The organism is Rhodanobacter terrae (genome assembly GCF_042657005.1).
GTDB classification, from domain to species: domain Bacteria; phylum Pseudomonadota; class Gammaproteobacteria; order Xanthomonadales; family Rhodanobacteraceae; genus Rhodanobacter; species Rhodanobacter terrae.
The window spans coordinates 1-46,308 of the sequence record NZ_JBHSNG010000030.1 but is presented as its reverse complement, the minus strand read 5'-3'; the positions used below and the strand labels follow the sequence as shown (position 1 = coordinate 46,308).

At 63.4% G+C, this 46,308-nt stretch carries 29 protein-coding genes and 1 tRNA gene; 20 read left to right on the top strand and 10 right to left on the bottom strand.

The genetic code is table 11. The annotated features are described in order from the left end of the window. Positions 1 to 220 precede the first annotated feature (220 nt). From ACFPPB_RS18260 to trxB, 4 genes are all read right to left on the bottom strand, one after another. Positions 221 to 1,048, bottom strand: a complete 828-nt coding sequence (locus ACFPPB_RS18260; RefSeq protein ID WP_377329734.1) for a hypothetical protein — start codon at positions 1,046 to 1,048, stop codon at positions 221 to 223. An 84-nt stretch (positions 1,049 to 1,132) separates the two neighbouring features. Then, positions 1,133 to 1,846: a hypothetical protein gene (locus ACFPPB_RS18255; protein WP_377329732.1), complete on the bottom strand. Its 714-nt coding sequence runs from the start codon at positions 1,844 to 1,846 to the stop codon at positions 1,133 to 1,135. A gap of 21 nt (positions 1,847 to 1,867) precedes the next feature. Continuing rightward, positions 1,868 to 3,082 (bottom strand): GNAT family N-acetyltransferase, encoded by a 1,215-nt coding sequence (locus ACFPPB_RS18250; protein WP_377329730.1) that lies wholly within the window; start codon positions 3,080 to 3,082, stop codon positions 1,868 to 1,870. Positions 3,083 to 3,206: 124 nt separating this feature from the next. Continuing rightward, a complete protein-coding gene (trxB, locus tag ACFPPB_RS18245; RefSeq protein ID WP_377329728.1) occupies positions 3,207 to 4,169 on the bottom strand; it encodes a thioredoxin-disulfide reductase in 963 nt (320 codons plus the stop codon). A 217-nt stretch (positions 4,170 to 4,386) separates the two neighbouring features. Here trxB and ald point away from each other — a divergent pair, with 217 nt between their 5' ends. The 7 genes from ald to ACFPPB_RS18210 all read left to right on the top strand — a co-directional run bounded on the left by ald (position 4,387) and on the right by ACFPPB_RS18210 (position 12,830). Next, positions 4,387 to 5,451 carry an alanine dehydrogenase gene (ald, locus tag ACFPPB_RS18240; RefSeq protein ID WP_377329726.1) on the top strand — a complete coding sequence of 355 codons (1,065 nt, stop codon included), beginning with the start codon at positions 4,387 to 4,389 and terminating at the stop codon, positions 5,449 to 5,451. 44 nt (positions 5,452 to 5,495) lie between these two features. Then, a complete protein-coding gene (locus tag ACFPPB_RS18235; protein ID WP_377329724.1) occupies positions 5,496 to 7,823 on the top strand; it encodes a DNA translocase FtsK in 2,328 nt (775 codons plus the stop codon). Between the two features lie 212 nt (positions 7,824 to 8,035). Then, a complete protein-coding gene (gene lolA, locus ACFPPB_RS18230) occupies positions 8,036 to 8,701 on the top strand; it encodes an outer membrane lipoprotein periplasmic chaperone LolA (RefSeq protein WP_377329722.1) in 666 nt (221 codons plus the stop codon). Positions 8,702 to 8,950: 249 nt separating this feature from the next. Beyond that, positions 8,951 to 10,288, top strand: coding sequence for a replication-associated recombination protein A (locus ACFPPB_RS18225; protein WP_377329720.1), 1,338 nt, complete (start codon positions 8,951 to 8,953; stop codon positions 10,286 to 10,288). A gap of 116 nt (positions 10,289 to 10,404) precedes the next feature. Further along, positions 10,405 to 10,983 carry a hypothetical protein gene (locus ACFPPB_RS18220; RefSeq protein ID WP_377329718.1) on the top strand — a complete coding sequence of 193 codons (579 nt, stop codon included), beginning with the start codon at positions 10,405 to 10,407 and terminating at the stop codon, positions 10,981 to 10,983. A 186-nt stretch (positions 10,984 to 11,169) separates the two neighbouring features. Further along, complete coding sequence (gene serS, locus ACFPPB_RS18215) at positions 11,170 to 12,450, top strand: serine--tRNA ligase (protein WP_377329716.1); 1,281 nt, start codon at positions 11,170 to 11,172, stop codon at positions 12,448 to 12,450. Then, positions 12,447 to 12,830, top strand: a complete 384-nt coding sequence (locus ACFPPB_RS18210) for an LrgA (RefSeq protein WP_377329714.1) — start codon at positions 12,447 to 12,449, stop codon at positions 12,828 to 12,830. The genes serS and ACFPPB_RS18210 overlap by 4 nt, the downstream gene beginning before the upstream one ends. 43 nt (positions 12,831 to 12,873) lie before the next feature. Here ACFPPB_RS18210 and ACFPPB_RS18205 read toward each other — a convergent pair whose 3' ends face one another. From ACFPPB_RS18205 to ACFPPB_RS18195, 3 genes are all read right to left on the bottom strand, one after another. Further along, positions 12,874 to 13,668 (bottom strand): CHAD domain-containing protein, encoded by a 795-nt coding sequence (locus ACFPPB_RS18205; RefSeq protein ID WP_377329712.1) that lies wholly within the window; start codon positions 13,666 to 13,668, stop codon positions 12,874 to 12,876. Between the two features lie 776 nt (positions 13,669 to 14,444). After that, entirely contained in the window at positions 14,445 to 14,942 is a 498-nt protein-coding gene (locus ACFPPB_RS18200; RefSeq protein ID WP_377329711.1) for a hypothetical protein, read from the bottom strand. Between the two features lie 248 nt (positions 14,943 to 15,190). Beyond that, positions 15,191 to 15,280: transfer RNA gene (locus tag ACFPPB_RS18195), tRNA-Ser, on the bottom strand. An 89-nt stretch (positions 15,281 to 15,369) separates the two neighbouring features. On the opposite strand from ACFPPB_RS18195, the gene ACFPPB_RS18190 reads away from it, so the two are divergent. Then, positions 15,370 to 15,807 carry a hypothetical protein gene (locus tag ACFPPB_RS18190; protein WP_377329709.1) on the top strand — a complete coding sequence of 146 codons (438 nt, stop codon included), beginning with the start codon at positions 15,370 to 15,372 and terminating at the stop codon, positions 15,805 to 15,807. 119 nt (positions 15,808 to 15,926) lie between these two features. Further along, positions 15,927 to 16,514 (top strand): M23 family metallopeptidase, encoded by a 588-nt coding sequence (locus tag ACFPPB_RS18185; RefSeq protein ID WP_377329707.1) that lies wholly within the window; start codon positions 15,927 to 15,929, stop codon positions 16,512 to 16,514. Positions 16,515 to 16,695: 181 nt separating this feature from the next. Here ACFPPB_RS18185 and ACFPPB_RS18180 read toward each other — a convergent pair whose 3' ends face one another. Both ACFPPB_RS18180 and ACFPPB_RS18175 read right to left on the bottom strand, forming a co-directional pair. Beyond that, on the bottom strand, positions 16,696 to 17,631 hold the full coding sequence (locus ACFPPB_RS18180) for a sigma-70 family RNA polymerase sigma factor (RefSeq protein WP_377329705.1): 936 nt from the start codon (positions 17,629 to 17,631) through the stop codon (positions 16,696 to 16,698). Continuing rightward, positions 17,628 to 18,386 carry an SDR family oxidoreductase gene (locus ACFPPB_RS18175; protein ID WP_377329703.1) on the bottom strand — a complete coding sequence of 253 codons (759 nt, stop codon included), beginning with the start codon at positions 18,384 to 18,386 and terminating at the stop codon, positions 17,628 to 17,630. The genes ACFPPB_RS18180 and ACFPPB_RS18175 overlap by 4 nt, the downstream gene beginning before the upstream one ends. Before the next feature lie 466 nt (positions 18,387 to 18,852). Between ACFPPB_RS18175 and ACFPPB_RS18170 the strand changes: the two genes are divergently transcribed. Continuing rightward, positions 18,853 to 20,238, top strand: coding sequence for a hypothetical protein (locus ACFPPB_RS18170; protein ID WP_377329701.1), 1,386 nt, complete (start codon positions 18,853 to 18,855; stop codon positions 20,236 to 20,238). A 43-nt stretch (positions 20,239 to 20,281) separates the two neighbouring features. Beyond that, positions 20,282 to 20,908 (top strand): c-type cytochrome, encoded by a 627-nt coding sequence (locus tag ACFPPB_RS18165; protein WP_377329699.1) that lies wholly within the window; start codon positions 20,282 to 20,284, stop codon positions 20,906 to 20,908. A 97-nt stretch (positions 20,909 to 21,005) separates the two neighbouring features. On the opposite strand, the gene ACFPPB_RS18160 is transcribed toward ACFPPB_RS18165, so the two are convergent. After that, positions 21,006 to 23,324 carry a nitric-oxide reductase large subunit gene (locus ACFPPB_RS18160; protein WP_377329697.1) on the bottom strand — a complete coding sequence of 773 codons (2,319 nt, stop codon included), beginning with the start codon at positions 23,322 to 23,324 and terminating at the stop codon, positions 21,006 to 21,008. 448 nt (positions 23,325 to 23,772) lie between these two features. Here ACFPPB_RS18160 and ACFPPB_RS18155 point away from each other — a divergent pair, with 448 nt between their 5' ends. The 9 genes from ACFPPB_RS18155 to ACFPPB_RS18115 all read left to right on the top strand — a co-directional run bounded on the left by ACFPPB_RS18155 (position 23,773) and on the right by ACFPPB_RS18115 (position 46,296). Further along, positions 23,773 to 24,108, top strand: a complete 336-nt coding sequence (locus ACFPPB_RS18155) for a cupredoxin domain-containing protein (protein ID WP_377329695.1) — start codon at positions 23,773 to 23,775, stop codon at positions 24,106 to 24,108. Positions 24,109 to 24,112: 4 nt separating this feature from the next. Further along, on the top strand, positions 24,113 to 24,976 hold the full coding sequence (locus ACFPPB_RS18150; RefSeq protein WP_377329692.1) for an FTR1 family iron permease: 864 nt from the start codon (positions 24,113 to 24,115) through the stop codon (positions 24,974 to 24,976). An 88-nt stretch (positions 24,977 to 25,064) separates the two neighbouring features. Beyond that, entirely contained in the window at positions 25,065 to 25,805 is a 741-nt protein-coding gene (locus ACFPPB_RS18145) for a hypothetical protein (RefSeq protein ID WP_377329690.1), read from the top strand. A 372-nt stretch (positions 25,806 to 26,177) separates the two neighbouring features. Continuing rightward, positions 26,178 to 27,803: a ShlB/FhaC/HecB family hemolysin secretion/activation protein gene (locus ACFPPB_RS18140; protein ID WP_377329736.1), complete on the top strand. Its 1,626-nt coding sequence runs from the start codon at positions 26,178 to 26,180 to the stop codon at positions 27,801 to 27,803. A 120-nt stretch (positions 27,804 to 27,923) separates the two neighbouring features. Further along, entirely contained in the window at positions 27,924 to 41,585 is a 13,662-nt protein-coding gene (locus ACFPPB_RS18135; RefSeq protein WP_377329688.1) for a hemagglutinin repeat-containing protein, read from the top strand. Between the two features lie 15 nt (positions 41,586 to 41,600). Continuing rightward, positions 41,601 to 42,425: an Imm49 family immunity protein gene (locus ACFPPB_RS18130; protein WP_377329687.1), complete on the top strand. Its 825-nt coding sequence runs from the start codon at positions 41,601 to 41,603 to the stop codon at positions 42,423 to 42,425. Positions 42,426 to 42,429: 4 nt separating this feature from the next. Beyond that, positions 42,430 to 45,297 (top strand): hemagglutinin repeat-containing protein, encoded by a 2,868-nt coding sequence (locus tag ACFPPB_RS18125; RefSeq protein ID WP_377329685.1) that lies wholly within the window; start codon positions 42,430 to 42,432, stop codon positions 45,295 to 45,297. Between the two features lie 8 nt (positions 45,298 to 45,305). Beyond that, positions 45,306 to 45,611 (top strand): hypothetical protein, encoded by a 306-nt coding sequence (locus tag ACFPPB_RS18120; RefSeq protein ID WP_377329683.1) that lies wholly within the window; start codon positions 45,306 to 45,308, stop codon positions 45,609 to 45,611. Between the two features lie 325 nt (positions 45,612 to 45,936). Next, positions 45,937 to 46,296 (top strand): hypothetical protein, encoded by a 360-nt coding sequence (locus ACFPPB_RS18115; RefSeq protein ID WP_377329681.1) that lies wholly within the window; start codon positions 45,937 to 45,939, stop codon positions 46,294 to 46,296. The last annotated feature ends 12 nt before the right edge of the window (positions 46,297 to 46,308 follow it).

The window sequence follows — 46,308 nt, the reverse complement described above, 5'->3', positions numbered from 1 at the left end:
ATAGCGTTCGTCTTGGCTCAGGTGTGTGTAGCTCATGTGCAGTTCCACTTGGCGGTGAAGCTGTGCAGGCTACCGCACCTGCGCCGCTCTACCGTTTGGGGTGGTGCACTTCAGAATTGAATTCGCCCCTAGAGATTCCCAGCGTTCGACTAAGGGAAATTCCGTGATATCGTTGATGTTTGAAGATTCCTCGGTCCACCAATCTAAAGCACCCATTTCATCATTCCTTATGTGGTTTGGCTTTGATGGCTTGTATGCAATTCGGCGAGAATTCCACGGGTTTATTGACGTACTTGTCGAATGGCTCTCCACCTGTAATCTGTTTTCCATCTACATCATTAAAAATCGCGCTGACATTCGCTTTAATTATTTCAGGACTTACCGAAGTCACAAAACCTCTGACGCAAATGTCGAAGGATTCTTCGAAGGCCTTAACTTTAAGATGCACCATGTCGCCTACATTCGCCTTTGGAAGTTTGTCGAATGATGGGTTTTTTGCGAATTCGGAATTCATGACGATCTCTCCAGTTATACCCCTGAACTTAAGACGAAAGACAACGAATTTGTGACTGCTTTCAGGCGTAATTAAGCCTCTGGACAACATGCGTCGTAGGTAACTTACCCTGTGACACCCCTCAATCAATTGATACGGGGCACCGTAGTTTTTCAATATTGGCAAATATTTCGAGCAAATTAATACGGGAGGAAATGGTGGGGTTAGATTTTGAACCATTCTTTGATACACCCCATCTGGTTCTGGATTTTTCCTCTTTTCAAAGAAATCGTTAAATTCATTTACGTAATCGTCCATTATTACGTTTTCAAGAAATTTAATGTCAGCGTCCGCTTGCTTCGCTGTGAAATATTCTATATGCGGTTCGTAGTCATCTAGGCTGAAATCTGGAAAGTGTTGGTTAAAAGCGTTGAAGTGATCAAATACGACTTGGCGGAAGAACTCCCGCGTGCCTTCGTCATCAGGCAATTTAAGCCTCTTGGCATATTCGTGCCATTTCTCATGATCTTGAGGCTTCATCGTCTCGGAAAGCATCGTTGCTTACCTTTCCTTCTTGTTTCGCGCTTCCGTCACTTCTCTACCGATGCACCTGTGGTGCTTGGCATTGGTACCCCATGATTAGTCCCAGCTCATCCCCTTCATGGTATCGCTGATGTGCGATGTGAAGGCATTCATGCACTCTAAAACATGCTCTAGGTAGCCGCGTTCTATGTTGATGTGGCTATGCTCATAGTGCCTGTAGATGTTAATTACTGAGAGGTCGTTGCGAGACTGGATGTAGTCGTGGAACTTGTCATCCGGCTCAATTTTTCCGCTTGCATGAGCAATGATGTTCCGAAGCTTCCCTATCTTGGATAGCTCGTTCCAAGAATGGTGTTGCTTGATGCCCTGTAGGCCACAAACTTTTGTTAGATAGGTCACAGACCGTTCTATTCCCTTGTGGTTGAGGTCTTGCAGGTCAATGCCGTACTTCTTGAATTTTTGCGCATTGTAGCAGAGCAAATTTAGTTCGTCCTCCAGAGAGCCGTACATGGTCAGCAATGCTGATCCTCTTCTCATCGAGGGATAGTGCTTAAGGAACAACTCGTCCAGATCCCATGACATGTCATCCAGACCGCGATAGAAGCGAATTATTTCCGGTGTTCGCTCGTCGTCTAGATCGAGCTCTTCCGTTTCAAATTCTGCGGTTTGATAGGCTTGGATTGAACTGTCTATGTCACTCTCAATCGACGCTACAAACGCTTTCAACAGGGCTAACGACGGTTTTGCATGGAACATGTGCCACTGGTAGAAATAGTGGAAAAAATATTTTCCATTTGAGGGCTTAACCATGCACTTCCCCTGTAGTTTTCCCTAACGATCAGCGTATGGACTGTGTTCCATCATCTCATCGTAATACGCATCCATACTCACTTGTTCGTGCTTTAACGACTCTCGCACGGCCTCTCTAAAGCCTTCATGCACGATGTAGTGGCGTGAGTGGGTCAGGGTAGGGAGGAAGCCTCTAGGCATCTTCGTCTCTCTGCCTTGAGCTCCAGGCTCAAAAGACTTCAGGCCATGCTTAATGCAGAACTCGATGCCCTGATAGTAGCAAAGTTCAAAGTGCAACAAATTCAATACGTTGCGACTTTTAGCGGGTTCGTCTATGACCCCTGATAAGGCATTGTATTTCTCGAAATGCAGGCCGGGCACGTCGACGCACGCGCCCCAGTAGCGCCCGTACAGTACCTCGTGGCTCTGGATGAACAACGCCATCGCGACGATGGTGTTGCCCTGGCGCGCCAGCGCGAGCTGGGCCGTGCGGCCCAACTCGCCCAGCCGCCGGAACAACGCCGCGGTCAATGCCGCATGGTTGCCCTTCATGTCGAACGTGGCTTCGTACAGCGCGTGCACCCGCCGCCATTCGTCATCGCCCAGCGTGTCGCCGCCGCGCCATTCGATGGCCACGCCGCTGGCGGCGACCTGGCTGCGTTCGCGCAGGATGTTCTTGCGTTTCTTGTGGTTGAGCGTGGCCAGAAAGGCAGGGAAGTGGCGGTAACCGCGGTTGTGCCAGTGGAACTGCACGTCCGAGCGCGCCAGCCAGTCCGGGTCGCCTTGGAACGCGGCGAGTTCGGCCTCCTGCAGGAAATTCACATGCACCGAGGACAACCCCATCCGGTCGGCTTCGCGGCGCATCGCTTCGGCCAGCGCCCGCTGCAGCATCGGCGTACGTGCGTCCTTGCCGGCCAGCAGGCGAGGACCGGGTACCGGCGAATAGGGCACGCCGCACAGCAGCTTGGGATAGTAGTAGCCGCCGGCGCGTTCCCAGGCACTGGCCCAGCTCCAGTCGAACACGAACTCGCCGTGCGAGTTGCCTTTCAGGTACAGCGGCGCGGCGGCGAGCAGCCGGCCGTTTTCATACAAGCCAAGATGATGGGCCTGCCAGCCCCAGTCGGAGCGAATGCAGCCGTCGCGTTCCAGCGCGGCCAGGAAGGCGTGCGACACGAACGGGTTCGCATCGGGACGCAACGCGTCCCACTCCGCGGCAGGCAGTTCGGCGATCGCATCGTGGAAGCGGATGTCATGCATGGCTGAGTGCGGCCTCGACGTTGTTGTTGTAGGAGCCCGCTGGCGGGCGATGCTCTTGCTTTGATGTTTGGAGATGGAGATTCAGAGCAACAGCATCGCCCGCGAGCGGGCTCCTACAACGACATCAGCCAACCGGCGTCTGCTGGTCCAGCCAGCGTTCGGCGTCGAGTGCAGCCATGCAGCCGAAGCCGGCCGAGGTCACCGCCTGGCGATACACGTGGTCGGCGACGTCGCCGGCGGCGAACACGCCCGGCACAGAGGTCATCGTGGCCATGCCGCTCTGGCCACTGTGGATCTTGATGTAGCCGTCATGCATGTCGAGCTGGCCTTCGAAGATGCCGGTGTTCGGCGTATGGCCGATCGCCACGAAGAAGCCGGTGGCCTGGATGTCGCGGGTGACGCCCGAGTTGACGTCCTTCACGCGCACGCCGGTGACGCCGGTATGGTCGCCCAGCACTTCGTCGATGCTGTGGTTCCAGACCAGCTCGATCTTGCCGGCGGCGGCCTTCTCGAACAGCTTGTCCTGCATGATCTTCTCGGCGCGCAGCTTGTCGCGGCGGTGCACCAGGTAGACCTTGCGGCCGATGTTGGCCAGGTACAGCGCTTCCTCGACAGCGGTGTTGCCGCCGCCGATCACCACCACGTCCTGGTCGCGGAAGAAGAAGCCGTCGCAGGTGGCGCAGGCGGAGACGCCTTTGCCCTTGTACTTTTCTTCGCTGGCGATGCCGAGGTACTTGGCGGTGGCGCCGGTGGTGATGATCAGCGCATCGCAGGTGTACTCGCCGGAATCGCCCTTGAGCCGGAACGGACGCTGCTTCAGGTCCACCGTGTGGATGTGATCGAAGATCATCTCGGTGTGGAAGCGCTCGGCGTGTTCGGCCATGCGCTGCATCAGCGCCGGGCCCTGCAGGCCTTCGACGTCGCCCGGCCAGTTGTCTACGTCGGTGGTGGTCATCAGCTGGCCGCCCTGCTGCATGCCGGTGATCATGGCCGGCTTGAGGTTGGCGCGCGCGGCATAAACTGCCGCGGTATAGCCGGCGGGACCGGAACCGAGGATCAGCAGACGACTGTGTTTGGTGGTGCTCATGGTTGTTATAATCCTTGGGTTTACTGATGGCCTGGACTCTTATTCGCTGCAGCTGTGCCGATGGTTTCCTCGTCACGGGAAAGTCGGCGATCAAGGGCCACGAATCCGCAAGGATGGGGAATGCGCCCGGCCGATTCAAGGTAGACGACAGATTCAGCCACCCACCGCAACGTCAATGCGATGGATTTACAACGTGCTCCCACAGGATTCTTTCTCCATGCGTATCGGTATCCCCTCCGAAACCAAGACCCTCGAAGGTCGTGTTGCCCTCGTTCCCGCCGCCGCCGCCGATCTGGTGCGCCGTGGCCATGAGGTGTTCATCCAGGCCGGTGCGGGCCTGAAGAGCGGCTTTGCCGACGAGGCCTACATCAAGGAAGGCATCAAGATCGTGCCGGATGCCGCGTCGCTGTACGAGGCCGGCGAGCTGATCGTCAAGGTGAAAGAGCCGGTGGCTGGCGACCTCGCGCTGCTGAAGAAGCATCACCTGCTGTTCTGCTACCTGCATCTGGCCGCCGAACCGGCGCTGACCCGCAGCCTGCTCGACATCGGTCTGACCGGCATCGCGTTCGAGTCGGTGGAAGAGAACGGGGTGCTGCCGCTGCTGTTGCCGATGTCGGTGATCGCCGGGCGCATCGCCACCCAGATCGGCACCACCTTGCTGCATCGCCCGCAAGGCGGCAAGGGCAAGCTGCTCGGCGGCATGGCTTCCACCCCGCGCGGCAAGGTCGTAGTGCTCGGTGCCGGCGCCGCCGGCGGTGCCGCCGCCGCGCTGGCCGCCGCGGCGGGCGCCAACGTGGTGGTGTTCGACAAGCGCCAGGACCGTCTCGCCGAGATGATGGCGATGGGCCCGAACGTCACCGCACTGTACGCCTACGAGTCGTCCGTGGCCGAGGAAGTGCGCGACGCCGACATCGTGGTCGGTGCGGTGCTGGTGCCCAGCGCCAAGGCGCCGCGGGTGGTTACCGAAGCCATGGTCAAGACGATGGAGCCGGGCAGCGTGCTGGTGGACATCGCGATCGACCAGGGCGGCTGCTTCGAGACCTCCAGGCCGACTACCTGGAAGGAGCCGACCTACGACGTGCAGGGCGTCACCCACTTCTGCGTCACCAACATGCCAGGCGCCGTGCCGCAGACCTCGTCGGTGGCGATCTCCGCCGCGATCCTGCCGTACGTGCAGCGTCTGGCCGCCGGCAACGAGTGGCGCGAGTTCGCTCCGCTGAGCGGCGGCATCAATGTCGACGGCGGCAAGCTGGTACATCCGGCATTGCAAGGTATGCTCTGACCCTGTCTGGAACTAGCCAGTCCAAAAAAGGGAAGCCCTCCAAGGTGGCGCGCAGCGCGAATGTCAAACCACGACCGAAGGAAGGCCTCAGCGAGGAGCTGAAGCGCCGGCTGCGTGAAGCCGGCGCCCTGCTGCTGCTGCCGCTGGCGTTGTATCTGCTGGTGTGCCTGTTCAGCTACGACGCCCATGACCCCAGCTGGACGAACGCCGGCCAGTTGGAGCATGCGCGCAATTTCGGCGGCACGGTGGGCGCGTACGTCGCCGACCTGCTGCGCTGGATCTTCGGCCTGGTGGCCTACTGTTTCCCGTTGCTGCTGCTGTTGCTCGGCGTGCAGGTGCTGCGCCAGCGCGGCGAGCAGCCGGTGCACCCGTGGGAGCCGGCGCTGCGCCTGATTGGCTTCGTGTTCTTCTTCATCACCGGCCCGGCGCTGCTGTACCTCAATTTCCATGACGATCCGGTGCTGCCGCAAGGCGTCGGCGGCATCATCGGCGTCTGGGTTGGCGACGCCTTGCTCAGTGCGTTCGGCGCCAAGGGTGCGCCACTGCTGCTGCTGGCGCTGTTCCTGATCGCGGTGACGCTGGCGACGGGGCTGTCATGGTTCAGGGTGATGGATTTGACCGGGCAGGGCGTGTTGCAACTGCTGGCCTGGGCCCGGGGCAAGCTGCGCCAGGCGCCGCAGGCGATGGCCGCGCGGCAGGCGCGCAACGAGCGCGAGGTGGTCAAGAAGGCCGATGCGGTGAAGCAGGCCAAGCGCGAGCCGGTACGCATCGAGCCCGCGCCCGCGCCGGTGACCAAGAGCGAGCGGGCCAAACTGGAGACGCAGATTCCGCTGTTCGTCGACGCCGCCACGCCGGGCGAACTGCCGCCGCTGTCGCTGCTGGACGAGGCGCCGCCCCAGGGGCCGGGCTACTCCGAGGAAACCCTCGAAGTGCTCTCGCGCCAGGTCGAGTTCAAGCTGAAGGATTTCAAGATCGAGGCCAAGGTGGTCGGCGCCTATCCCGGCCCGGTGATCACGCGTTTCGAGATGGAGCCGGCCGCCGGTGTGCGCGGTTCGCAGGTGTCGAGCCTGGACAAGGACATCGCCCGCGGCCTGTCGGTGGTCAGTGTTCGCGTGGTCGACGTGATTCCCGGCAAGAACGTGATCGGACTGGAAATCCCCAACACCCACAAGCAGATCGTGTACCTGTCCGAGATCCTGCGCTCGGACAAGTACGACCAGCTGAAGTCGCCGCTGGCGCTGGCGCTGGGCAAGGACATCGGCGGCAGGCCGGTGGTGGTGGACCTGGCCAAGATGCCGCATCTGCTGGTTGCCGGCACCACCGGTTCGGGCAAGTCGGTGGCGGTCAACGCAATGGTGCTTTCGCTGCTGTACAAGGCCAGCGCGAAAGACGTGCGGATGATCATGATCGATCCGAAGATGCTGGAGCTTTCGGTCTACGAAGGCATTCCGCACCTGCTGGCGCCGGTGGTCACCGACATGAAGGAGGCGGCCAACGCGCTGCGCTGGTGCGTGGCCGAGATGGAGCGCCGCTACAAACTGATGGCTGCGGTCGGCGTGCGCAATCTGGGCGGTTTCAACAAGAAGGTGAAGGACGCCGAGAACGCCGGACAGCCTCTGCTCGATCCGCTGTTCCGTCCGAATCCGGAGATGCCGAATCTGGCGGCCGAACCGCTGGAGCCGCTGCCGTACATCGTGATCATCATCGACGAGTTCGCCGACATGATGATGATCGTGGGCAAGAAGGTGGAGGAGCTGATCGCCCGGCTCGCGCAGAAGGCGCGTGCCGCCGGCGTGCACCTGATCCTGGCCACGCAGCGACCGTCGGTCGACGTGATCACCGGGCTGATCAAGGCGAACATCCCGACTCGCATCGCGTTCCAGGTGTCCAGCAAGATCGATTCGCGCACCATCCTCGATCAGTCCGGCGCCGAGGCGCTGCTCGGTCATGGCGACATGCTCTATCTGCCGCCCGGCACCGCCACGCCGGAACGCGTGCATGGCGCCTTCGTCGACGATCACGAGGTGCATCACGTGGTCGCCTGGCTGAAGTCGCAGGGCGCGCCGCAATACATCGAGGGCGTGCTGGAGGAAGTGCAGGCCACCAGCGACGGCAAGTACATCAACGATTCGGGCCTGCCGCAGGATGGCGAGGAAGGCGGCGGCGACGCCGACACCCAGTTGTACGACAAGGCGGTGGCGATCGTCACGCAGACGCGCCGCGCCTCGATCTCCGGTGTGCAGCGCCACCTGCGCATCGGCTACAACCGCGCCGCGCGGCTGGTCGAGCAGATGGAGCAGGACGGCGTGGTCAGTGCCCCGCAGCACAACGGCAACCGCGAAGTACTGGCGCCACCGCCCCCCAAGAATTGACCGCAAACGCAATTGAGGTACGAGGTATGAGGTAGGAGCCCGCTAGCGGGCGATGTTCCTGCTCCGATTTTCCTACCTCATTCAACCAACCATCAAGGCAAAGGCATCGCCCGCGAGCGGGCTCCTACCGCTGGGTTAGGTCAGTACGGGTATCGTTGGGTTAAGCCGGTACGGGCCACACTTCACCGCCATCGCAACCAACAGGGAATCCGATGAAACGCTTCATGCTTGCCGTTATCGCCGTTGTGCTGATGCTGTCGCTCGGTACCCTGGCGCAGGCCGCTGCCGGTCCGGCGCGGGCGCGGCTGGACGCGTTCGCCAGCGGCCTGCATTCGCTCACCGGGCATTTCACCCAGTCGCTGACCGACATCAACGGCCAGAGCAGCAAGACCAGTTCCGGCACGCTGGCGCTGGAAGCGCCGCGCCAGTTCCGCTGGGACACGCTGGCGCCGTACAAGCAGACCATCGTGGCCGACGGCAGCCGGGTGTGGGTGTACGACCCGGAGCTGGAACAGGTCACCGTGCGCGTCCAGAGCACCGAAGAGGCGCACAGCCCGCTCACCGTGCTGACCGACGTCAAGCAGCTGGACCGGAACTTCAAGGTCGCCGAGCAGGGCGAGCACGACGGGTTGGTGTGGCTGCGGCTCACCTCCACCGCCAAGGATCCGCAATTCGACTATGCCGATCTCGGCTTCGACGCGAACGGCCTGGCGCGCATGACGTTCCGCGACCAGCTCGGCTCCACCACCGACATCCGTTTCTCCGGCTGGCAGCGCAATGCGCCGATTCCGGCGTCCGCCTTCAATTTCGTGCCACCGAAAGGCGCCGACGTGATCGGCGACGTGCCGGTGATCACCACCCAGCCGCTGAAAGACTGATCCCTCGGGGCTGATCCTTCAGAGCAATATCGCTGCCGCCTCACATCGGCGTGTTTCAGGTCGCCGTGGCGCAGCGATGGCGGCCGTTGCTCCCGGCCTCGCCACCGGCGTTCCGGAAGGAATCGGCGTCCTCACCTTCGCCTGTGTTCTGGTCAGTCGCGCGAGGTGCGCAACGGTTCAAAGTCGCGACTCGAGGGCATCACCGCCCCATCCCGATGTCGGGTCTGAGGCATGCCGTATCATGCCGTCATGCCACGCTCCATCCCGACGCCCACGCCCGGCCTGTTCGCCGAACCCGACGCGCTCAAGCCGCTGGCCGAACGCATGCGCCCGCGCAGCCTCGACGAGATCGTGGGCCAGCAGCGCCTGGTCGGCCCGGACAAGGCGCTGCGCCGCGCGCTGGAAGCCGGCAAGATCCACTCGATGGTGTTGTGGGGGCCTCCCGGTTGCGGCAAGACCACATTGGCGCTGCTGGTGGCGCGTTATGCCGACGCGGATTTCCGCGCGATCTCCGCCGTACTGTCCGGCTTGCCGGATGTGCGCAAGGCGCTGGCCGAAGCCGAGGTGAACTTCGCCCAGGGGCGGCGCACCGTGCTGTTCGTCGACGAGGTACACCGCTTCAACAAGACCCAGCAGGATGCGTTCCTGCCGCACATCGAACGCGGCGTGATCATCTTCATCGGTGCCACCACCGAGAACCCGTCGTTCGAACTGAATTCCGCGCTGCTGTCGCGCTGCCGCGTACACGTGCTGGAACCGATCTCGACCGGCGACATCGTCGCTGCGCTCAAGCGCGCGCTGGCCGACGGCGAGCGCGGCCTCGGCGAGTTGCAGCTGCAGGTGGGCGACGAGTCGCTCGAGTCGATCGCCCAGGCCGCCGACGGCGACGTGCGCCGCGCGCTGACCTTGCTCGAAATCGCCGCCGAGCTCGCCGAAGACCAGCGCATCGACGAGGCCACGCTAGCCCAGGTGCTGGCCGATCGCACGCGCCGTTTCGACAAGATGGGCGAGCAGTTCTACGACCAGATCTCGGCGCTGCACAAATCCGTGCGCTCGTCCGACCCCGATGCCGCCGTGTACTGGCTGTGCCGCATGCTCGACGGTGGCGTCGACCCGCTGTACCTGGCGCGGCGGATGACCCGCATGGCGGTGGAAGACGTCGGCCTGGCCGAGCCGCGCGCCTGGCGCATGGCGCTGGACGCGTGGGATACCTACGAACGCCTGGGCAGCCCCGAAGGCGAGTTGGGCCTGGCCCAGCTGGCGATCTGGCTGGCGATCTCGCCCAAGAGCAACGCTGCGTACATGGCCTATAACAAGGCCCGCGCCGCGGTGCGCGACGGCGGCACGCTGGAAGTGCCGATGCACTTGCGCAACGCGCCGACCAAGTTGATGAAGGGTCTCGGCTACGGCAAGGGCTATCAGTACGACCACGATGCCGAAGGCGGCGTCGCGCTGGACCAGCAATGCCTGCCCGACGAACTCGTCGGCAGCGTGTTCTACGAGCCGGTCGAGCGCGGCCTGGAACTGCAACTGCGCGAAAAACTGCTGGCCCTCCGCGCCGCCCGCAAGAAAGCCCGCCTGTTGTAGGAGCCCGTTCGCGGGTGATGCTCTGAATCCATCGCCCCTCCAACCCTGCTGCACGCACCCTTGCCGCGCGGTCATACCCGGCATAAATTCGCTGAACCAACCGGAGAGGGCGAATCATGCGCGTACTCGTGGCAGGTCTGATCGGCGGCATCCTGATGTTCGCCTGGGGTTTTCTGGCACACATGGCACTGGGGCTCGGCCATGTCGGCATCAAGCCGCCGGCCGATGAAAATGCGGTGCTCAGCAGCCTGCATGAGGGCTTGGGCGAACGGGCCGGCGTCTACATCCTGCCGTCGCTGGATCCCAAGAAAATGGGCGATGCGGCGGAGGTCATCGCGTACCGGCAAAAGGCCATACGGTCGCCTTACGCCTGGGTGGTCTACCTGCCGCAAGGTGAGGACATGACCAGGATGGGGCCGCAGATCGGGCGTCAATGGGCGTCAGATACATTGTCTGCCCTGGCGCTGGCCTTCGTGATGGGTCTGGCGGGACTCGGCTTCCGGCGCCGCCTCGCGGTGGCGGCCGCGGCCGCGGTATTTGCATGGCTCAGCACCATGCTGCCGTACTGGAACTGGTATCGCTTTCCGCTCGATTTCACCTGGGCTGCGCTGATCGAGCAACTGATCGGCTGGCTGATCGCCGGCGCCGCGATGGCCTGGTGGCTGGGCCGCAGCGAGCGCAAGCTGGCCAGCTGACCTTCCACCGTTCGCCCTGAGCGTAGCGCAGCGAAGTCGAAGGGCCGCCCCTCGATTTCGGCCCTGTGGGCCTACGCTCAGGGCGAACGGATTCATTGACGGCACGGTTCGCGTTCCCTGGTTGCATTGCGGCAACAGCCACCCGGCAGCGATAATTCAGGGTTCAAGCCTTCTCTGGACTCGATCATGCTGGATCCCGCACTGCTGCGTTCGCGCCTCACCGAAACCGCCGCGCGCCTCGAGGAAACCCGGGGCTATGTGCTCGACGTCTCCGCCATGGAAGCGCTGGAGAGTTCGCGCAAGCAGCTGGCAATGGAGACGCAGGAATGGCAGAACCTGCGCAACACGCGCTCCAGGGCCATCGGGCAGGCCAAGGCGAAGGGCGAGGACGTCGCCGCGCTGATGGCCGAGGTCGCCGGCATCGGCGACAAGCTCAAGGCCAACGAGCAGGCGCTGGCCGAGACGCAGGCGAAGCTTTCCGACATCGCGCTGCTGATCCCGAACATTCCGCACGAGTCGGTGCCGGTCGGCAAGGACGAAAGCGACAACGTCGAGATCAGCCGCTGGGGCACGCCGCGCGCGTTCGAGTTCGAGGCGAAGGACCACGTCGTGCTGGGCGAGCGTCACGGCTGGCTGGACGGCGATGCGGGCGCCCGGCTTTCCGGCGCGCGCTTCACCGTGCTGCGCGGCCAGGTCGCGCACCTGCATCGCGCGCTGGGCCAGTTCATGCTCGACCTGCACACCAGCGAGCACGGCTACCTCGAATGCAACGTGCCGGTGCTGGTCAACGCCGACAGCATGCTGGGCACCACCCAGTTGCCGAAGTTCGAGGAGGACTTGTTCTCCACCCAGGTCGGCGAGTCGAAGCGCTACCTGATTCCCACCGCCGAAGTGTCGCTGACCAACCTGGTGCGCGACACCATCCAGGAAGCCGACGCGCTGCCGCTGCGCTTCACCGCGCACTCGCTGTGCTTCCGCGCCGAGGCGGGCAGCTACGGCCGCGACACCCGCGGCATGATCCGCCAGCACCAGTTCGAGAAAGTCGAGATGGTGCAGATCGCCCGTGCCAGCGAGTCGTATGCGCGGCTCGAGGAAATGGTCGGCCACGCCGAGAAGGTGCTGCAGAGACTCGGCCTGCCGTACCGCAAGCTGCTGCTGTGCACCGGCGACATGGGCTTCCAGTCGAGCAAGACCTACGACCTCGAAGTGTGGCTGCCCAGCCAGCAGACCTACCGCGAAATCTCCAGCTGCTCCAACTGCGAGGACTTCCAGGCGCGCCGCCTGCAAGCCCGTGTGCGCAACGCCGACACCGGCAAGCCCGAGCTGGTGCACACCTTGAACGGCTCCGGCCTCGCCATCGGCCGCACGCTGATCGCAGTGATGGAGAACTACCAGAACGCCGACGGCTCGATCACCGTGCCCGAGACATTGCGCCCGTACATGGCCGGGCTGGACCGCATCGCATGAACACGCCGGCACCCGTTCGCGGAACCTGGGACAAGGTGGAGTTCTACACCAGCTACTTCCTGCTGCTGGTGTTGCTCTCCTTCATCGGCACCCGGCTGGGCTTCGCCGTCGTGTGGCAACTGCCGGCCATCGACTTCGTCCTCTCGGTGATCGCGGTGTTGCTGCTCATCGCCAGCTTCTGGTTCGGCCGCCACAGCCGCCGCTGGCGCCTGTGGACGATCGGCTTCGCCACCGCCACCCAGATCGTGCCCATGGTGATACGTGAACCCGTGCTGCTGTTTCCGTTGATCGGCGCGTTGATTCCAGTCGCGATCCTGGTGGGCTGCCTGGTCGCGCTGTCGAAGAAGGGCGTCGACGTCCGTCCGCCGCAGGGTTCCTGACCGACGGACTCGCTGCGCCGTCGGCGCAAACTGGCGGATGAACTCACCATTTCATGCGCCCGATCTCATGATCGATTCCGTGGCGAAGCTGTTTCGCCAGCGCCGGGTTTCCCGCGTGGCGGATGTTCGAGCGAAGCACCTGCAAATCCTGTCGCCAGCCGAGTTTGTCCGCCAGGCGACGCAGCGAACGAGTCGATTTCGCTTTGCGTTTGACGGCTTCGAGACTTTTCCAGCCAGCCGACGCCTCGACCCCATTCAACGTTTCGAGTTGCAGCCGAAGACGGCGTACGCGCTTGCGCCAACGATGAAGGCGAGCCGACGAACCTTCTGCCTGCGCGGCCGCTTTCGCCTTCTCCAGGCGCTTCAGGTTATGCAGGACGGAGTGGTGCACCACCTTCTTCGTCAGGTCCGTCCAGGGAAGATCGGTTACCGCCAATGTCATCCGGCTCATCCTGGCGCGCCGTTTCGAAAAATCCGGATCGCGGGACAACGCAGCGTCAAGCAACAGGTCTCGGCGCTGCTTCAGTTGATCGGAAATCTTTTTCCAGTATGGCTGGTGGTCGTTGGCCAGCTTGGACGCCGTCTCCGCCACCACCTGAGCGTCACGCAGCGGAGACAGGCCGTCGACCAGTCGATCCAGCGACTTATCGATCGCGTCGAACTTCGCGCCGAAAACCTTCCGGCCCAGATCCAGCGTCCCCCGAAGCCTTCGTATCGCCTTGCGGGCCTCGTGCACGGCAACGTGACGATCCCGTTTCTTTTCCAGCGCCCGCCGCACCTCGTGCGCCTGCCTGGACGCCACCTCGGCAAGTTCCAGCCCCAACAATGTCGATGCCATATGCCGCAGGCTTCATTCGAAGACGGACAGCTAGTCTAGGGATGCTCTGATCAATTCTACGTAGGCGTCACCGTGACTGTCTGTTCGCAGGCCACAGGGCCGTCGGCGAGGGCAGACTGGCCGTCTGTCGAGACGGCGGACCGAAGGCATGCGGACAGACAGTCACGGCCCCAACGCATTGAATTTAAAATGATGGGGTGATGTCCAGAAGGCGCGCAGGCTGCGCCGCGCAGCTTGGCAAGACGGCCAGTCTTCCCTGCGCCGCGCAACACACCCTGCGCGCCTTCTGGACATCATGCCGCCTACGTAGAATTGATCAGAGCATCCCTAGTTCGCTGATCTCATGGTGCAAGCATCATCAAGCGAGGCTACGGCGCCGGGCCTGAGCGACGAAATCCTCGGCGGCGGCCAGGTCGCCACCGCCTGCCTCGATGAACTGCTCGGCCACCTGCGGGCGAGGGTACGCACATCCTGGCCGATGCAGGCTTGTCCCGTTTCCGCCCGTAACGGCTATCGGCGATCCAAAGCGGCGCCGAGGCGCAGGCCTTGGAGTGCCTGCATGGCGCTTGCAGGGTATGGCTCACGTGTTGGGCGTGGTCCTGGGGCATCCGCAGGCGGTGCTGCCCGAGACCGTGCCGCCGACCGCATCGCGGCAAAACGGCCCGTTCTAAACTCCACCCGCGATCGGAACCGGTCCGTTTTCCGGCCACGCTGGCGGCATCGAATCCATACCAAGCCAACGGCACGGGCAATCTCCGCCAAGCTGGGGCTAGTTCTCAGTCGCCAGATGGGATCACCAATGGCGAAGCGTTACGGCGCGGAGCGTTGATGCCGTTGGAAAACCACCCCAAGAGCTCGTTTTTGTCCCCTCGCGAGTGAACGGCTACGCCGACGGAGTTGCTCTTGAATTCTGCGTACCCAATTGGCGCGATGAAGGTTGCGCCAGTCGCAGCTAGTGACGCTGCGAAGGCACCTTTTCCCGTCTCGCAGGAGAGCAGGTACAGGCTAATGTTCCGCTGTACCAAGTGTGCTCCAAACTCTCTGATCTGGTCGGCATCCATGTCCTTTCCGTTGTGTCCCTTGACCATCAGAGGGCCGGTCTCGTCCCCATGACTCAGCAGCACGAGGATGCCGTCCTGATCAACCGAAGTGACCCAGTCCCAGAACGTCTGCGGGTTTTTATCGAGCGCGGCCGTTTGATAGCCCTTGTTGCCGAAATAGTTGGTGGCATCGCCGTTGGCGGTATCCGGGCAATACAGAAACAGATATTTCATGGATCACTTCGCTTGCGTACGTCGCGGCCTAGTCCGCTTTCTACATAATGCGAAAGAGAGACCAATCTTTGGTCATCCGAGGAAATGAACGCAAGACATGGTGCATGTGCCAGCAAAAGTGCCACATCCCGCTGGAGTGGCGAAGCAAATGGTAAAGCAGACGCATGATTGGATTGGCCAACCGAATTGACCAAGCACCGTCCGCCAGAAACCGCGGGACCCTAGCAAAACAGCGGGGTACCAAGGATTGGCGGAGGGAGTGGGATTCGAACCCACGGTACGCGTTAACGTACGACAGTTTTCAAGACTGTTGCCTTAAACCGCTCGGCCATCCCTCCGCGGGAAACGCATTGTAAGGCCAGTTGCATCGCTAGCCAACGCGGTTCGATCCGGTTGTAATCCGAATCCGGCCCATGGAACCCGTGCCTTGACCCGAGGACTTGCCGTACCCGCTTTCTGCGTTGCCCTCCTGATGATTGGCAGTTCGTATGCCAGGGAGGCCCCGGTTCGCCGCGATTTTGCCATCGATGCACCGGTCCGGCCGATGGTCGTGCGCGTTGATGGCCACTGGCAGGTCAGCTATGAGCTGCACCTCACCAACATGTCCCGCACCGAGCTCAGGCTCACGCATGCGACGGTGCTGGGCGAGCCGAACGGGACTCCACTCGCCGATCTCTCCGGAGCTGCGCTGGCTGCCGATCTGGCCCCGATGAATACCAACGGGCACAACAAAGCCGATCCCGTCTTGATCGCGCCGGGCCGGCAAGCGGTGCTGTTTCTGGACATCGTCGTGCCCGGCTGCAGGTTCCCCACGAGTTCCGGCATCGCTTCAGCTACACGACCGCAGGCAACAACAAGACGCTGACGCAGTGGAGCGATGAGCTTGCGGTGGACAGCACGAAACCCTCGCTGATCGGGCCGCCGTTGCGCGGCGGACCGTGGGTGGCCATACATGGCCCTGCCTGGCCGCGCGGACACCGGCGCGTGTTCTACACCCGGGCAGGTCGTGCCAGATTGCCGGGCCGGTTCGCCATCGACTTCGTCAAGGTGGACGACAAGGGCCGCGTGACTGCAGGCGACGCCGACCTTGTCCGCGATGCGTTCGGCTATGGGGACGACGTGCTGGCGGTGGCCGACGCGACAGTCGCGGCGGTACACGACGGCATGGACGAGGCTTCGCGCATCTCGGCGCGAACGACGCCTCCGGTGGACGAGGATGCCGGCAATTATGTGGCCCTGCGGCTTTCCGACGGCTGCTTTGCCTTCTACGAGCACCTGAGAAAAGGCAGCGTGCGCGTGGCTGCGGGCGACAAGGTCAGGACGGGGGAGGTCATTGGCTCGCTGGGTTTCTCCGGCGAATCTACCGGGCCCCACCTGCATTTTCATGTGGCCGACGGCAGTACGCCGCTAGACGCGGAGGGCCGGCCTTTCGAGATTCGCAGCTACCGGAAGCTGGGCCATTACGACGACATCTCGAAACTAGGCTCTCCGTGGATGCCTATGGTCGACGGCAAGAGCGCGACGCGCGTGGGTGAATGGCCAGACGGGAATGATGTGGTGGCATTTCCTTGAGGGAAGCTCGAAAACCCCTGATTTGAACCGTCATCCCAGCTTGACCAGCTTCGCTGTTGTAAGGCGCCTCGCTGGGATGACGAGCAATGGCCAATTTTTCGAGGCCTCTCGAGAGCGCGAGCATCAACATGCGAGTTTCCCCGACTGACGAAGCCACGCAACGTTGGCGCGACGATCGCCGTCAGTGTGCGACGTCGTCGGCCGAAGGGATCGTGTCCGGTGACAGCAACAGCTCTGCATCGTTGGTGACATAACGGACATAACGGTAGTCGCGGATAAAACTGATCCGGCCGTCGCGCCACTCCAGCCACATCACGTAGCTGGGCTTGGGATCGGCGCGGTCTTCGAAGACCGCGATCACTTCCCGGCCCTCCAGCCAGGCTGGGGCCAGCCACAGGGCGTCGTTCTTGGAATAAATGGTGAAGAACAAGCCGACGTCCGCGGCGCCGGCGCGAAGCGGGTGAGAGGACTGAACGAGTTTCACGTCGTCGGCGAGTAGTGCCCGCAGGCCATCCCAGTTCCGCTGGTTGAATAGCGCGACATAGCGCGCCACCGCGGCGGACGCCGGCTGCGCGTCAGGCAGCGGGCCGGCCTGCGCATTGATCTCCCGAAGACGTGCGCGCCCTCGCGCGAGGTCACCTTTCACGGCATCGACCGAGATGTCGAGCAGGGCGGCGATCTCGATCAGCGACTCGTCGAGCACGTCCTTCAGGATGACGACGCTGCGCTGGAGGATGGGGAGCTCCACAAAGCGCGACACTGCGGTCTTCACCGCTTGCTGGCGCATCAGTCCCTCCGCGGGGTCGGGGTTTGCCGGGTCGCCGGTGTCCGGCACGGCGTCGATCGGTTCGGCCATGCGTACCGCCCGGCTGCGCAGCAGGTCGAGGGCGCGGTTGTGGGCGATCCGGAACAGCCAGGGACGCAGCGGCGGCGCCTCCTCCAGGTCTTGCAAGGCCACGAGAGCCCGGACCAGCGTGTCCTGCACGACGTCCTCGCCGTCGATGACCGATCCCATGAGACGCGCGCCATAGCGATGCAGCTCGGGCCGCAGCTGATCGGCCACGGCGAGGAGTGCTGCCCGGCGATCGCTTTCCGACGTGGGGTGCTCGATGCTCAAGCGGCTGCTTCCTCGAGGAGGGTGACGCCCTCGTCGCCGTTGAGCCCGAAGGCAAGGCCATCGGCATATTGTGGATCGTCCAGCACGGAAACCACCTTCTCGCCGAATTCACGGGGCGGCATCGGTGCGCCGAAGCGTGTCAGGAACGCTTCGGGCGTGATGCCCATGGCGCTGGCATAGGCGTGGGAGGCCATGTCGCCGATTCCGGTGCCGGCCACCATCTGCCGCGGCACGATCGCCTGGAAGCCGATCCCGAGGTTCTTCTGCGCGGAAATGGCGTTGGCGTACTTGGCCATGAACCAGAGCATGCGCTTGGCACCGCCATAACCGCCCGACATGGGCGATCCGCTGATGGCCGCGCCGCTCGATACTATCAGCACGCGGCTTCCCGGCTTGAGCGGCAGATTGAGCGCAGCCTGCAGCCAATACAGCCCGGCCTTGACGTCGTGTTCCCAGGGCGCGGTGAAATCCGCCCAGCTCACCTGGTCCAGTCGGCCCATCCGCGGTTTCATGCCGGCGTTGAGCACCAGGATGTCAGGGCGGACCTGGGCGAGGATGCGGTGGGCGGCGCTCTCGTCCGTCACGTCGGCGGATATCGTGGCGACGCCCAACCGGGCGCGGACGGACTCGAGCGCCTCGGTGCCGCGGGCGACGACCGTCACCGTGGCGCCATGCGCCACCAGCGCCTCGACCAGTCCCAGGCCAAGGCCGCGGCTTCCGCCGGTAACGACGACATGTTTATCTTTGAGGTTCATCGGTGCTGCTCCGGTGTCTTTGGGTATAGCCAAGACGATCGAGGCGCGGGAAAGGAGTCAGTCCGCGCCGCCGTGTTGCCCAACGCTCGTCGGGCACGAGTCCCCGCCCTTCGCTCGGGCTTCGAAGGGCGCCGCCTGTACGAGCGTGGCGAACTGGCGTTCGAGTGCCTTGGCCGTGCCTCCGCCCGATGTGGCGAAATATGCCGCCGGATTGATCGTTGTCAATTCGTTGCGGGACGGCCGGCGCAAGCTGGCCACGTCGGCATTCCGTGGGGGAGTGGCAGATGAGAGCAATGCAGGGAGTGATCGCCCCGGGCGGACAGCGCTGCGGCGATGCGGTCAGCTACGATGGGTGGCGCAAGATGGTGAGAGTGACTGCTCGGTTCAAACCTGTGACAGCAAGGTTGCCGGCTGCGGGCGACACCAGGCGGGCCGGACCGCTGTCGTTACTCGAGAGGACAAAAGCATGAACATCAAGTCCATGAGAGTGGGTCGCCTGCTGGTGTGCCTGGGCGTGTCGGGCTGGTTCGGTCTGGTCAACCCTGCGCGCGCCATCCCGGCGTTCGCCCGCCAGACCGGCCAGGCCTGCGTGGCTTGCCACGTGAGCTTTCCCGAACTGACGCCTTACGGGCGCATGTTCAAGTTGAGCGGTTACACCATCGGCACGCGGCAGGCGTTGCCGCTGGCTCTGATGGCGCAGTTCGGGGTTACCCACGTGCGCAACAACCGCGACGACCAGGGCCAGAAGATCGTGCCCAAGACCGACAAGCCGGTGCTCTCCGCCGCCAGCGTGTTTGCCGGCGGCAAGGTCAACGACAACATCGGCGGCTGGATCCAGTGGACTTACAACAACCTGGCCGGCAACGGCGATGTCGGTCACAGCGGCATCGACAATACCGATCTGCGCGTGGTGGGCCGCTCGGAAAACACCGACAACACCGACATGCGCTGGCTCTATGGGCTCACCGTCAACAACAACCCGACGGTGCAGGACGTGTGGAACAGCACGCCGGCGTTCGGCTTCCCGTTCACCACGCCACCGAATGGCATCGGCGCCGCCGCAGCCACCATGCTCGACGGCCAGCTCGGCCAGCAAGTGGCAGGGGTGGGCGGATACGTGTACTGGAATCGCACCGTCTATTTCGAGCTGTCCGGCTACCAGACCGCCGACGGTTTCTTCGCGCCGCTGCGGGCCGGCACGGACACCCAGACGCCCGGTGGCGTCCATCGGCTCGACGGGATCGATCCCTACTGGCGGCTGGCCTGGAACCACGAGTGGGGCGCCGACTCGCTGATGGTGGGGGCCTATGGTGGCCACTTCCGCGTGTATCCGGACAACACGCTGCCGTATACCGATACCGATCGCTTCACCGACATTGCGGTCGATGCGCAGTTCCAGCACATCAGCCAGGATCACACCTACACCTTCCAGTACACCCACATCCACGAGAACCAGGACTACCGTGCCAGTTATCCGGCCACCCTGGCCGGGATGCCGATCGGCGCGGGTCCCACGCCGTTCAACGCGCACGACACGCTGATCACCGACAAGCTGAAGGGCACTTATTATTTCGACCGCAAGTACGGCGCCACCTTGTCGGTGATCAGGACCCACGGCACTGCAGACGCGGGCCTCTATGCCCCCGGCTCGGTAGGCGGCAGTGCGAACGGCCGTCCGGACACCGAGGGCTACATTCTCGAACTGGATTATCTGCCGCTGCAGAACCTGCGCCTGATGCTGCAGTACTACGGCTACAGCAAGTTCAATGGATCGCGGCGCAACTACGATGGGTCGGGGCGCCCGGCGAGCGACAACAACACGTTGTTCGCCAACATCTGGCTGGTGTACTGAGATGTTCGCCGCCGCGCCATCACCGTCCTCGGGAGAACGCCACATGAAGCGCATCAGAGTCGGTCTTGCCACACTCGCCTGCCTGGTCGCCGCGCTGGGCGCCACGGCGTTCGCGGCCAGCGGCGTCACGCCCGCCAGCGACGACGCGGCGATCAAGCTGGCCACCCAGGTCTGTTCCAGTTGCCACGGACCTGGCGGCAACAGCAAGTCGCCCACCTTTCCGCGACTGGCCGGGCAGCAGCAGGCGTACGTGCTGGCTCAGATCAAGGCGTTCAGGAGCGGCACGCGCAACGAGCAGGAAGCGCACGATTACATGCTGGGCATGACCACGCTGATCGATGACGCCACCGCCGAATCGCTGGCGCGATACTTTGCCAGCCAGCCCCATCCCAAGGGCATTCCGGGCGATCCGGCCGTGATCGCGGCCGGGAAGAAGATCTTCGAGCAGGGCATTCCAGGGCAGGTCGTGGCATGTGCCACCTGCCATGGCGCGCACGCCGAAGGCAACGGCATCTTTCCGCGCCTGGCCGATCAGCACGAAGCCTACATCGTGCGCCAGCTGACGGTGATCCAGCGCAACCTGCGCAATTCCCCGGTCATGCACGGCATCATCAAGAACCTCACGCCGGAAGAGATGAAGGATGTGGCGGCCTACCTGCAGTCCCTTTGATATCGGCTGACCCTGGCCAATCCCAGCCGTCGCGGGCGGCGAAAAAAAAGGGCCCGCCAGTGCGGGCCCTTCCTGATGCGCCGTTTTTCGGCCGGAACTAGCGATGCTTTTGCGCGCCGGATGCGACGGCATTCGGCGAAGCGATTCTTTGCGCCCACAGCTTGGCCACAAAATCCCAGGCCATCAACAGTGCGCCAAGCGCGAACACGACATCACCCGGCATGCGCATCCACTGCCAGAATGTGGTGGTGTTGTAGAACTGCATGCTGCGCGCATAGGCGTAGCCGTGGGTGTAGACCGCCTCCAGCTGGGGCCAGCCGATTGGATAGAAGTTCAGCACGATCCACATCACCACGCCGGTGTTGTAGAGCCAGAACGCCCACACGCCGGCCCGATCGCTCCACGGCCGGTCGCCGTTGAGGTAGCGCAGCACCATGTAGAGCAGGCCGATGGCCAGCAGCCCGAAAGCGCCGAACATCGAGGTATGCGCGTGGTTGAGGGTGAGGAACGTGCCGTGCTCGTAATAGTTCACCAGCGGGGCATTCAACGTGCCGCCACCGAATACGCCGGCGCCGACGAAATTCCAGAACGCCGCACCCAGGATGTAAAGATAGGCGAGCTTGTACGGAAAGGCTTTCTTCTGCTTGATGTGGCGTTGCTGGTCGATCGCTTCCAGTACCAGCAGAACCAGCGGCAGCACTTCGATGAAGGAGAACATGCTGCCAACGCCAACCCACAGCCCGGGTTCGCCCGCCCAGTACAGGTGATGGCCGGTGCCCAGCACGCCGCCGATGACGATGAGTATCCATTCGAACAGCACGGCGCGTTCCACCATCTGCCGCGACACCAGGCCCAGGGCCATCAGGAAGTAGCCGGTGACCGCCGCGGTGAACAGCTCGAAGGCGAGCTCCACCCACAGGTGCACCACCCACCAGCGCCAGAAATCGGTGATAGAGAACGAGGGGTTGGGCGAGCCCAGCGGGATCATGCCGAACACATAGAACAGCGCCACCGTGAGCGTGCTGATCCACAGCAGGTGTTCGATCCGGAACAGCCCGTACAGCGAGCCACCGCTTTGCCTGGATAGCGATTTGAGGGTGGGCCAGAAAGCGCGCAGCAATACCGCGCACCACACGGCCAGGCCGACGAAGAACAATATCTGCCAGAAGCGGCCCAGCTCCAGGTAGGAAAGGCCTTGATTGCCGAACCAGAACCAGTGCTCGTCCACCAGGCCCATGATGCCGAGATAGTCGCCGACCAGCGCTCCACCCACGATCGTTACCAGGACCCAGAAGATCAGGTTGACCAGAGCTCGCTGCCCCTTGGGTTCGCGCTTGCCGATCAGCGGTGCCAGAAACAAGCCGGCGCCGATCCAGCTCACTCCGATCCAGATGATCGGCGCTTGCAGATGCACGCTGCGCAGGAACGCGTACGGCAGCCATTTGCCGACATTGAAGCCGTAGAAGCTGGCGCGATCGGTGTAGTAGTGGGCCATGACCGAGCCGACCAGGATCTGCACCAGCAGCACGCCTGCGACAACCAGGAAGTATTTCCACAGCGCCTTCTGGCTAGGCGTGGGCGCCGCAAAGCTGTGCAGTGTCGGTTCGAAGGTTTCGTTGGGTGCCTTGGGTTCGATCCATAGACGAAAGATCACCAGCGCCGCGCCGATGGCGAAGAACACCATCGTGAAGGAAGCCCATGTCCACACGAACGTCGCTGAGGTGGGGGCATTGCCGACCAGCGGCTCGGCGGGCCAGTTGGTCGTCCACGAATAGTCCTTGCCGGGGCGGCGCGCGACCGTGGTCAACGACGAATAGAGCAGAAAACTCGCCGTCTGGCTGGCGCTGGTCGGGTTCAGCGCCCGCGCGCCCGTGTAGCCCTTGCTGAAGTCATCAGTGAGCAGCGACGCGGCGATGCGCGGACGCAATGTGCCGATGGCTTTGGCCACCGCCTCCGGAAGGACGACTCGTTGCTGGCTCAGGTCGATGCCTTGCAACTGCCGGCGCATCCCCTGCGTGATGCCGGCCTGCTGGTCGGCGCCGATGGCATCGAACGGCTTGCCATACCCCGCCATGGCAAGGTTGTTCTGCACCTCCTTCGCCAGCTGCACCAGATACTCGGCGGTATAGTCCTCGCCGAAGGCGGAGCCCATGCCGTACAGGCTGCCATAATCCATCAGGTCGGCTTTCTGGAAGCCCGACTTGCCGCCCACGATATCGGCGTAGTCCATGACCGACGCGCCATCGCCGGTAACCATCTGCCGCGGCAGCGGAGCGGCTTGCTGGTAGGTGCTGCGGGTCGCCACGGCCATGCCAAGCAAGCAGGCTGCCGTAACGAAAAGAAGTATCCAGATAAGAACCTTGCTGGTTCGATCCTGCGGGCCGACCAGGCCTGCAGGGGGAGCGGTTGCACTCATGATCATTCCTGGTTTCGGGGGGCACGGCAGATGCTAGGCACTTGTCGAGCGACCCGGCTGATCTGGATCAGACCTCATGGAGTAAGCGGATGACATGTTGTCGCAGGGGCTTTGGCTCCTGCGCAGCTGAAGCCATCTGCTTGCTGCCGCATGCGGCAGCGATGTCGTGGAGATCCACCCGGACCCAGCGCAAGAGGCGGGCGCTTGAGGTGGAGTCGCGGTGACGGGGAGTCGCGCGAGCGCGCCAGTGCTTTTTGATTGCGCGGGAAATGGAAGCCGCCACGCGAGCACTGTCAAATTCCGTCTTCGTGCGTTCGCGCGCGATGGCGAGCGAGGCTGTGAGTTCAGGCCACATTTGCCGCGGTGATCAGGTTTTCAGGCCAAGGCGTGCTTTGACACGGCAAATAGTAATAGTTATCATTTGCGAAACCTCTGCGAGATCCTTCCCGTGAAGAAACCTGTTCTTGCCGCGCTCCCGATGCTGCTGGCTCTCGCCACCGGCACTGCGATCGCCGATGACTTGCCGGAGTTCACACTGGTGGTCAAGAACCACGTCTATCAGCCCAGCGAGCTCAAGGTGCCGGCCGGTACCAAGTTCAAGATCATCGTGCGCAACGAAGACGCCACGCCGGAGGAGTTCGAGAGCACGGATTTCAATCGCGAGAAGATCGTGCTGCCGAACAGCAGCATCACCGTGTACGTCGGGCCGCTGCGCGCCGGCAACTACGGATTTTTCGGCGACTTCCACCAAGCCACGGCCAAGGGCCGGCTGATCGTGGAGTGACGCGATGCCTGGCGTAGCCTTGCTGGTGTTTCGGGAAGTGATGGAGGCGGCGCTGATCGTCTCCATCGTCTGTGCCGCCACGCGCGGTGTGGCGCGACGGGGATGGTTCGTGACCGCAGGCATCGGGCTGGGCATCGCCGGCGCGTTGCTGGTGGCGATGGGCGCCTCGCTTATCGCTCGCCTCGCCAGCGGTTCCGGTCAGGAGATCTTCAACGCCTGCGTGCTGCTGTCCGCGGTCGTGATGATCGGCTGGCACGTGGTGTGGATGTCCCGGCACGGTCGCGAGCTGGCGCAGCACATGGGCGCCGTCGGCAGCGCGGTCAGGACGGGCGCCAGCTCGCTGACGCTGTTGCTGGCGGTGGTGGCGATCGCGGTGCTGCGCGAAGGTTCCGAGATCGTGTTGTTCCTCTACGGCATGGCCATCGGCGGTATCGGCGCGGTCGGACTGGCGGGTGGTATCGCGCTGGGCGTCGGCAGCGGTGCGCTGCTCGGCTTCGCGTTGTATTTCGGCCTGCTGCGCGTCCCGATGAAACATTTCTTCATCGTCACCAACGCGATGCTGGTGTTGCTGGCGTCGGGGCTGGCTTCCACCGCTGCGCGCTTCCTGGTGCAGGGCGATCTGCTGCCTTCCTGGGGCTCTCAGCTGTGGGACACCTCCTGGCTGCTGTCCAACGGTTCGCTGGCAGGCCAGACGCTGGGCATCCTCGTCGGCTATGACGCCAGCCCGGCGGGCATCCAGCTGGTGTTCTACGCGACCACGTTGCTGCTGCTGATAGTCGGCATGCGGCGAGTGGGTCGAACATCGCCGTCACCTTCACCGAGGACGCGTTCGCTGACCGCGGATCCAGCTTCCGAGTCGTCGCGCTAACCCATCTCTGCCGTTGCTCACGCGTATCTCCGGTGTTGCCGCGGGACGGGAGCGTGTGTGTTGAATCATTACCCCAGGAACCACCCGGATGCATCCATCCTCTCGAAAATTTCCTTCATTCGCCCTGGCTGTGGGGGCGATCCTCCTGTTCGTCACGGGCATGGTCCAGGCCGACGACTTCATCGTTTACTCGCCGCACGTTCTCGCCACCCAGTCGGAGATCGAGCTGCGCGGTTACAGCTATGGCGATCCACGCGCCGACTTCAACGGCGGCAACGCCGCCGAACTGTCGGTCTCCCACGCATTCACCGACTGGTGGAAACCGGAGATCTATCTCGCGCGGCACGAGAAGGATCCGGGAGGCAGCGGGCGCCTGGTGGGCTACGAGTTCGAGAACACATTCCAGTTCACCCAGCCGGGTGAATATTGGGCCGACTTCGGTTTTCTGGCCTCGTACGAGCATCAGATCGTCGCCGACAAACCCGACGCCGTCGAGTTCGGCCCACTGGTCGAGAAAACAGCGGGCCGGTTCACCCACCGGCTCAATGCCATCTGGGAGAAGGAGGTCGGCGTGGGTGCCGGCGGCAAGTACGAGTTTCGCTACAGCTACTCGGGCACCTATGCGGTTTCCGCGGCTTTTCGCCCCGGTATCGAAGCCTATGCGCGGCCCGCCGATCGTGCGTATCAGGCCGGCCCCATCGTCGCCGGCGAATGGCATGTCCCCGGCACCACCAGCAGCCTCGAATACCGTTTCGGCGTGGTGCTAGGTATCAATGCCGAGGCACCCCGGCGGACGTGGTTGGCCCAGGTGGAGTACGAGTTCTTCTGATTTACGACCTGTCGCGATACCTGCGCAGGCACTGCGCAGACGACTCGAGCTCCAGATCCCGCTACCGCCGCATGCTGTAGCCAGTGGATGTCAGATTTTTCCTACAGCATTTCGTGCGCCCGTCAATTATGATGCGCTGCCACAAAGTACGGCTGCGTCGTATCTGGGGATCGCTCACGGATAAATGACCTTTGGCAGATAAACAGGCCAAGGGCTCACTCATTCGATAGACACGTAAGCCGCAAGATTCAGGGGATGGCAGTTATGCAGGATGCACGCAAGCGTGTTGCGCGGGCTGGGTTGATGCCGCCTCGCTGGATGGGAGGTCGTGCTGGGGTTCTGGGGCTGTACGGACTTTCGATCGCTTTGAGTGTGTTCGCTCCGCTGCATGCGCAGACCAGCCTGAGCGAGCAGGAGCAGCGCGCACGCGCGCAGCGCGATGCACAGCAGCGCGAACAGCTGCGTTCGGCGCCGGATGTACGACTTCAAGCTCCTCATGCGACCGACTATCGGCAGTCCGCACTGCCTGTTGAAACCCCGTGTTTCAAGATCGCGTCATTGCACCTGGACGGCCCGCGTCAGGCGGACGTTGCCTTCGCGCAGCGGTATCTGGACGGCTACGCGGGCCGCTGCGTTGGACAACAAGGTCTGGAGCTGGTCCAGCATCGATTGGCCGATCTGATCCTTGCTCGCGGTTACGTCACTACGCGGGTGGTGATCCCGGAGCAGAATCTCGCTGGCGGCAGCTTGCACCTGACACTGGTGCCGGGCACGTTGGGGGCGGTGCGTTACGCGCCAGGCTCGGCCACGGTGAACTGGCAAAGTGCATTCCCTCTGCGTCCAGGCGACCTGCTCAACCTGCGGGCCATTGAGCAAGGCCTGGAACAGCTGAAGCGGGTCCCCTCGCAGGACGTAAAGATCGACATTGCACCGGGCGCGGTACCGGGCACCTCCGATCTGGTGCTGACCGTCACGCGCGGCAAGTTCTGGCGTTACACGCTCAATGAAGATGACAGCGGCGCCGACGCCACCGGCAAGGAGCAGGGCGGGATCAGCCTGGCACTCGACCAGCCGCTGGGCATCAACGACCTGCTGACACTCGGCGTTACCCACCAGGTGGGTCGTTATCACGGCAACAAGGGCACGCATGGCAGCAACTTCAGCTACAGCGTGCCGTGGGATAACTGGACCTTCAACCTGGCGTCCTACCACTACGGCTACCACCAGCTGGTCACCGGTTCGCAGCAAAGCTTTCGCTTCACCGGCAGTTCGCCTACCCAGACGATAAGCGCCAACCGACTGATTCAGCGCGACGCGGTCAGCAAGACCTCGGTGCAGCTCACCGTGAGCGCGCGCCATGCCGACAGCCGCATCGATGGCGTAGAGATCCAGACCCAGCACCGACAGACCCGTTCGGCCGAACTGGCACTGATTCATCGTCGCTATATCGGTGCCGCCCAGTTGGACATCCGGCTGGCCTACCGGCATGGCGTGCCGTGGTTCGGCGGGCAATGGAAGGCCGGCAGCAACGGCGGTCCGACCTTTCGCTACGGCATCACCACGCTGGATGCCAGCCTCGGGCTGCCGCTTCAGGTACTCGGACAACGCTGGCTATGGACGTCCGAATGGCACGCGCAGGCCACCGGCGACCATCTGTACATCGAAGATTACCTGTCCATCGGCGGGCGTTACACCGTGCGCGGTTTCGACGGTAATGAAACCCTTGGCGGCGACCACGGCGCCTACTGGCGCAACACGCTCGCGTGGCCGCTGCTGAATACGGGTGCTTCCCTGTATGGCGGTATCGATGTCGGTCGGGCCGGCGGCGACGCCACCACCAGCCTGCCCAGTCACAGCCTGAGCGGCACGGTGCTGGGACTGCGCGGCGGCCGTTGGGGCCTCAACTGGGATGTTTTTATGGGTTGGCCATTGCAGGCGCCGCGGGGGTTCCACACACGCCGCCCCACGGCGGGCATGCAATGGATTTACAGCTTTTGAAGCCATCGGCTCAAGTGGGAGCTGCCTGATCACTGCAGGGCCACATGAGGCACGACCGTCAGACAAGGACTATCGAGGATCGATGTCATGAAGCACCCGCGCACGAACCGCAACGCAACGATGTCGAAGTCCCCCGTCACACGGGCCTCGTGGCCGCATGCGTTGCAGCGGCAAGCGCTGTGGATGGCTTTGACCCTGGCCTTGGGGCTGCCGACCGCACAGGCGCAAGTGCACCCGGACGGGCACACCCAGACCACGCTCAATACCGCCGCCAACGGCGTACCGGTAGTGAACATCGCGGCACCCAACCGCGCGGGTCTGTCGCACAACACCTACCAGCAGTTCGATGTCGGCAGCAACGGGCTGATCCTCAATAACAGCGGTGCGATCTCCACGAGCCGGCTGGCCGGCTATGTCACGGGCAACCCGCTGCTATCGCAGGGACAGTCGGCATCGCTGATTCTCAACGAAGTCACCTCGACGCTGCCCAGCCAGCTCAACGGCATGATGGAAGTGGCCGGCCCGAGGGCGCAGGTGATCGTTGCCAATCCGAACGGCATCAGCTGCACCGGCTGCGGTTTCATCAACACGCCGCGTGGCGTGCTTACCACGGGTACGTCGATTCTTGCCGCGAATGGCGCGCTCAGCGGATTCAACGTCACCGGCGGCAGCATCACGGTGAGCGGTGCCGGTCTCGATGGCAGCAACGTCGACCGGGTCGACCTGATCGCCCGTGCGGTGGCCGTGAATGCAGGCATCTGGGCGAACCAGCTCAACGTCGTGACCGGTGCCAACCAGGTCGACTACAGCACGCTGACCACGCACAACCTGACCGGGACAGGCGCCGCGCCGACGCTGGCGATCGACGTGTCGGCGCTGGGTGGAATGTATGCCGGCGTGATTCGGCTGGTCGGTACCGAAGCCGGACTGGGTGTGAACAGTCAAGGTCAGCTCGCCGCACAGAACGGCGATCTCATCCTGACCAGCGCGGGTCAGGTGGTGCTGGGCGGCAAGACCACGGCCATCGGCACGGTCACGGTCGGTGCGCTGCAGGCGGTAAACAATACGGGCACGCTGGCGGCCGGCGGCGCGGTGAACGTCACCAGCGGCGGTGATCTGACGTCCGGTGGCACGCTCTATAGCGGTGGTGCGATGACGCTGAACGCTGCCGGCCAGGTCAGCAACAATGGAAAAATCCAGGCCCAGGGCGGAGCCTTGGCCGTACAGGCGGGTGGCGCGATCAGCAATGCGCCCGGCGGCAGCGTGCTGGTCAATGGGCCGATTACGCTCACCGGCGCCTCGCTCAGCAATGCCGGGGCGATCGAAAGCGCACAAAGCATCGGCATCCAGGTCAGCGGCAACGTGGGCAACAGTGGCAGCGTGCTTGCCGATAGCGGCAATCTTGCGCTGCAAGCGAACACCATCAACAGTACCGGTGTGCTCAGCGCCAGCGGCAACGCGACGCTCAACGGCGCGGCGGCGGTTTCCAGTACCGGGCAACTGCTGGCCGGCAGCGCCATCACGCTGTCGGGCCCGGCGCTGACCACGGCCGGCACCGTGCAGGCCGGTACGACCTTGAGCCTCACCGGCACCAGCCTGACCAATAGCGGCAAGCTGTATGCGCTCGGCGGCGATGAAACCATCCAGCTCGGTGGCGCGTTCACCAACGCCGCTGGCGGCGATATCTACAGTGTTGGCGCATTGACGTTGAATGTCGCCTCGGTGAGTAACGCCGGTGGTCTGGAAGCGAAACACGCGCTGGGCCTGACCGGTGCCAGCGATGTCACCAGCACCGGCGCGCTGCAGTCAGACACCAGCGATCTGACCGTGAGCAGCGGCGGTGCGCTGACCAGCAGCGGAACGGTCAGTGCCGGTGGCAACCTCAGCTTGCATGCGGTGAATGCGCTGACAGCGACCGGCCAGACCATCGCGAACGGCAACCTCAGTTTGAGCGGCAGTAGCCTGGCCACGGCCGGCACCGTGCAGGCGGGGCAGGCGCTCGCTCTGACAAGCAGCGGTGGCCTGACCAACAGTGGCAAGCTGTATGCGCTGGGCGGCAACTGGCATGCGCAGCTCGGCGGCGTGCTGGTCAATACCAGTGCCGGTGATATCTACAGCGCTGGCGGACTGGGCGCGGCGGCGACCGCCTTTAGCAATGCCGGTGGCGTCGAAGCGAAGCAGTCGGTGGAGATGGGTGCAGCCACGGCGATCAGCAATACCGGCACCCTGCAGTCGGACCAATCCAGTGTCACGCTCACCGGCGCGTCGCTGAGCAACAGCGGCACACTGAGCGCAGGCGGTGACGCCAACCTGACCGGCAGTACATCGATCACCAGCAGTGGCAGCTTGATCGCCGGCGGCCAGATGGTACTCACGGCACCGAGCCTGACCACGGCCGGGATCGCACAGGCCGGGACGACGCTGAACCTCAACGGTGGCAGCCTGAGCAACGATGGCAAGTTGTATGCGCTGGGCGGCCCATGGACGGCCACCCTCACGGAGGCATTCGACAATGCAGCGGGCGGCGATGTCTACAGCGCCGGTGCGTTGGCGCTGAATGTGGCCTCGATGATCAACAGCGGCGGGTTGGAAGCCAAACAAGCGCTGAGCCTGACGAGTGCTGGCAATGCCACCAACACCGGTAGTCTTCAGTCCGACACCAGCGACCTGACGGTAAGCAGCGGTGGCGTACTGAACCATAGCGGTACTGCCAGCGCGGTGGGCAATCTGACGCTGAGTGCGCTGGGTGCACTCAGCAGCTCCGGGCACGTGGTGGCGAATGGCAACGTCAGCCTAAGCGGCGGCAGTCTGACCACGGCAGATACGGTGCAGGCCGGACAGGCGTTGAGCTTGAGTAGCGGCAGCACGTTGGCTAACAGCGGCAAGCTGTATGCACTGGGCGGTAGCTGGACGGCACAGGTTGGCGGTGATTCCAGCAACAGTGCCGGCGGCGACATTTACGGCGTCGACAACGTCACGCTGAGCGCCGCTTCGCTGTCCAACCAGGGTGGTGTGGAAGCCAAGCAGGCGACGGTCATCACCGTGGGCGGCGCACTCGGCAACAGCGGTACGATCCAGGCCGATGCCAGCGACCTGACGCTCAGCGGCAGCGCACTGACCAACAGCGGTACGCTCAGTGCCGGTGGCAACGCTAACCTGAGCGGTGCGACATCGATCAGCAGCACAGGCAGCTTGATCGCCCATGGCCTGGTGGCGTTGACGGCGCCATCGCTGACCACGAGCGGGACGGTGCAGGCCGGGACGGCGCTGACCCTCAACGGCGGCAGCTTGAATAACAGCGGCAAGTTGTATGCGCTGGGCGGCGACTGGACAGCCAAGCTCAGCGGTGCGTTCGACAACGCAGACGGTAGTGATATCTATAGTGCTGGCGCATTGACGTTGAATTCGGCGTCCGTGATCAATACCGGTGGGTTGGAAGCCAAACAGGCGCTGCGCCTGACCAGTGTCGGCAATGTCACCAGCACCGGCACCCTGCAGTCGGACACCAGTGATGTCACGGTGAGCAGTGTCGGTACGCTCAACAGCAGCGGCACCGTCAGCGCATTCGGCCATCTGACGCTCAGCGCGGTGAACACGCTCAGCAGCACGGGCCACGCAATGGCGAACGGCAACGTCAGTCTGAGTGGCTATGGTGTGACGACGGCGGGTACGGTGCAGGCCGGGCAGGCGTTGAGCTTGGTGAGTGGTGGCGCTCTGGCCAACAGCGGCAAGTTGTACGCCCTGGGCGGTGACTGGACGGCTCAGGTTGACGGCGCATTCAACAACACGGCCAGTGGCGACATCTACGGCACCGACGGCATCACGTTGAACGCGGCCTCGCTGTCCAACCAGGGTGACGTGGAAGCCAGGCAGACGGCCACGATCACGGTGAGTGGTGCGCTAGGCAACAGCGGCAAGATCCAGTCCGATCAGGCCGATGTCACGCTGGCGGCTGACTCTCTCGACAACGCCGGCACGTTGAGTGCGCAAAACGATCTGAATGGCAGCATCGTGCATGCGGCCATTAACAGCGGCACCCTGGTCAGTGGGCAGGCGATCGGCTGGTCAGCCGCCAGCTTCAGCAACACCAGCACCGGTCAGGTGCAGAGTGGCGCCGGCTTGGCGCTGACCGCGGGTGCCCTCAGCAATGCAGGCAACCTGCATGCGAAGGGTAATGCCACCCTTAGCGGCGGCGACCTCGATAACACCAGCGGCGCACAACTGCTTGCCGATGGCGCGCTCACGCTCGACAACACCGGCACCGTGAGCAATGCCGGCGTACTGCAGGCGGGCAGCGATCTCACTCTGATACACGCCACCACACTGACCAATGCGCAAGCCGCCATGGTCTACGCCGGTCACGCGCTGAACCTGTCGTTGTCGCAGGCGCTCACCAATGCAGGCATGGTTTACGCGACGCAGGGCGTCGGTCTATCGGCGGGCAGCGTGACCAATGACGGCATCTTGCGTAGCGGCGGCAATCTGACCTTGAGCAGTGCGGGGGATGTCACCAGCACTCATGCGATTCAGGCGCAGCAGAATCTCACGCTGATCAACGGCGGCGCCTTCGTCAACAGCGGCAAGCTGTATGCAGTCGATGGCAGCCTGAGTGCACAGACCGGGGGCAACTTCAGCTCCAGCGCCAGTGGCGACATCTACAGTGGCCAGAACATCACCTTCAACGCCGGCGGTTTCAACAATGCCGGCATGCTGGAAGCGAAACAGGCGGTGAGCCTGAGTGCCCAGGCGGCCGCGGGAAACAGCGGCACGATGCAGGCGGACGCGGGCGATCTGGGCATCAGCGCAGCCACGCTCTTCAACCAAGGGGTGCTCAGCGCCACCGGCAACACCCAGCTCAGCGGCACCCGCAGTCTGGACAACAGCGGCCAGATGGTGACCGGTCAGGCGCTGACTCTGACCAGCGCCAGTGTCACCAACAGCGGTCAGACACAGAGCGGCAGCGGCACCACCATCCAGGCCACCGCACTGGATAACAGCGGTCGCCTGCAAGCCGGGACTACACTGGCTGTCAGCGGCAACACCACCCTGACCAATCAGGCCACCGGCTTGATGCTGACCGCCGGTGACATCAGTCTGGATACCGCAGGCCTGCTCGGCAATGCCGGCGTGGTCCAGGCGGGCGGCAACCTCGTCGTCGACGGTGCTGGCGCGATCACCAATCAGGCCGGCGGCACGCTCTACAGCACCGGGCAAACCACGCTGCAGTTGGGTGGCGGCCTGAGCAATGCCGGCACGCTGTATGGCGGACAAGGGGTCAACCTCAGCACCAGCAGTCTCAGCAACGCGGGTAGCTTGCGCAGCGGTGCGTCACTCGGCGTCGCCACACAGGGCAATGCCAGTAATGACGGCAGTGCCTACGCCGTCGGCGGCACGCTATGGAATGTGGGTGGCACGCTGACCAATGCGGGCGTGCTCGCGGCCGCCGGCAATAACGCACTCAATGCCGCCAGCGTCGCCAGTTCGGGCATTCTGGCTGCGGGCTTGCAGGGCAGCGGCGATCTTGGCACGAGCGGCACGCTGACCATCGTTACGACCGGCAATCTCGCCTCTCACGGACGTGCGTTGGCGGGTGCCGACCTGGCCTTCACGGGTAGCGCGATCGATCTTTCCGGCAGTCAGACCCGCGCCGGCAGCAACACCACGCTGACCGCGACGCAAGGCGATGTGTTCAATCAGGGCGGTGATCTGGCCACCAACGGGTTGCTTGCGATCCGCGTACCCGGCAGCCTGCTCAATGGTGGTGGCAGCACGGCGCAAGGTGGAAAGATCACCGCCAGCACGCTCGTACTGCAAGTCGCCGCCGTCGACAACCGCTACGGCATGCTCAGCCAGAGCGGCAGCGGCGATCTCAATCTGGCGTTGGTCGGTGCGTTCGACAACGCCTACGGTACATTGGCCAGCAATGCCGGCAACCTGACGATCAGCGCCGCTTCGTTCGACAACACCGCTGGCGCGATCCAGCACGCCGGCAGCGGCCTGTTGAGCCTGAGCAGTAGCGGCCATCTCACCAATACCCGTGGCACGATCCGCGGCAATGGCGCGCTGACACTGCAATCCGGCGGCACGCTGAGCAACGCGGGTGGCACGCTCGGCGTGGTCGACGATGCGACGGTGAGCGCCGCGAATGTCGACAATACGCAAGGATCCCTGAGCGCGCGCAACGTCACGCTTCATGTGGCGCAAGTGCTGACCAACACCGCAGGCACGCTGCAGGCAAGCGGCGTTTTCACGCTGGGAGCCGGCACGCTGGATAACACCGGCGGCACGATCAAGGCGACCGGGACCAATGCACTGTCGGTGACGACGACGGGAACGCTGACTAACAGTAGCGGCGGCTTCCTCGGCGGTAACGGCGCCGTTACGGTCAGCACGGCCAGTCTGGTCAACGCGGGACAGGTTTATGCCGGCAATACATTGAGCGTGAACAGTGTCGGTAATCTCACCAACAACAACGGGGCCTTGCAGGCACTGAGTTCACTGAGCGTGAGCAGCAGCGGCGCGCTCAGCAATCGGTCCGGCAAGCTGGAGGCGGGGGCCGGCAATGCCGCTGCCACGTTTACGCTCAACGCCGCGAGTCTGGACAATACCGGTGGCCGCGCCGCCAACGCCGGCAGCGGTCTGACCACGGTGAATACCAGCGGCGCCATCGTCAACCAAGGCGGCACCCTGGGTGGCCAGGGCGGTATGACGATGACCGCCGCCAACCTTGACAACAGCAACGCGGGTCAAGTGGTGGCCGGGCAGAATCTCGCCCTCAACCTGGGCGGCATGACCAATACCGGCGGCACGGTGTACGCGGCTGGCAATCTCGGATGGAACGACCGGGCAGTCAGTCTCGCCAACGCGCAGGGTAATCTCGGTGCAGGCGGCAACCTGGCGCTCGCCCTGGCGTCACTGGACAACACCGGCGGCGCGCTCGCGGCCAACGGCAACGTCACGCTGGACCTGGGTAGTTTTGCGGGCAACGGCCGCGCGGCGGCCGGGCAGGATCTTTCTCTGACCCTGGCAGGCGGCTACGCCAATGGCGTCGGCAATGAGTTGGTTGCCAACCGTGATCTCACGCTGGCGATCGGCGGTAACTTCAGCAATCCGGCTGGCGCGACCTTGCAGGCGGTGCGCAACCTCACTGTCCATGCGGCCAACATCGACAACGCCGCGAACGCCGTCGTCAATAGCGCGACCACCACGCTCAACGCCAGCGGCACATTGAGCAACGAAGGCAGCATCGAAGGCGACACCATCGCGCTTGGCGCGAACACGCTGGCCAACACCGGCAACATAATCGGCGGCGCGATCACCACTACCGCCGCCACGCTGATCAATGGCGCGGACCTGGGCGCGGCCACCACGAACAACCCCTACCAGAGCGCGCTGATTGCCGCGACCGACAGCATCCATCTCTATGTCGGCGGCACCTTGCTCAATCGCGATGCGAGCATCTTCACCACCGGCAACCTGACCATCGCCGCCGATGCCGCGCTCAACCCCAACGCGGCGATCACCAACCTGTCCGGCGACATCGAGGCCAGCGGCAACGCGACGCTGGCGACCAGCCAGTTCACCAACCAGCGGCGCGCCGTCAATACCAGCGCCTACATGCTCAGCGCCAGTGAGCAGGCCAGCAATACCAGCACCACGACCAGCACATTCGACTGGACTACCGATCCGATCGCGGTGGCCTGGTGCACGGCTTATGCTCAGACGTCTGGCGCGAACGGTCATCAGGTGCGCTGCGGTCCGATGGGTTACTACGGCGATTCCGGGCACGACACCCTGGTCGAGCAGGTGCAGGCCGTCAATCGCTTGGCCAGTGCCAGCGCGCAAAGCCAGTTGCTGGCCGGTGGCGATATCACGCTCAACGGCTCGGTGTTGAACAACGCCTCGACGATCGCCGCCGGGAACAACCTCATCATCAATGGCCAGAACGGCAGCAACGGTGGTGGCAGCACCTCGAATGCAACTGTGCAGAACATCGCCTGGTCACCGACGGCGACCGTGCAGAGTACGGATACGCGCGGTGTAGATGGCGACTATTTAGGCTCACGCTGGTACTCCAATCGCGAAAGCAATCAGCCGCCCATGGTCTACTGGTCGGGCACCTCCACCAGCACCATCGCGCTCGATCCGTCCGGCAACAACGGCTGGATCACCATCGCCCCGGGAGCCGGCCTCGCGGCCACCATGAGCGCGGGCAACACCGTCAGCATCACCGCGCACACCATCAACAACACGGTGGTCGGTGCGGACGGCCAGCCGGTGCATGCGGTGATCGGTCTGGGTCAGAACGGCAGCAGCCAGGCGGTCAGTGGTAGCGGCAACACGACCGTCGGTAGCGTGAGCGGCAGCAACGGCAGCGTGGCCGGCGTCGCGCTGGGTAGTGCGCCCGGTGTCGTCGGCGGCGGTTCGCTGGGCCTGGCGCAAGGTCGCGGCAGCGTGGATACGGGTACCGCTCCGGCGGCGAGCAGCGCGAGTAACGGTGCTACGGCAGCGGCCGGCACGCAAGCTGGTTCAGCGATTCCCGGTGCTGGCGCACCCAGCAGTCATGGCACCGCCTCAGCGGGCACGCCCCAAACCACCACGACGACCGGCGGCACCACGGCTGCGGCAGGCGGCCTCGCTTCAGCCACCGCTCCAGCGGGCAGCAATCCGGCGCTGCCGCAAGTGGTCGCCACCCTGGTCGGCCCAAATGCCACCATCGCCCTGCCACAAAGTGGCCTGTATTCGGTCAACACCAGTCCGAGCAGCCCGTACCTGGTGGAAACCAACCCCCGCTTCACCCAGTACAACAACTTCATCTCCAGCGACTATCTGCTCGGCCAGTTGGGCTATGCGCCCGATGCCATGCTCAAGCGCCTGGGCGACGGCTTTTACGAACAGCAGCAGGTGCTGGATCAGATTACCGACCTGACCGGTCGGCGTTATCTCACCAGCGACACCGATGCGCTGGCTCAGTACCGCACGCTGATGAACAACGCGGTCACGATGGACAAGCAGTTCGGCCTCACCGTGGGCGTGGCGCTGACCGCCGCGCAGATGGCCAGCCTGACCCAGGACATGGTGTGGCTGGTCAGCGTGACGGTCGATGGCCAGCAGGTGCTGGAGCCGGTGGTGTACCTGAGCGCGGCCGATGCCAAATCCATGGCCGCCCATGGCGCCACCATCGCCGGCACCAACGTGATCCTCACCGCCAGCGGCGACATCACCAACAACGGCACCATCAGCGCCAGCCAGAATGCCCAGCTCACCGCCGCCAACCTGCTCAACAGCGGCAGCATCAGCGCCGGCAACAACCTCAGCATCAACGCCGCGCAGAACATCCTCAACGGCGGCACGATCCAGGCCGGCGGCAACGTATCGCTGGTGGCCGGCAACGACGTGCTCAGTGGCGTCAGCGTGGCGCAGAGCCTGGGTGCGGTGAACCTGACCGGCCTGAACGCGCCAGTCAGCACGGTGGCGCTGACCTCGATCCAGCCGGGCAGCATCACGGCCGGCGACAACCTGGCGATCAGCGCCGGGCGTGATCTGAATCTGGACACCGCACCGGTAGCTGCGGGCGGCAATCTCAGTCTGGCCGCAGGCCGCGACCTCAGCCTCACCGCCACGGCCGTCACCGCCGGCGGCGATGCCCAGCTGCTGGCCGGCCGCGACCTCAGCATGAATGCCACCAGCCACGTCGGTGGCATCAGCGATGCCGCGCATTCCACGGTGGACACGACGCATACCGTGAGCACGGTCGGCGCGGGCGACACGCTGGTGGTAGCCGCCGGACGGGATATCGCCAGTCAGGGCGCGCAGCTGAACGCGGGCAACCAGCTAGGTGTCAGCGCGGGCCGGGACATTACCCTTGGCGCTGTCACCGACAACAGCTTCACCGGCAGCGGCCAAGAGAGCGGCCGGCACTTCGCCACCCAGACGCAGAGCGACGACACGTTGCGCGGCACGTCGTTGAGCGGAGCGAACGGCATCGCCGTCAGCGCCGGTCGCGATATCAGCGCCATCGCGGGCACGATCAGCTCGGCCAACGGCAACGTGGCGCTGGGTGCGGGCCATGACCTCACCCTCACCGCGGGCACCGAAAACCACGACACCACCGCGACTACCTACAGCCACAGCAGCGGCCTGCTCAGCAGTAAAACTACCACGACGCAGGACACCACCCACGATGGTCTCGCCATCGGTACCACGCTCAACGGCAACAACGTGAGCCTCAGCGCTGGCCACGACCTCACCGCCCAGGCGGTACAAGTCAGTGCGACGGGTGCGATCAATCTGGCCGCCGGCCACGACGTACTGCTCGGCGCGGCGCAGAACACTCACAGCGAGGCGCACGGTCGCAGCACCACCAAGCGCGGTGGCGGCCTAGGCGTGCTGGTGGGCACGTCCAAGGGCGATCTGTTCAGCCGCACCCACACCGTGCAGCAGGACAGCAGCAGCGACACCGTCGCCGTGGGCAGTGTGCTCAGCGGTGATCAGGTTACCGTGGCCGCCGGCCACGATCTGACCACGCAGGCCGCGCAGATCGCCGGCACCCACGACGTGGTGCTGGCCGCCGGCCACGACCTCACCGTCGGCACCGCCGACAACACGCACACGGAAGACCACAGCCTCGCGGTCAACACCTACGGTGCGCAGCGCAGCGGCCTGCATGGCATGTTTGGGGTGGCCAAGGCCAAGCAGACCGCCAGCGAAACCGACACCACGCCCACCGGCAGCCTGATCGGCAGTACGGATGGCGCCGTCACGCTCAGCGCCGGCCAGGACGTGCATATCACCGGCAGCGATGTGATCAGCCAGACCGGCACCGCCATCGTCGGCCAGAACGTCACCATCGATGCCGCGGTCGGTACCGCCGACAGCCACCAGACCCAGTCGCTGCACACCGGCGGCATCATGGCCGGCCTCACCGGCGGCGCCGCCACCGCGGCGGAGCAGACGTGGGCCGCCGGCCAACGCGCCGGGCAGGTCAGCGACAAGCGACTGAAGGTCTTGTACGCGGCACAGGCGGCGCAGGACCTGTTCTCACCCGGTGCCGGTCAAAGCATGGGCCTGGCCCCCGGGCAGACCGGTGCCGGCGCGATGGGCCAGGCAGCGAAAGGCAATACATCGGGCATGGCGTTGCGTATCGGCATCGGCGCCAGCAGCGCCTCGGCGCACAGCGATACCCACGACGACCTCGGTTACGCCAGCCACATCCGCAGCAACGGTGACGTCACCATCGCCGCGACGAACGGCGACCTCAACGTGATCGGCAGCCAGGTCAGCGGCACCAACGTCGCGCTGGCCGCCAGCCACGACCTCAACCTGCTCAGCCAGGCCGAGCAGCACAGTCAGAGCGATCACAGCGCCAATGCGCGCGGCGAACTGGGCATCAGCATCGGCAGCCAGACCGGCTTCTACGCTACCGCCGACGGCGGCAAGAGTGTGGCTCATGGCAATGGCACCACTTACGTCAACAGCAACGTCACCGCCAGCGACACGCTGAGCCTGCTGGCCGGCAACGATGCCACCATTCGTGGCGCCCAAGCCAAGGGCAACACCGTACTGGCCACCATCGGCCACGACCTGACCTTGGAAAGCCAGCAAGCCACCAACGACTACGCCAGCCACTCGTGGCAGGCCGGCGGCACCTACGTCTACGGTTCGGGCAGCGAAGTGCACGCCAGTGCCGGCATGGTCGACAGCAGCTACACGAGCGTGAATCAGGTCAGCGGCATCGGTGCCGGCAACGGCGGCTTCCAGGTGCACGTGGGCGACCACACCGACCTCAAAGGCGCCGTGATCGCCAGCACTGCCGATCCGTCTGTGAACCTGCTCGATACCGGTACGCTGAGCTATAGCGACCTGAAGAACCAGGCCAGCTATAGCGCGATGAGCGCCGGCATCAGCGTGAGTTCCGGCAGTGGTGGTACCAGCGCCTCGCCGAGCATCGGCGTACCGCAGTTCGGCGACAAGAGCAGCACGACCCGGGCTGGCATCGCTCAGGGCACGATCATCACCCGCGACAACCCAGGGACCGATCTCAGCGGGCTGGACCGCGCGCCGGATATCGACGCCGCCGGCCTCAAGCCGATCTTCGACCAGCAGAAAGTGGCCGAGCAGCAGGAGTTGGGCAATGTGGCGGGGCTGGTGGGCATGCGTGCAGCCGGTGATATCGCCAGCTACGAGGCCAACCATGCGACCACCGAGGAAGAGCAGAAGTCCTGGCAGGACGGCGGCGCCAACAAGGTGCTGCTGCACGGTCTCGTGGGCGCCGCTACGGCTGCGTTGGGCGGCGGCAATGGATTGCAGGGCGCGCTGGGTGCAGCCGCCAGCGAGAGGGCCAGCGGCGTGATGCAGGACTACCTCGTCCAGCACGGCATCCTTCCCACCGATCCGCCGTTCAAGACGCTGATGCAGCTGGGTAGTGCGGCCATCGGTGGTGTGGTGGGCGGTGGAGCAGGTGTAGCGACCGCGCTGCAGGGTGAGCAGTTCAATCGGCAGCTGCACGAGACCGAGAAAGCGCGCATCAAGGCTTTGGCCGGCGGCGATCCGCAGAAAGAAGCTGACCTCAGCGCGGCGGCGTGTGCTCTAGTACATTGCTCGGCCGAATATGCCAAGGACAGCCCGGAGTACGCCTATTTCAGTCGGTTGGAGGCGTTGGGCGGTGAACCTCAATACGCCGACGATCGGACGCTCTTGCAACAGCAAAGCATCACTCGAGATGTGGTGATCCCCAGCGGCATGTCCGTGCCGGTGACCGAGAATCTGTTCGATTACAGCTACGGTGACAAGACGTCGGACACTCTGACCTATATCAACAACAGCTACGGGCATCCCTTCACGCGTGCAGGTGGTGCCTTGCAGGCGGTCGGTGGCGGACTATCGGCTGCCACGGGCTATGGAGTGGCTACCGCTGGCGTGGGGACATGCGTGGAAACGGTCGGCGGTGGGTGTGCTGCTGCAGCCGGTGGTGTCTTGCTGGGGGCATGGGGTGCGGACCAGGCGCAGGCGGGTGCTCGCACCGTCTGGAACGGTTCACCAACGCCGACCTTCGGAGGCCAAGCGATTCAGGACGCCTTTGGCATTTCTCCAGGCGCTGCGGAGATGTTGTATGGCGCAGTAGGTGGCATCGGGGAGGCCTATGCGGGGCTGACTCTGTTGCCGGGAGGCTCGAAAGCCGCTGCAGTTGTCAATACGGATGGAACGCTCACGCTCACGGGCGACAGCAACAGCCTGAATGCGGTCAGCGACTTTGAGCAGATGGCTAAGGGCGCGCAGGCCACACCCACGCCGGGTGGTTACATCAATCAGGCGAAGGTGTGCGGTAGTCAATGCGTGCTGGGTATCACGGATGCGAATGATCAGGCGCTTGCGGCAAGGATTGCGCAGAACGGCGATCCAACGGGAGAGCTCACCGAGTCGCTGGTCAATTCGGTGGCGCAGAAGCAGGGCATGACCGTACTCGAGGGCGGGAAGTATGGCGGCAACAAGGGATTCGATGCCGTGCTTCAGAACGCGGATGGGTCGGTTAGTATCCTGATCGATGCCAAGCAGATGACCAATGGGACGTTCACATTGGGTCAGACTGCGGACAGCTCTTTGCAGCTGTCGCCGAATTGGACTGCCAATGTGCTTAACAAATTGGATCCCAATTCCCCTGCCGCCGTAGCCGTTGTAAACGCGCGGAAGGCAGGCACCTTGAATACGGCAGTGATCGGCGTCGATAAGAGTACCGGGCGGCTTATTGGCGTACCGGTCAACGTCCCAAGTGTGCGTCATTAACATAGGAGGTCGATAATGTCACTCAATACGGCGGACTATGCGCAAAGTGTTGCTCAAGGGCTGCCCCATGTAGGAGCACATCTTGAGAAACTCACTCGTGAAACCGAGATAGACCTTCGCTACATTGACAGCAACTCTGGTGACCCAGAGGCCTGCAAGACGGATCGTCGGCGACACGCAGAATGTGCTTCGTTAATAGCGTGGTTTGGCGACCAAAATCTTGTGTCCTGCAAACAATGGGCGTACGTCGCCGGCAAGCTTGATCGCATTCTTTACCAAAAGAATCCGAGCAGGGGCATCTGGGGAGCCCTCGGCGAGCGCAACGCCATGCTCTGGCCCTTGCTTTCCGATCACCCGCAGCTGGTGGCCTGGTTCGGTGCGTTCGATGCCATCGACGTGAAGCGCGCTGTCAAGGGCGGGACGTTCGAATTTGAGACTTATCAGTCCAAATTGGCGCTGCGCGGCGAATGGGACAAGCTCGGTGAACGCAGCGAGCGCTTCCTTGCCGACGTCCCTAAGCGCATGGAGCGATTCGCACCGGATAACCGTTTCCACCTTGCCTTGGCGCGCGGCGATGTGTCGGCCATGGAATCTGCTCTCACGGAGATGGTGACGCCGCAAGCCATTCGATGGCGTACCGAACACGAGGGATACACCGGCTGGTTCATTATTCGTGAAGCAGTGATCTACGCCAAAATCGCGTGGCGGCATGGTTATCAGGTGACCGTGGATACGCCTTGGATACCGGCGGCTTGGCTGCCCGTAGCGCAGCTGGCCGCTTATCACGATCCCTATCCCTTCATGCAGACGTTCGACATCGATACGCCGATTCAGCTTTGATGGCATGAGTTTTTTTAGCACGCAGGCCGTGCAGATCGCAGGCACCCCCGATGTGGCGCTGGCGGCCGGCCACAACCTGACGTTGAGCACGGCGAACGACACGCAGAGCGAAAGCCAGGGCAGCAGCACGACGATCAATGGTTACCAGCGCTCGGGCCTGAGCGCGATGGTGGGTCAGACCAAGACCACCGCCAGCGTCACCACTGTGACCCCGGTGGGCACCCTGGTGGGCAGCACCAACGGCGCAGTCACGTTGAGCGCAGGTAAAAACGTGCACCTGACCGATGCGGACGTGATCAGCCAGACCGGCACCACGATCGTGGGTCAGAACGTGACGATCGATGCGGCGATCGGCAGCACCGCGCAGACGCAGAGCCAGAGCATGCACAGTGCCGGGGTCAAGGCAGGGCTGAGCGGCGGTGTGGCGACGGTGGCGCAGAATCTCTACGCCGAGAAACAAGGCGCCAGCCAGACCAGCGATACGCGGGTGAAGGCGCTGTACGCCGCCCAGGCGGCGCAGACGCTGTTCTCGCCCGGTGCCGGCAACGCGATGGGTCTGCAGGGTCAGACCGGCGCGCAGGCGGCCACCAGCGGCAATACGCAGGGCGTCAGCCTGCGTATCGGCATCGGCGCGAGCAGTGCCAGCAGCCGTGCCAATACGTACGACGAAACCGCCTACGGTAGCCAGATCAGCAGCGCCGGCAACGTCACGATCGCTGCCACCAACGGCGACCTTCATGTCATCGGCAGCCAGATCAACGGCAACAACGTGGCGCTGTCGGCCACGAACAATATCAGCCTGCTCAGCCAGGCCGAGCAGCACACCGACACCAGCAGCAGCCACAACGGCAGCGGCGAGATCGGCTACAGCATGGGCGCGCAGACCGGCTTCTACGTGACCGCCAGTGCCGGCGAAGGGCAGGGCCATGGCAACGGCACCACCTATGCCGACAGCGCAGTTACCGCCGCCAACACCTTGAGCCTGGTCAGCGGCAACAACACCACGATCGAGGGCGCCCAGGCCAAGGGCAACACGGTACTGGCGGCCATCGGCGGCAACCTGGACATCACCAGCCAGCAGACCACCAACGCCTATAACAGCAGCAACTGGCAGGCCGGCGGCACCTTCGTATACGGCTCCGGCGGCAGCGTCAGCATCAGCGCGGGCAATACGAAGTCGAACTACGCCAGCGTCGATCAGGTCAGCGGCATCGGGGCGGGCAGTGGTGGCTACGCGATCGGCGTCAACGGCAACACGAGCCTGACCGGTGGCGTGATCGCCAGTACGGCGGCGCCGGGCCTCAACCTGCTCAGCACCGGCACGCTGACCTACAGCGACCTGAAGAACCAGGCCAGCTACAGCGCGATGCAGGGCGGCATCAGCGGGGGCTACAGCAGCGGCGGTGGCGCCAGCGCCACCCCCAGCCTGGCAGTACCGCAAAGCGGCAACGCCAGCGGCGTCACGCAGGCCGGCATCGCGCAGGGCACGATCGACGTGCGCGACAACCCAACCCAGGACCTGAGCGGGCTCAACCGCCATCCCGACCTCAACGCGACAGGCCTCAACCCGATCTTCAACGCGCAGACCGTGGCGAACAATCAGCTGGCGGGGCAACTGGCCGGGCAAGTCGGCATGACCGCAACCGGCGATGTGGAGCAGACGCAGCACTTGGCGCCAGGTAGCGCGCAGGCCGTCGCGTTGCACACGGTGGTGGGTGCAGCGACCGCAGCACTCGGTGGTGGTAACGCCTTGCAGGGTGCACTGGGTGCCGGAGCGAGTGAAGCGGCGAACAATGTGCAACTCACCACGAATCCGACCGAGCAGCGGTTGTTGAGTGCGGGTATTGGCACCCTGGTCGGTGGTGGTACCGGTGCGGCCACCGCCTTGGACGGGACGATCTACAACGACCAGCACCATTTCGCCAATTACCTAGGTGAACTGGACGCGTGCCAGAAGGCTCCCTCGGGCAGCGGCTGCGGCACGATCCTCGCGATGCAGGGTGACCGGTCGATAGTGCTGTCGACGGCCGATAGCAGCAACTCCAATGGGGTGATCGCCAACATCAACAGCCAGACCGGGGAGGTGGTGAGCTACACGATCACTAATGCCCAAGGCCAGCCGACGATCATCATGCAGCCGTCGGACTACAAGAACTACCTCGCCATCGTCGGTGTCGGCAGCAATTTCTTTGATTTCATCGGAAACAACTCGCCCGAGTATGCCCTGCAGGGCAGCAATGCTGTCACGGATGCGATCAACGGCCAAGGGGTGAAGGCGGCCGGCAATTTCGTAGGCATGTTCACCAATGGGGCGTATTGGCGGGACATGGGGATTGGCATGACCACTGCGGTCGGGTTAAGCCTGCCGTCGAGTGATGGAGTGGTCACAACAAGCACGGGTGCCCTCACAAGAGGCGTAACCAATACACCCTCACCGGTCATTGCCAATGCAACGGCTGACGCCGAGGCAGGAGGCTACACTGTCTTGAATCCGGATAATTACGTGACAAATTCGGGGCAGGCCGTATTTTGGTCAGGTAGAACCAATGGTGTTGGTGGAGCCGGAACGGCCGGCCAGTTCGCTTCTTCCCAAGGAGGAACGACGCTTGAGCAGTTGGCAGAAGCGAATGGCATCAACCTGCCTGTATGGGATCCCAGCAACCTAGCATCGGTCCAAGCCTGGGAAATCGCTTCCCAAGCATATGCTAATAATGCAAGTGGAACGGTGAATGCGGTGATTGGAAACTCATTGAGACCAAACAATGTTTGGGAGACTGTGGAACTCCCAGCACTAAAGGCCAACCCAAACGTCACCCAGATCATTCAGACTGATCCGGCAACGGGCGTTTCAACAGTCATTTTCAAGAGATAATGCGGTGTATGAAAACCATAAATAGTGAGCTAAGCGAAGCACTTATCATCTATGTAGGCTGGGGGAGTAGTCGAGCCCCAAAATCCGATGATTCGAGAATAATTGAACGTTTCGGTCCTTCTAAAGGAAAGTCGCTGTTGGAGGCGCTTGATGTGATATTCCATGATGTGAATTCGATGCCGATCGATTGGTCGACACACACATTAGTCTCGGCAGGACAGGCTGCGCGTGATCACGCACATCGCAAATATCCAGATCTATCAGATGAAGCTCTCAAGGCTTTGGAGTGGAAGTTCACGTTTGAATGGCGATAGCATTACCGAGAAGTTGCATGCCGGTCGATGTGCGAAGTCCTCATGGTCATATGGCGGATTCAACTACGAAGTGCACGGCGAATTCAATTCTGAAGTGCACTGAATCGCCCTGGCTGTCCCTGAGTCTGTTTGGTTTGAGTCCGCTTCCTGACGGCTAGAGGGGAGGGGCCTACGTGCTGGCGCGCTGAGGAGGTATGGCGATGGTCAGGGGTCTTGGGCCCAATGACGGAATGGCCCATCATAGTGTGAGGCCCGATGATCCGCACCGGGACCGGCTTGAGTCAAACCCGGTACAATTGGCTTTCACCACCGAACACGCCCCCTCATGGATAGCGCCTCAGGCCTCGAGATCATCAATCCCGCGGTACTGGCCCATGCTGAGCAGCACCGCAATGAATTCACTGCGGCTTCGCCCTTCCCGCACATAGTTATCGAGGACTTCCTCGATAACACGTTCGCGCAATCGCTGTTCGATGCATTTCCATCCTTCGAGCGCGGCAACTTTATCGGCGACGATGGTGAACCAGGCGGCAAATCCACCCTGGCAAAAATCCGGCAATGTGGTCCCGCTGTTGACGCCGACTTAAAACTGACCCGCCGTGCCGATTCAAAACTGACCCGGGATGAAGACGGCCACACGAGGTGGCCGTCTGTGGATAACGGTACTGTCTACTGGGCTGGATGACTAGCTGAGCGA

Coding starts and splice junctions, on each gene's coding strand:
- ACFPPB_RS18255 (WP_377329732.1), bottom strand. CDS start 1,846: ATGGTTAAGCCCTCAAATGGAAAATATTTTTTCCACTATTTCTACCAG.
- ACFPPB_RS18205 (WP_377329712.1), bottom strand. CDS start 13,668: ATGGCATCGACATTGTTGGGGCTGGAACTTGCCGAGGTGGCGTCCAGG.
- ACFPPB_RS18160 (WP_377329697.1), bottom strand. CDS start 23,324: ATGAGTGCAACCGCTCCCCCTGCAGGCCTGGTCGGCCCGCAGGATCGA.
- ACFPPB_RS18170 (WP_377329701.1), top strand. CDS start 18,853: ATGAACATCAAGTCCATGAGAGTGGGTCGCCTGCTGGTGTGCCTGGGC.
- ACFPPB_RS18150 (WP_377329692.1), top strand. CDS start 24,113: ATGCCTGGCGTAGCCTTGCTGGTGTTTCGGGAAGTGATGGAGGCGGCG.
- ACFPPB_RS18135 (WP_377329688.1), top strand. CDS start 27,924: ATGTCGAAGTCCCCCGTCACACGGGCCTCGTGGCCGCATGCGTTGCAG.
- ACFPPB_RS18115 (WP_377329681.1), top strand. CDS start 45,937: ATGGATAGCGCCTCAGGCCTCGAGATCATCAATCCCGCGGTACTGGCC.
- ald (WP_377329726.1), top strand. CDS start 4,387: ATGCGTATCGGTATCCCCTCCGAAACCAAGACCCTCGAAGGTCGTGTT.
- ACFPPB_RS18200 (WP_377329711.1), bottom strand. CDS start 14,942: ATGAAATATCTGTTTCTGTATTGCCCGGATACCGCCAACGGCGATGCC.
- lolA (WP_377329722.1), top strand. CDS start 8,036: ATGAAACGCTTCATGCTTGCCGTTATCGCCGTTGTGCTGATGCTGTCG.
- ACFPPB_RS18165 (WP_377329699.1), top strand. CDS start 20,282: ATGAAGCGCATCAGAGTCGGTCTTGCCACACTCGCCTGCCTGGTCGCC.
- serS (WP_377329716.1), top strand. CDS start 11,170: ATGCTGGATCCCGCACTGCTGCGTTCGCGCCTCACCGAAACCGCCGCG.
- ACFPPB_RS18210 (WP_377329714.1), top strand. CDS start 12,447: ATGAACACGCCGGCACCCGTTCGCGGAACCTGGGACAAGGTGGAGTTC.
- ACFPPB_RS18125 (WP_377329685.1), top strand. CDS start 42,430: ATGAGTTTTTTTAGCACGCAGGCCGTGCAGATCGCAGGCACCCCCGAT.
- ACFPPB_RS18175 (WP_377329703.1), bottom strand. CDS start 18,386: ATGAACCTCAAAGATAAACATGTCGTCGTTACCGGCGGAAGCCGCGGC.
- ACFPPB_RS18260 (WP_377329734.1), bottom strand. CDS start 1,048: ATGCTTTCCGAGACGATGAAGCCTCAAGATCATGAGAAATGGCACGAA.
- ACFPPB_RS18225 (WP_377329720.1), top strand. CDS start 8,951: ATGCCACGCTCCATCCCGACGCCCACGCCCGGCCTGTTCGCCGAACCC.
- ACFPPB_RS18130 (WP_377329687.1), top strand. CDS start 41,601: ATGTCACTCAATACGGCGGACTATGCGCAAAGTGTTGCTCAAGGGCTG.
- ACFPPB_RS18250 (WP_377329730.1), bottom strand. CDS start 3,082: ATGCATGACATCCGCTTCCACGATGCGATCGCCGAACTGCCTGCCGCG.
- trxB (WP_377329728.1), bottom strand. CDS start 4,169: ATGAGCACCACCAAACACAGTCGTCTGCTGATCCTCGGTTCCGGTCCC.
- ACFPPB_RS18120 (WP_377329683.1), top strand. CDS start 45,306: ATGAAAACCATAAATAGTGAGCTAAGCGAAGCACTTATCATCTATGTA.
- ACFPPB_RS18145 (WP_377329690.1), top strand. CDS start 25,065: ATGCATCCATCCTCTCGAAAATTTCCTTCATTCGCCCTGGCTGTGGGG.
- ACFPPB_RS18220 (WP_377329718.1), top strand. CDS start 10,405: ATGCGCGTACTCGTGGCAGGTCTGATCGGCGGCATCCTGATGTTCGCC.